Annotated in this window: 55 protein-coding genes and 1 tRNA gene (2 of these 56 running past the window's edge); 26 read left to right on the top strand and 30 right to left on the bottom strand. The window is 63.2% G+C overall.

Annotation, left to right across the window (positions count from 1 at the left end; all coding sequences use genetic code 11):
- On the bottom strand, positions 1-1081 hold the 5' portion of the coding sequence (gene dprA / locus B0G75_RS07755; protein ID WP_106302782.1) for a DNA-processing protein DprA. The gene continues 215 nt to the left of window position 1, outside the view; the window shows 1081 of its 1296 coding nt (coding positions 1-1081); its start codon is at positions 1079-1081; the stop codon falls past the left edge of the window.
- Between the two features lie 243 nt (positions 1082-1324).
- On the opposite strand from dprA, the gene def reads away from it, so the two are divergent.
- From def to B0G75_RS07685, 14 genes are all read left to right on the top strand, one after another.
- The gene (gene def / locus B0G75_RS07750) at positions 1325-1828 is read left to right on the top strand and encodes a peptide deformylase (RefSeq protein WP_106302779.1); all 504 of its coding nucleotides are present in this window, start codon (positions 1325-1327) and stop codon (positions 1826-1828) included.
- A 31-nt stretch (positions 1829-1859) separates the two neighbouring features.
- On the top strand, positions 1860-2846 hold the full coding sequence (fmt, locus tag B0G75_RS07745; protein WP_106302776.1) for a methionyl-tRNA formyltransferase: 987 nt from the start codon (positions 1860-1862) through the stop codon (positions 2844-2846).
- Positions 2847-2960: 114 nt separating this feature from the next.
- A complete protein-coding gene (locus B0G75_RS07740) occupies positions 2961-3605 on the top strand; it encodes a LysE family translocator (RefSeq protein ID WP_106302773.1) in 645 nt (214 codons plus the stop codon).
- Between the two features lie 103 nt (positions 3606-3708).
- Positions 3709-4566 carry a zinc metalloprotease HtpX gene (gene htpX / locus B0G75_RS07735; protein ID WP_106302770.1) on the top strand — a complete coding sequence of 286 codons (858 nt, stop codon included), beginning with the start codon at positions 3709-3711 and terminating at the stop codon, positions 4564-4566.
- 420 nt (positions 4567-4986) lie between these two features.
- A complete protein-coding gene (gene rsmB / locus B0G75_RS07730) occupies positions 4987-6426 on the top strand; it encodes a 16S rRNA (cytosine(967)-C(5))-methyltransferase RsmB (RefSeq protein ID WP_106303682.1) in 1440 nt (479 codons plus the stop codon).
- Positions 6423-7022: a DUF4390 domain-containing protein gene (locus tag B0G75_RS07725; protein WP_012431384.1), complete on the top strand. Its 600-nt coding sequence runs from the start codon at positions 6423-6425 to the stop codon at positions 7020-7022. Before rsmB ends, B0G75_RS07725 begins: the two co-directional genes overlap by 4 nt.
- Positions 7012-9426, top strand: a complete 2415-nt coding sequence (locus B0G75_RS07720) for a PAS domain-containing sensor histidine kinase (protein ID WP_106302767.1) — start codon at positions 7012-7014, stop codon at positions 9424-9426. The genes B0G75_RS07725 and B0G75_RS07720 overlap by 11 nt, the downstream gene beginning before the upstream one ends.
- A complete protein-coding gene (gene esaR, locus B0G75_RS07715) occupies positions 9427-10116 on the top strand; it encodes a response regulator transcription factor EsaR (RefSeq protein WP_106302764.1) in 690 nt (229 codons plus the stop codon).
- 107 nt (positions 10117-10223) lie between these two features.
- Positions 10224-10299: transfer RNA gene (locus tag B0G75_RS07710), tRNA-Phe, on the top strand.
- A 391-nt stretch (positions 10300-10690) separates the two neighbouring features.
- Positions 10691-11425 (top strand): 7-cyano-7-deazaguanine synthase QueC, encoded by a 735-nt coding sequence (gene queC, locus B0G75_RS07705; protein ID WP_106302761.1) that lies wholly within the window; start codon positions 10691-10693, stop codon positions 11423-11425.
- Positions 11426-11487: 62 nt separating this feature from the next.
- On the top strand, positions 11488-12120 hold the full coding sequence (queE, locus tag B0G75_RS07700; protein ID WP_106302758.1) for a 7-carboxy-7-deazaguanine synthase: 633 nt from the start codon (positions 11488-11490) through the stop codon (positions 12118-12120).
- Positions 12121-12129: 9 nt separating this feature from the next.
- A complete protein-coding gene (gene queD / locus B0G75_RS07695; protein ID WP_090518804.1) occupies positions 12130-12573 on the top strand; it encodes a 6-carboxytetrahydropterin synthase QueD in 444 nt (147 codons plus the stop codon).
- Positions 12574-12797: 224 nt separating this feature from the next.
- Complete coding sequence (locus tag B0G75_RS07690; protein ID WP_106302755.1) at positions 12798-13580, top strand: HpcH/HpaI aldolase/citrate lyase family protein; 783 nt, start codon at positions 12798-12800, stop codon at positions 13578-13580.
- Positions 13577-14281 carry a tetratricopeptide repeat protein gene (locus tag B0G75_RS07685; protein WP_106302752.1) on the top strand — a complete coding sequence of 235 codons (705 nt, stop codon included), beginning with the start codon at positions 13577-13579 and terminating at the stop codon, positions 14279-14281. The genes B0G75_RS07690 and B0G75_RS07685 overlap by 4 nt, the downstream gene beginning before the upstream one ends.
- A 108-nt stretch (positions 14282-14389) precedes the next feature.
- Here B0G75_RS07685 and rodA read toward each other — a convergent pair whose 3' ends face one another.
- The 6 genes from rodA to B0G75_RS40550 all read right to left on the bottom strand — a co-directional run bounded on the left by rodA (position 14390) and on the right by B0G75_RS40550 (position 21204).
- A complete protein-coding gene (gene rodA, locus B0G75_RS07680; RefSeq protein WP_012431392.1) occupies positions 14390-15538 on the bottom strand; it encodes a rod shape-determining protein RodA in 1149 nt (382 codons plus the stop codon).
- 10 nt (positions 15539-15548) lie between these two features.
- Positions 15549-17864: a penicillin-binding protein 2 gene (mrdA, locus tag B0G75_RS07675; RefSeq protein ID WP_106303677.1), complete on the bottom strand. Its 2316-nt coding sequence runs from the start codon at positions 17862-17864 to the stop codon at positions 15549-15551.
- A 142-nt stretch (positions 17865-18006) separates the two neighbouring features.
- Positions 18007-18519, bottom strand: coding sequence for a rod shape-determining protein MreD (gene mreD, locus B0G75_RS07670; RefSeq protein ID WP_106302750.1), 513 nt, complete (start codon positions 18517-18519; stop codon positions 18007-18009).
- Positions 18516-19625 (bottom strand): rod shape-determining protein MreC, encoded by a 1110-nt coding sequence (gene mreC, locus B0G75_RS07665; protein ID WP_106302747.1) that lies wholly within the window; start codon positions 19623-19625, stop codon positions 18516-18518. The genes mreD and mreC overlap by 4 nt, the downstream gene beginning before the upstream one ends.
- Before the next feature lie 153 nt (positions 19626-19778).
- On the bottom strand, positions 19779-20822 hold the full coding sequence (locus B0G75_RS07660; RefSeq protein ID WP_004189550.1) for a rod shape-determining protein: 1044 nt from the start codon (positions 20820-20822) through the stop codon (positions 19779-19781).
- A gap of 232 nt (positions 20823-21054) precedes the next feature.
- Positions 21055-21204 (bottom strand): hypothetical protein, encoded by a 150-nt coding sequence (locus tag B0G75_RS40550; RefSeq protein ID WP_166799265.1) that lies wholly within the window; start codon positions 21202-21204, stop codon positions 21055-21057.
- Here B0G75_RS40550 and gatC point away from each other — a divergent pair.
- The 5 genes from gatC to B0G75_RS07635 all read left to right on the top strand — a co-directional run bounded on the left by gatC (position 21203) and on the right by B0G75_RS07635 (position 26470).
- Entirely contained in the window at positions 21203-21502 is a 300-nt protein-coding gene (gene gatC / locus B0G75_RS07655) for an Asp-tRNA(Asn)/Glu-tRNA(Gln) amidotransferase subunit GatC (protein WP_105511670.1), read from the top strand. The two genes, B0G75_RS40550 and gatC, sit on opposite strands and share 2 nt — an antisense overlap.
- Before the next feature lie 193 nt (positions 21503-21695).
- Complete coding sequence (gene gatA / locus B0G75_RS07650; protein WP_106302744.1) at positions 21696-23183, top strand: Asp-tRNA(Asn)/Glu-tRNA(Gln) amidotransferase subunit GatA; 1488 nt, start codon at positions 21696-21698, stop codon at positions 23181-23183.
- A gap of 5 nt (positions 23184-23188) precedes the next feature.
- Complete coding sequence (gene gatB / locus B0G75_RS07645; protein ID WP_106302741.1) at positions 23189-24664, top strand: Asp-tRNA(Asn)/Glu-tRNA(Gln) amidotransferase subunit GatB; 1476 nt, start codon at positions 23189-23191, stop codon at positions 24662-24664.
- A gap of 140 nt (positions 24665-24804) precedes the next feature.
- Positions 24805-25644 carry a PPK2 family polyphosphate kinase gene (locus B0G75_RS07640; protein ID WP_106302738.1) on the top strand — a complete coding sequence of 280 codons (840 nt, stop codon included), beginning with the start codon at positions 24805-24807 and terminating at the stop codon, positions 25642-25644.
- Between the two features lie 46 nt (positions 25645-25690).
- A complete protein-coding gene (locus B0G75_RS07635; RefSeq protein ID WP_106302735.1) occupies positions 25691-26470 on the top strand; it encodes an exodeoxyribonuclease III in 780 nt (259 codons plus the stop codon).
- Positions 26471-26596: 126 nt separating this feature from the next.
- Here B0G75_RS07635 and B0G75_RS07630 read toward each other — a convergent pair whose 3' ends face one another.
- The 7 genes from B0G75_RS07630 to argB all read right to left on the bottom strand — a co-directional run bounded on the left by B0G75_RS07630 (position 26597) and on the right by argB (position 33944).
- Positions 26597-27865, bottom strand: coding sequence for a M48 family metallopeptidase (locus B0G75_RS07630; RefSeq protein ID WP_106303674.1), 1269 nt, complete (start codon positions 27863-27865; stop codon positions 26597-26599).
- Positions 27866-27879: 14 nt separating this feature from the next.
- Complete coding sequence (locus B0G75_RS07625) at positions 27880-29274, bottom strand: AmpG family muropeptide MFS transporter (RefSeq protein WP_106302732.1); 1395 nt, start codon at positions 29272-29274, stop codon at positions 27880-27882.
- A gap of 14 nt (positions 29275-29288) precedes the next feature.
- Entirely contained in the window at positions 29289-29897 is a 609-nt protein-coding gene (gene metW, locus B0G75_RS07620; protein WP_012431403.1) for a methionine biosynthesis protein MetW, read from the bottom strand.
- The gene (locus tag B0G75_RS07615) at positions 29894-31039 is read right to left on the bottom strand and encodes a homoserine O-acetyltransferase (protein ID WP_106302729.1); all 1146 of its coding nucleotides are present in this window, start codon (positions 31037-31039) and stop codon (positions 29894-29896) included. Before B0G75_RS07615 ends, metW begins: the two co-directional genes overlap by 4 nt.
- 324 nt (positions 31040-31363) lie before the next feature.
- The gene (gene slmA, locus B0G75_RS07605) at positions 31364-32047 is read right to left on the bottom strand and encodes a nucleoid occlusion factor SlmA (protein WP_106302726.1); all 684 of its coding nucleotides are present in this window, start codon (positions 32045-32047) and stop codon (positions 31364-31366) included.
- Positions 32014-32817, bottom strand: a complete 804-nt coding sequence (locus tag B0G75_RS07600) for a pyrimidine 5'-nucleotidase (protein WP_106302723.1) — start codon at positions 32815-32817, stop codon at positions 32014-32016. The genes slmA and B0G75_RS07600 overlap by 34 nt, the downstream gene beginning before the upstream one ends.
- A gap of 227 nt (positions 32818-33044) precedes the next feature.
- Entirely contained in the window at positions 33045-33944 is a 900-nt protein-coding gene (argB, locus tag B0G75_RS07595) for an acetylglutamate kinase (protein ID WP_007179687.1), read from the bottom strand.
- A gap of 264 nt (positions 33945-34208) precedes the next feature.
- Here argB and B0G75_RS07585 point away from each other — a divergent pair, with 264 nt between their 5' ends.
- Positions 34209-34427, top strand: a complete 219-nt coding sequence (locus tag B0G75_RS07585) for a cysteine-rich CWC family protein (RefSeq protein WP_106302717.1) — start codon at positions 34209-34211, stop codon at positions 34425-34427.
- Positions 34428-34653: 226 nt separating this feature from the next.
- Here the strand turns inward: B0G75_RS07585 and B0G75_RS07580 are convergent, their stop codons facing one another.
- Positions 34654-36291 carry a tetratricopeptide repeat protein gene (locus B0G75_RS07580; RefSeq protein ID WP_106302714.1) on the bottom strand — a complete coding sequence of 546 codons (1638 nt, stop codon included), beginning with the start codon at positions 36289-36291 and terminating at the stop codon, positions 34654-34656.
- A gap of 133 nt (positions 36292-36424) precedes the next feature.
- Between B0G75_RS07580 and B0G75_RS07575 the strand changes: the two genes are divergently transcribed.
- Positions 36425-37735: an ATP-binding protein gene (locus tag B0G75_RS07575; protein WP_106302711.1), complete on the top strand. Its 1311-nt coding sequence runs from the start codon at positions 36425-36427 to the stop codon at positions 37733-37735.
- Positions 37732-38274 carry a response regulator transcription factor gene (locus tag B0G75_RS07570; protein ID WP_012431409.1) on the top strand — a complete coding sequence of 181 codons (543 nt, stop codon included), beginning with the start codon at positions 37732-37734 and terminating at the stop codon, positions 38272-38274. The genes B0G75_RS07575 and B0G75_RS07570 overlap by 4 nt, the downstream gene beginning before the upstream one ends.
- Before the next feature lie 143 nt (positions 38275-38417).
- Here B0G75_RS07570 and hslU read toward each other — a convergent pair whose 3' ends face one another.
- The 9 genes from hslU to B0G75_RS07525 all read right to left on the bottom strand — a co-directional run bounded on the left by hslU (position 38418) and on the right by B0G75_RS07525 (position 48081).
- Positions 38418-39764: an ATP-dependent protease ATPase subunit HslU gene (gene hslU, locus B0G75_RS07565; RefSeq protein ID WP_106283935.1), complete on the bottom strand. Its 1347-nt coding sequence runs from the start codon at positions 39762-39764 to the stop codon at positions 38418-38420.
- 9 nt (positions 39765-39773) lie between these two features.
- Complete coding sequence (gene hslV / locus B0G75_RS07560; protein ID WP_012431411.1) at positions 39774-40310, bottom strand: ATP-dependent protease subunit HslV; 537 nt, start codon at positions 40308-40310, stop codon at positions 39774-39776.
- A 478-nt stretch (positions 40311-40788) separates the two neighbouring features.
- Positions 40789-41208, bottom strand: coding sequence for an RNA polymerase-binding protein DksA (gene dksA / locus B0G75_RS07555; RefSeq protein WP_012431412.1), 420 nt, complete (start codon positions 41206-41208; stop codon positions 40789-40791).
- Positions 41209-41886: 678 nt separating this feature from the next.
- Entirely contained in the window at positions 41887-42975 is a 1089-nt protein-coding gene (locus B0G75_RS07550) for a GTP-binding protein (protein WP_106302708.1), read from the bottom strand.
- 190 nt (positions 42976-43165) lie between these two features.
- Entirely contained in the window at positions 43166-44368 is a 1203-nt protein-coding gene (locus tag B0G75_RS07545; protein ID WP_106302705.1) for a class I SAM-dependent rRNA methyltransferase, read from the bottom strand.
- A gap of 94 nt (positions 44369-44462) precedes the next feature.
- Positions 44463-45386, bottom strand: a complete 924-nt coding sequence (gene xerC, locus B0G75_RS07540; RefSeq protein WP_106302702.1) for a tyrosine recombinase XerC — start codon at positions 45384-45386, stop codon at positions 44463-44465.
- Positions 45387-45425: 39 nt separating this feature from the next.
- Positions 45426-46148: a DUF484 family protein gene (locus tag B0G75_RS07535; RefSeq protein WP_106302699.1), complete on the bottom strand. Its 723-nt coding sequence runs from the start codon at positions 46146-46148 to the stop codon at positions 45426-45428.
- A gap of 57 nt (positions 46149-46205) precedes the next feature.
- A complete protein-coding gene (gene dapF, locus B0G75_RS07530) occupies positions 46206-47105 on the bottom strand; it encodes a diaminopimelate epimerase (RefSeq protein ID WP_106302696.1) in 900 nt (299 codons plus the stop codon).
- Between the two features lie 91 nt (positions 47106-47196).
- Positions 47197-48081 carry a lipid A biosynthesis lauroyl acyltransferase gene (locus tag B0G75_RS07525; protein ID WP_106302693.1) on the bottom strand — a complete coding sequence of 295 codons (885 nt, stop codon included), beginning with the start codon at positions 48079-48081 and terminating at the stop codon, positions 47197-47199.
- Between the two features lie 277 nt (positions 48082-48358).
- Between B0G75_RS07525 and metK the strand changes: the two genes are divergently transcribed.
- Positions 48359-49549 carry a methionine adenosyltransferase gene (gene metK / locus B0G75_RS07520; RefSeq protein WP_012431419.1) on the top strand — a complete coding sequence of 397 codons (1191 nt, stop codon included), beginning with the start codon at positions 48359-48361 and terminating at the stop codon, positions 49547-49549.
- A 181-nt stretch (positions 49550-49730) separates the two neighbouring features.
- On the opposite strand, the gene B0G75_RS07515 is transcribed toward metK, so the two are convergent.
- A complete protein-coding gene (locus B0G75_RS07515; protein WP_106303671.1) occupies positions 49731-50096 on the bottom strand; it encodes a hypothetical protein in 366 nt (121 codons plus the stop codon).
- On the opposite strand from B0G75_RS07515, the gene B0G75_RS40110 reads away from it, so the two are divergent.
- Entirely contained in the window at positions 50095-50310 is a 216-nt protein-coding gene (locus B0G75_RS40110) for a hypothetical protein (RefSeq protein WP_146142485.1), read from the top strand. The genes B0G75_RS07515 and B0G75_RS40110 overlap by 2 nt on opposite strands.
- A gap of 247 nt (positions 50311-50557) precedes the next feature.
- Positions 50558-51319 (top strand): phytanoyl-CoA dioxygenase family protein, encoded by a 762-nt coding sequence (locus B0G75_RS07510; protein WP_106302690.1) that lies wholly within the window; start codon positions 50558-50560, stop codon positions 51317-51319.
- Positions 51320-51409: 90 nt separating this feature from the next.
- Here B0G75_RS07510 and B0G75_RS07505 read toward each other — a convergent pair whose 3' ends face one another.
- A complete protein-coding gene (locus tag B0G75_RS07505; RefSeq protein WP_012431422.1) occupies positions 51410-51616 on the bottom strand; it encodes a DUF3185 family protein in 207 nt (68 codons plus the stop codon).
- Positions 51617-51831: 215 nt separating this feature from the next.
- On the opposite strand from B0G75_RS07505, the gene mgrA reads away from it, so the two are divergent.
- Positions 51832-52875: an L-glyceraldehyde 3-phosphate reductase gene (gene mgrA, locus B0G75_RS07500; RefSeq protein WP_106302687.1), complete on the top strand. Its 1044-nt coding sequence runs from the start codon at positions 51832-51834 to the stop codon at positions 52873-52875.
- Positions 52876-52940: 65 nt separating this feature from the next.
- On the opposite strand, the gene B0G75_RS07495 is transcribed toward mgrA, so the two are convergent.
- From B0G75_RS07495 to B0G75_RS07480, 4 genes are all read right to left on the bottom strand, one after another.
- Complete coding sequence (locus B0G75_RS07495; protein ID WP_012431424.1) at positions 52941-53126, bottom strand: hypothetical protein; 186 nt, start codon at positions 53124-53126, stop codon at positions 52941-52943.
- Positions 53127-53398: 272 nt separating this feature from the next.
- The gene (locus B0G75_RS07490) at positions 53399-54691 is read right to left on the bottom strand and encodes an MFS transporter (RefSeq protein WP_106302684.1); all 1293 of its coding nucleotides are present in this window, start codon (positions 54689-54691) and stop codon (positions 53399-53401) included.
- 147 nt (positions 54692-54838) lie between these two features.
- Positions 54839-56368, bottom strand: coding sequence for an efflux transporter outer membrane subunit (locus B0G75_RS07485; RefSeq protein ID WP_106302681.1), 1530 nt, complete (start codon positions 56366-56368; stop codon positions 54839-54841).
- A protein-coding gene (locus B0G75_RS07480; protein ID WP_106302678.1) for an efflux RND transporter periplasmic adaptor subunit crosses the window boundary here: on the bottom strand, positions 56365-56540 show its end. The gene runs 1030 nt beyond the window's last position; the window shows 176 of its 1206 coding nt (coding positions 1031-1206); the start codon falls outside the window, past its right edge — the gene reads right to left on this strand; its stop codon occupies positions 56365-56367. Before B0G75_RS07480 ends, B0G75_RS07485 begins: the two co-directional genes overlap by 4 nt.

Raw genomic sequence — 56540 nt, 5'->3', positions numbered from 1 at the left:
GCGGTGTGGCGGCCAATGGTGCTCCTGCTGGATCGGCCGGAGATGCTTCTGTGGGCTGAAGCGCAGCCAGGTTCGCCCGATCCGCTGCCACGCCGCTGCCCGTTGGCGTATTTCGCGAATAAGCACGGTTCGAGAAGATGGCGTGCGCCGAACCCGAACCCGAAGCCGCCCGCGGCGCCGCCTGCCGCGCGAAACCCAGCTCCTCCAGCACTTCATCTGGTGTTTCCACCAGCTTCGCGCCCTGCTTGATGATTCGATGACACCCGCGCGACAGCGGCGCGTGAATCGAACCCGGCAACGCGAAGATATCGCGTCCCATCTCGTTGGCGAGCCGCGCCGTGATCAGGGAACCGGAGCGCATCGCCGCTTCGACTATCACCACGCCGCTGACGAGGCCGGCGATCAGACGGTTACGCTGCGGAAAATGGGCGGCGCGCGCGGGCGTGCCGAGCGGCCATTCGGAGAGAATCGCGCCCTGCACCGCGATCTGCCGCGCGAGCGCGTGATGCGCGGCCGGATACACGAGGTCCGCGCCGGTACCGATCACGGCGACAGTTCCACCGATGCCTTCCAGGCCGCCCCGATGGGCGGCGCCGTCGATACCGAGCGCGAGCCCGGAGACGACGGTGACACCGGCCACCGACAGCTCGCGCGCGAAGCGCTCCGCGTCTTCGACGCCTTGCGGCGTCGCGCTGCGGCTCCCCACCAGGGCGACCGCTCGCGTGTGCAGCAGGTTCAACCGGCCCTTTATATATAGCAGCGGCGGCGGATCGGGCATGGTCAGCAGCGCAGGCGGATATGCGGGGTCGTCGAGTGTCACGACCTGATTGCCGGGTTGCTCGCGCCACGCGATGACCGCGTCCAGTTGGGCGTCGAACTCGGGGCCTGTCGGCGCCAGCGCTGCGCTTGCCGCGGCCGCGCCGGCAATCGCAGCGAGCGCCTCGGGCGTTTGATCGAATATCGCTTCCGGTAATCCAAAAGCGCCCAGCAATAAGCGCACTGCTCCGGGTTTCAACCCCGGCGCGAGCGCAAGCCGCAGCCAGGCGGCAAGTTCAATTTCGGTTGCAGGCAAGGTGTGCATTGCGGGTCGATCCTCCTACAGGGCCAGCGGGCAGGCGGGCGCCATGCTAAAATTTTCATCATCCGAAATAACCGCAGCGCCGCGCCCACCCGCGCGGGCTCGTCGTCTAGCGCACGGAGCGCGTTGAATCGAACCGGTTCGACACCATCTATCCTCTGCGCAACGCGACGCGCTCACAACCTGGCCGAAAGGCCAACGCGAGCCTTCAACCGGTCAGCGGCGCCCGAAATCACACTCGAGATCATGGCTTTACTCAACATCCTCAATTACCCGGACAAACGGCTGCACAAGATCGCCAAGCCGGTCGAAGCGGTCAACGACCGCATCCGCCGCCTCGTCAAGGACATGGCCGAAACCATGTACGCCGCGCCGGGCGTCGGCCTTGCCGCGACCCAGGTGGACGTGCACGAACGCGTGATCACGATCGACGTGTCGGACGACCACAACGAACTGCTCGCGTTCATCAACCCCGAAATCATCTGGTCGAGCGACGAAAGAAAGCTGTCGGAAGAGGGCTGTCTTTCGGTGCCGGGCATTTACGACAACGTCGAGCGCGCCGAGAAGGTGCGCGTGCGGGCGCTCAACGAGAAGGGCGAAACCTTCGAGATGGACTGCGAAGGCCTGCTCGCGGTGTGCATCCAGCACGAAATGGATCACCTGATGGGCCGGGTGTTCGTCGAGTACCTGTCGCCGCTGAAGCAGACGCGCATCAAGAGCAAGATGAAGAAGCTCGCCCACGCGATGTAATGCGCGTTCACCTCGCCTACCGCCCCCGTTCATGAGTCATTCATTGCGCGTCATCTTTGCCGGTACGCCGGAGTTCGCCGCAGCCGCGCTGGCCGCGATCCACAGCGCCGGTTTCCAGGTGCCGCTCGTGTTGACCCAGCCGGACCGGCCCGCCGGGCGCGGAATGAAATTGCAGGCGAGCCCGGTCAAGCGCTATGCGCAGGAGCACGGACTGGCTGTCGCCCAGCCGCCTTCGCTGCGACGTGCCGGCAAATATCCGGCCGAAGCCGCCGCCGCGATCGATCAGCTGCGCGCCACGCCGCATGACGTCATGGTCGTGGCCGCTTACGGGCTGATCCTGCCGCAGGAAGTGCTCGATATCCCGCCGCTCGGCTGTATCAACATTCACGCGTCATTGCTGCCGCGCTGGCGCGGCGCGGCACCGATTCATCGCGCGATCGAAGCGGGCGACGCCGAAACCGGCATCACGCTGATGCAGATGGACGTCGGCCTGGACACAGGCGCGATGATCTCCGAAGCACGCACCGCGATTTCCGCCGACGACACCACGGCGACCCTGCACGACCGTCTAGCGCAAGACGGCGCGAAGCTGATCGTCGAGGCGCTGATCGAACTCGAGCGCACCGGCAAACTGGCGGCAACGCCGCAACCCGCGGAAGGCGTGACCTACGCGGAAAAGATCGGCAAACAGGAAGCCGCGCTCGACTGGCGCCGCCCGGCGGCAGTGCTGGCGCGCCAGGTGCGCGCGTTCGATCCGTTCCCTGGCGGCGTCGGCACGCTTGAAGACGGCACGTCGCTCAAGCTTTGGGCCGCGGTTCCCAGTGATACGCAAGCCAACGGTGCACCGGGCACGATCACCGACGTCTCTCCCGAAGGCGTCGTCGTAGCCTGCGGCGAAGGCGCGCTGCGTCTCACGCAATTGCAGAAACCCGGCGGCAAACGCCTGCCGGTGCGCGAATTCCTGGCCGGCTCGACGCTGGCCGTGGGGCAGCGCTTTCAACTTCCCGAAGCAAAGTAACACCGTTGCTTGTGGCTTGAACATCGTCCATTCGGCCGATGTTCGAGACCTCGCTGGACAAGCCAGCCGCGCGTTAGAATCCTCCATGCAATAGCTAGGATTTCGAGGGTTCACATGTTCGGCATCACCCATTTCGAGTTTTTCGTCGTCGCGGTCTTTCTTCTGAACGTGACGCCCGGTCCCGATACGGCTTATATCGTCGGGCGCAGTGTCGCGCAAGGCCGCGGAGCGGGTCTCATGTCAGCGCTTGGCATTTCCGCCGGCTGCTGTGTTCACTCGCTGGCCTGCGCGTTCGGGTTGACCGCGTTGCTGGCCGCGTCGGCCACCGCATTTACGGTTATCAAGTTCGTCGGCGCTATTTATCTGATGTATCTCGGCGTGCGCTTGCTGTTCACCAAGCCGGCTGCCGCCAGCGACGCCGCGGGCGAAGCGCGCGCGGCCGGCGCACCCAAGTCGCTACGCCAGCTTTTCCTGCAAGGCTTCTGGACTAACGTGCTGAACCCCAAGGTGGTGCTGTTTTTCGTGTCGTTCTTCCCACAATTCGTGACGACCGGCAGCGATCACAAAGCGCTCGCCTTCCTCACGTTGGGCGCGGTGTTCGTCATGATGAGCATGGTCTGGAACAGTTTTGTCGCGTGGATCGCGGGCAGTGTGACGCGGCGTTTCTCTGGCCAGCCGTCGGTGAAGAGGTGGCTGGATCGTGGAGTCGGCAGCGCTTTCGTCGGCTTGGGCATCAAGCTCGCCACCGCATCAAGATGATTGAATTTTCCCGACGCGCCCATATCTAACATTTTGCTTACAATCGGGCGCCGCGATCACGCGGCGCAGATATGAACCCGCGTTAGGGCAAGGAGTTGCAGACATGTTCAATTGGGTCAAAACCGCGATGTTGATGGCCGCGATCACGGCCCTTTTCATCGTGATCGGCGGGATGATCGGCGGGTCGCGCGGCATGACGATCGCGCTCGTGATCGCCCTTGGGATGAATTTCTTTTCGTACTGGTTCTCGGACAAGATGGTCCTACGCATGTACAACGCGCAGGAAGTCGACGAAACGAGTGCGCCGCAGTTCTATCGCATGGTGCGCGAACTCTCCACACGCGCCGGCCTGCCCATGCCGCGCGTCTACCTGATCAATGAAGACGCGCCGAACGCGTTCGCCACCGGCCGCAATCCGGAGCATGCGGCGGTCGCCGCTACCACCGGCATTCTGCGCGTGCTGTCCGAGCGCGAAATGCGCGGGGTCATGGCGCACGAACTCTCGCACGTGAAGCATCGCGACATTCTGATCTCGACCATTTCGGCCACCATGGCCGGCGCCATTTCCGCGCTGGCGAACTTCGCGATGTTCTTCGGCGGCCGCGACGAAAACGGCCGTTCCACGAACCCGATCGCGGGCATCGCCGTCGCGCTGCTGGCGCCGATCGCCGGTGCGCTGATTCAGATGGCGATTTCGCGCGCACGTGAATTCGAGGCCGATCGTGGCGGCGCGCAGATTTCCGGCGACCCGCAGGCACTTGCTTCGGCGCTCGACAAGATTCATCGTTACGCGAGCGGGATTCCGTTTCCCACGGCCGAGCAGCATCCGGCCACCGCGCAGATGATGATCATGAATCCGCTGTCCGGCGGCGGCATCGCGAACCTGTTCTCCACGCACCCGGCCACCGAGGAACGTATCGCCCGTCTGATGGAAATGGCGCGCACGGGGCGCTTCGAATAATGCCGCGCGGCGCTCGTGCGATGTAAGAAAAGGCGAGTCCGCGAACTCGCCTTTTTTATTCCAGCGCAATGGAGCGAGAGCGAGTGGAGGCGCTGCGGGATGACGTGAACGCTAGTTTCTTCACTGGCGTGTGAAGGTCCGCACCGGATCGGTGAACCTACGTTTCAGATCCGGCTATCGTGGCCGCCGTGGCTCTGCAATCGGTACGCTTACAGACTGCCCGCGGGCCGTGCGCCACGCCAAGCCATGCCAAGGCCCGCACTGAATCGCTGAACCCACCCTTCAGTCCCACCCCTTCCCGCTCGTCGCAGATCCGCAAACGGGCCGCTCACGAACCGCCCGCCGGCCCGCTCCGCGCGCCACGCTACAATGCGTGTTGATTGCGTCGCGCGCTCCGCGCGGCCCGCTTTAGCCTTCTTCATGACCACAAAGCCTTCTTCGCGTACTGCTTCCTCTTCGGCGCGTCCCCGCGAATCACGTCTGTCGATGCTGCATCTCGCGCCCGAGTCGCTCGGTTTCGCGCTTGACTGCGCGGGCCAGGCGGTCGGTGCCGTGCGTCTCGGCGCAGCCTTGCCGGCCGCGCTGCAGGCTGTCTTCGTGTCGGCGCCCGAGGGTAGCGCCGCCGCTGCGCGTGGCGCTGTGCAGGACATCGCGTACCGCACCATGCGGCGTCTCGCGACCGCCGAGTGGCTGATCGCGAAGCTGGTGAAAAAGGCGCCGCCGCCGCACGTCGGCCACGTGCTCGCGTGTTCGCTGGCGCTGCTCGTCGACGACGAAGCGAACGCCGCCTACGCACCGTTTACGGTCGTCGATCAGGCCGTGAGCGCGATCGGTGCGCGTCGTGAATTCGCCTTCGCCAAGGGCCTCGTGAACGCCGTGCTGCGCAGCTTCCTGCGCGAGCGCGAAGCGCTGCTGAAGGACGCGCAAGACGACGAAGTGGCGCGCTGGAACTACCCGGCATGGTGGATCGATGCGGTGAAGCGCGCATGGCCCGACGCATGGCAGTCGGTGCTGGCCGCCGGCAACACACAAGGCCCGCTGACGCTGCGCGTGAACGCGCGTCACTCGACAGTCGACGCCTATCTGCAAGTGCTGCAAAACCATCACATTGCCGCGAGCAAGGCGGGCGACTACGCCGTCAAGCTCGCCACGCCGATGCCGGTCGACCGCATTCCGGGTTTCAGCGAGGGCGTCGTCTCGGTGCAGGACGCCGGCGCGCAACTCGCCGCGCCACTACTCGACGCGCGCGACGGCATGCGTGTGCTCGACGCCTGCGCGGCGCCTGGCGGTAAGACCGGCCATCTGCTCGAACTCGCCAAACTTCAGCTCGTCGCGCTCGAAAGCGATGCGTCGCGCGCGCGCCGTATCGGCGAAAATCTGCAGCGGCTCAAGCTCGAAGCGGAAGTGCGGATCGGCGACGCGGGCGCGCCGTCAAAATGGCACGACGACATCGACCAGCCGTTCGACCGCATTCTGGCCGACGTGCCGTGTTCGGCGTCGGGAATCGTGCGGCGTCATCCGGATATCCGCTGGCTGCGCCGCGCGTCCGACATTCCTGCGCTGGTCGCCGAGCAACGCCGCATTCTCGACGCGCTGTGGCCGCTCGTGAAACCAGGCGGCGAGTTGCTCTACGTTACGTGTTCGATCTTTCCCGAAGAAGGCGAGTTGCAGGCGCAGTGGTTTGGAAACAAGTATCAGGATGCGGTACGATTGGACGCGCCGGGGCAACTGCTGCCTTCAGTCGCTCGCGCGCCCGCCGACACATCGGCCGGTTCTCATGCCGGACAACCCGCTGAAGACAGCGCCGGCGCGAACTCAGACCACGACGGATTCTTCTACGCGCGCTTTCAGAAACGGTGACCATCAAACGCTTCTTCCCGCTTCGGCTCGCTGCCGTGCTCTGGATCGCGCTGGCCGTATGGCTGGCGGCGCCGGGCGTGGCGCATGCTGATTCGATCGCGGTGCAGCGTGCGTCGCTGCAAGCCGACAACACGGGTTGGAATCTCGACGCGCGTTTCGACTTCGATCTGAACAGCAACCTCGAAGACGCGGTCAATAAAGGCATTCCGCTTTATTTCACGACCGACTTCGAATTGAGCCGGCCGCGCTGGTACTGGTTCGACGAGCAGCCGGTGAGCGTGTCGCAAAGCATTCGCCTGTCGTTCCAGCCACTCACGCGCGAGTATCGCGTGTCGAGTGTGTCGTCCGGCGGCTTGCAGCTCGGCTTCACCACGCTCAAGGATGCGCTCGCGGTGATCAAGCACATCACATCGTGGCACGTGATCGACCGCAACGAAGTGCGTGTCGGCGAGACGTATAACGCGTCGGTGCGCATGCAACTCGACATCGCGCTGATGCCCAAGCCGTTTCAGATCGACGCGGTGAACAACCGCGACTGGAATCTCGCTTCCGAATGGAAGCGCTTTACTTTCACGGTGACCGAACGTGCTAAATAAAGTGCGCTCCGCTACCAGTGTCAGCAGCATCGTCGTGCGCGTGCTGGTGTCGACGGTCGCCGTGACGGCCGTGCTGCTGCTCGTGCTGCTAGCGGCGGCCAGCGCGAACACCGAATTCTTCGACCGCTATTACCAGTGGCTCTACGCCGCCAACCTCGTGGTCGCGATGATCTTTTTGCTGGTGGTGGCGACGCTCGTCATCATCATCATCGCGCGGCTGAGAAAGGGTAAGTTCGGTACGCGGCTGTTGGCGAAACTTGCGTTCTTCATGGCGCTGGTCGGCGTGGTGCCGGGCGGCATCATCTACATCGTGTCGTATCAGTTCGTGTCGCGCAGCATCGAGTCCTGGTTCGATGTGAATGTCGAAACAGCGCTCACGTCCGGTTTGAATCTCGGACGCGGCATGCTAGACGCGTCGCTGTCCGATCTGCAGACCAAGGGCCGGTTGATGTCGGAACAGTTGGCGAGCGCGGACGCCGCCGGCACCACGCTCACGCTGCTGCGTCTGCGCGATCAGTTCGGCGTGCAGGACGCGACGATCGTCGAACCTACGCGCAGCATGTCGGGCGCGACGCCGGATATGCACGTGGTCGCGCAGGCTTCGGGCAACTACGCGACGCTCGTGCCGAACGATTTGCCTACGCCGCTGATGGTCGAGCAGGCGCGCGGCCGCGGCTATGCGGCGATCGAAGGCGAAGTGGACGGCGATCCTCACGCGCATGGCGGCAAGGGCGTGTTGCGGCTGCGCGTGGTGCAACGCATCCCCGATTCGAACGCCTCGCTGCTGCAGCCCACCGAACGCTTCTTGCAACTCACGCAGCCGGTTTCGCCCACGCTCGCGCGTAACGCCGACGCGGTGCAGCGCGCCTATCGCGAGTACCAGGAGAAGGCGCTCGGCCGCACGGGTCTACGCAAGATGTATATCGGCACGTTGACGCTCGCGCTGTTCCTCGCCACCTTCATCGCGATGATGCTGGCGCTTGCGCTCGGCAATCAGTTGGCGCGGCCATTGTTCCTGCTGGCCCAAGGCACGAAAGAAATCACGGAAGGCGATTACACGCCGAAGCGCGAAATCAAATCGCGTGACGAACTGGGCTTTCTCACGCAGTCGTTCAACGCAATGACGCGGCAGTTGTCCGAAGCACGCGCGGCGGTCGAAAACAATCGCATCGCGCTCGAACACTCGAAGGCGTATCTGGAAAGCATTCTGGCAAATCTGACCGCCGGCGTGTTCGTGTTCGATCGGCGGTTCAGACTGACCACCGCGAATCGCGGCGCCGAGCGAATTTTCCGTCAGCCGTTCCAGGCGGTGTTGGGTTCGGCTTTGGATCAGATCGGCGTGCTGAGCGAATTCGGTGGCATGGTGCGCAAGGCGTTTGCCGATCGCGAAGCGGCGAGCGGCGACGGTCACGACGATCGCGGCCACTGGCAGCAGCAGTTCTCGGTGCAGGTGCCGGGCGAAACAGAGCCGCTCACCTTGCTCGTGCGCGGCGCGCGGCTCGTCTCGGCGACGGACCGCGACGCGGAAGACATGCAGACTTCCGGCTACGTCGTCGTATTCGACGATATCTCGGACGTGATCTCCGCGCAGCGTTCGATCGCGTGGGGTGAAGTCGCGCGGCGGCTCGCGCACGAGATCAAGAACCCGCTCACGCCGATCCAGCTCTCGGCGGAGCGTCTGCAGATGAAGCTCGCCGACAAGCTGTCGCCATCCGATGCCGATGTGCTGAAGCGCGGCGCGACTACGATCGTGAATCAGGTCGCCGCGATGAAGCAGATGGTCGACAACTTCCGCGATTACGCGCGCACACCGCCAGCCGTGCTCGCGCATCTGCAGCTGAACGATCTGGTCAGCGAAGTGCTCACGCTGTACGGTATCGAAGAGGGCAAGGGCGCCATTCAGGTGGAGCTCGCCGAATTGCCGGCGATTCGTGGCGACGCGACGCAATTGCGTCAGGTGATTCACAACCTGCTGCAGAACGCGCAGGATGCGGTGGCGGACCTCGAGCATCCGCGTGTGTTGCTCGAGACGAGGACAGTAGAATACGGGGACCCCGACGCGGAAGGCAAAGTCCACGTCGCGGTGCGTCTGACGGTGTCGGATAACGGAGCGGGCTTTCCCGCGCGTATCCTCACACGTGCATTCGAACCTTACGTAACGACCAAGGCCAAAGGTACGGGCCTGGGTCTTGCGATGGTCAAGAAGATCGTCGATGAACATGGCGCGCGCATCGACATCCGCAATCGCATGAAAGCGGGCGATGTCATCGAGGGCGCGCAGATTTCGATCCTCTTCCTTCAACTGGCAGACGATGGCGCGGCATCCGGAACAGGTCCGCGTCCGGCGCACGGCGGTGCGTCGCAGGGAAAGACAAAAGCAACAGTGCAGACAAGGGCAGCGTAAATGGCAACCATCCTGGTGGTAGATGATGAAATGGGCATCCGGGAATTGCTCTCGGAGATCCTGAGCGACGAAGGGCATGTCGTGGAGGCCGCGGAAAACGCGCAGGAAGCGCGCGAGTTCCGTTTGCGCCAGGCGCCTGACCTGGTGCTGCTCGACATCTGGATGCCCGACACCGACGGCGTGACCTTGCTCAAGGAATGGGCCGCGCAAGGGCAACTGACCATGCCGGTGATCATGATGTCCGGCCACGCAACCATCGACACGGCGGTTGAAGCAACCAAGATCGGCGCACTCAATTTCCTTGAGAAGCCGATTGCGCTGCAGAAACTGCTGAAGGCCGTCGAACAGGGTCTAGCGCGTGGCACTGCAGCCGGAACGCCGGGCGGCGTGGCGGCCAAGCCAGTGTTGCCGGTGAGTGCTTCGACGGTGGCTTCGGCGGCAGCATTGCCGATGCTCTCCACCGACGGCATGGGCAGCGGCGCGTTGGCTGCACAAACGGCCTCGATCTCGTTCGACATTCCGCTGCGTGACGCACGCGACGCGTTCGAGCGCGCGTACTTCGAATATCACCTCGCGCGTGAGAACGGCAGCATGACACGCGTGGCGGAGAAGACCGGTCTGGAGCGCACGCACTTGTACCGCAAGCTCAAGCAACTCGGCGTGGATCTCGGCAAAAACAAAGGTGAGTGAAACGCGGAAGTGAAGCCGGCGTTGAGCATGCGGAATCACTTCCACAGAATTTTTCGAGAAGGGGCTTGTCGGAGCGCTGACCCTTTGATATCATTTCGTTCTTCGTTGGCCCGGTAGCTCAGTTGGTAGAGCAGCGGATTGAAAATCCGCGTGTCGATGGTTCGATTCCGTCCCAGGCCACCAGGATTCAGCCCCAGGAAATCGCAAGATTCCTGGGGCTTTTCCTTTTTGTGCGCCTAATGGTGATGGGGCGTGATGGGCAGCGTTGCTTCGGCTTGAGCGCACCGCGCGTGAAGGGCGCGCTCGGCGGCATTTGGCGTCGCGTGATAAAATCGCGCCAGTTCAAGGACTTGCACGTAAGTGCGTCGCCTGAGTGCCGCGCGGCAACGCCGCCATTAGCACCAAACCCTTCGCCCGACGATTAACGGTATAAGCGCCCAGCGACTCTGCATGCGGAAGGCGCGGCCTATACTGCTTTGGGCCGGCAGCAGTGCCGGCACGCGTCGCGCCGCGTTGCTTGCATGGCGCACCTCGCGCAGCGCGACGTGGCACTCTTCATTCACGGAGTTTCACGGTGATCCGCAAAGACGCTAAACGTAGCGCTCTGGTGCTGTTTTCCGGCGGCCAGGATTCCGCCACATGTCTTGCCTGGGCGCTCGAACGTTATGAAACGGTCGAGACACTAGGCTTCGATTACGGTCAGCGGCACCGCGTCGAACTGGAATGCCGCGAGGGGTTTCGCAACGCCGTCGCGCGCGCATTTCCGGCATGGGCCGAGCGCCTCGGCGACGACCATATGATCGATCTGTCGGTGCTCGGCGCGATCAGCGATACCGCCATGACGCGCGAGATCGAGATCGAAGCCACGGCCAACGGTTTGCCGAACACGTTCGTACCGGGCCGGAATCTGATGTTCATGACCATCGCGGCGGCGATTGCCTATCGACGTGGTTTGCAGGTGCTGGTCGGCGGAATGTGCGAGACGGATTTTTCGGGCTATCCCGATTGCCGCGACGACACCATGAAGGCGTTGCAGGTCGCGCTGAACCTCGGCATGGACACACGTGTCCTGCTCGAGACGCCGTTGATGTGGCTCGACAAAGGCGACACGTGGCGCCTTGCACACGAACTCGGCGGCGATGAACTGGTCGAGCTGGTGCGCGTCGAGACGCATACGTGCTATGTCGGCGAACGCGCCGAATTGCATGCATGGGGTTTCGGTTGCGGCGAATGCCCGGCGTGCCGCTTGCGCAAGCGCGGCTACGAAGCGTATCTGTCGGGTGAGAAGGTCACCGAGGCGCCGGTCTGACGACGCTCGGCGCAGCAGCGCAACTCAGGCATTAAATTTCAGGACACAGGGCAGAAAGCAGCATGACTTACGCGGTCAAGGAAATCTTCTACACGTTGCAGGGCGAGGGCGCGAATGCCGGGCGTCCGGCCGTCTTTTGCCGGTTCGCAGGCTGCAATCTGTGGTCGGGCCGCGAAGAAGATCGTGCCGAGGCGGTGTGCCGCTTCTGCGATACCGATTTCGTCGGCACCGACGGCGAGAACGGCGGCAAGTACCGCACGGCTGACGATCTCGTGAAGACGATCGCGTCGCAATGGCCCGAAGGCGAGGGCGAGCGTTTCGTGGTGTGCACGGGCGGCGAGCCAATGCTGCAGATTGATCAACCATTGGTCGACGCGCTGCATGCCGCCGGCTTCGAAATCGCCATCGAAACCAACGGCTCGCTGCCGGTGCTCGAAACGATCGACTGGATCTGCGTGAGTCCGAAGGCTGACGCGCCGCTCGTTGTGACCAAAGGCAACGAACTGAAGGTCGTAATTCCGCAGGACAACCAGCGTTTGTCCGAGTATGCGAAGCTCGACTTCGAGTATTTCCTCGTCCAACCCATGGACGGTCCGTCGCGCGACCTCAACACCAGGCTCGCGATCGACTGGTGCAAACGCCATCCGCAATGGCGCCTGTCGATGCAGACCCACAAGTATCTGAACATTCCCTGATTTGCCGTGCTGACGATTACACGAAAACTCGAATTCGACGCGGGTCACCGCATTCCCGATCACCGCAGCCAGTGCCGTAATCTGCACGGCCATCGCTATGTGCTTGAAATCACGCTGCAAGGCGATCTGGTCGACACCGAAGGCGCGCCCGATCGCGGCATGGTGATGGACTTCGCCGACGTGAAATCGCTCGCCGTCGAGCATCTGGTCGACAAGTGGGACCACGCGTTTCTCGTCTATGAGGGCGATACACAGGTGCGCGGTTTCCTCGAAACGATGGCCGGCCACAAGACGGTCGTGCTCGATCGCATCCCCACCGTCGAAAATCTTGCCGCCGTCGCGTTCGACATTCTCGCGAATGTCTACGACGCGCACTACGGTGTGAATCTGCGTCTGCACAAGCTGCGTCTGTACGAGACGCCGAATTGCTGGGCCGACGTGGTCCGCGACTAAAGGCCGTAACCTGACGCTCGCGGGCCGCTCGCGCGGCCAACCCTCGCGTTATTGTCACGGTATGATCGCTCCGATAACCACACGGAGCGAGACATGCCGGTCACCGCATTGCGTCGCAGCAGGCAACCGGGCCGCCACGGCCCGCGCGTTCATCTGGCTCACGAGGCCAGCGTGCTTTCCCGCAGTTCCCGCGAAGCGTCGCTTCATCGACACGGAGCGCGGCAATGAGCACCTTCACCAATCCCCTCAAGTCACGCCTCAAAGAAACCGATCCGCTGTTCGGACTGTGGCTCTCGCTCGGTAGCGACGCCGCTGCCGAAGCGCTCGCGCACGCCGGTTACGACTGGCTGCTGATCGACATGGAGCATTCGCCGAACGATAGCGGCGACGTCGCCTCGCAATTGCGCGCGATCGCCGCGGCGCATCTGCCGAGCGAGCCGGTGGTGCGTGTGCCGTCGAGCGAAGCATGGCTCGTCAAGCGCGTGCTGGATGCCGGCGCGCGCACGCTGATGTTCCCGAATATCGAGTCTGCGGACGAGGCGGCGCGTGCCGTGCGTCTCACGCAATATCCGAGCGCCGGCGCGCTCGACGGTGAGCGCGGCGTCGCCGGTGCGGTGCGCGCCGCGGGCTACGGCATGCGGCGCGACTACGTGCAGACGGCCAACGCGCAGATCGCGACCATCGTGCAGATCGAGTCGGCGCGCGGCTTGCAGGAAGTGGAAAAGATCGCGGCGACGCCGGGCGTCGATTGCCTGTTCGTCGGGCCAGCCGATCTTGCCGCGAGCCTCGGTCATCTCGGCGATTCGAAGCATGCCGACGTGCAGGCCGCGATGGCGCGCATCGTCAGCGCTGCGGACAAGGCGGGCATTGCCGCCGGTATTTTTGCCATGGACGTCGCGAGTGCCAAGCAGCATCGCGATGCCGGTTTTCGATTCATCGCTCTGGCCGCCGACGTCATGTGGATGTTGCGCGCAACTCGCCAGGCGTTGCAGGAGGTAAGGTCATGAAGGGGATGGTGCAGTGCGTCGTGGTGCGTCTGGCAGTCACAGCGGCATTGGTGGCGAATGTGGCGGCCTATGCGCAAGACAGCCGGATCGCGAAGTCGAATGATCCGGAGACGCAAACCGCGGTCGCCGACTACAACGCCGGCAATCTGGGCGCGGCGCTTGCCGAGTTCCGCAAGGCCGCCGAGCGCGGCAGCCGGCTCGCCGAGTTCAACTACGCGATGATGCTGCTCAACGGCGAAGGCGCGCCCGCGAATGTCGATGAAGGCAAGAAATGGCTGCGCAAAGCCGCCGACGCCAACATGTCGCACGCGCAATACGTGTACGGCAAGATGTACGACGATGGCGAGTTCGTCGGGCGCGATCCGGTCGAGGCGCACCGCTGGTTCCTGAAGGCGGCGCAGCAAGGTCACGTGCAGGCGGAGTTGGCGCTGGCCAATCAGTTCCTCGATGGACGCGGCACCGAGCGCGACAACAAGCAGGCGTTCGTCTGGTACAAGAAGGCGGCGCAGGGCGGCGACATGACCGCGCAATACGTGGCGGGCTCGTTCTACGAACGCGGCGGCGACGGCGTGGAGAAGAATCTCAACGTGGCGCGCGCTTATTACGCGGCTGCGGCGGCGCAGGGCGATCCGGCGGCGCGGCTCAAGTATCAGCAACTCAGCGCGCAGTTGCGGGATCAGAAGGAAGTAAAGCCGCAGTAAACCTGTGGCGTTTTGATAGCGACGCTGGATACGAAAAGGGGCGCTCTGTGTGAAGAGCGCCCCTTTTGCTTATGGTGTTACCGACAGTGCTCGCGCGGCACCGTCGCACTAACTCTGCATCAGCCGCTTCTGCCGCGCGACGCTCATGATCAGGCCGATGGCGACGCCCAGCGTCGTCAGCGCGGTGCCACCGTAACTCATGAATGGCAACGGCACGCCGACCACCGGCAAGATGCCGCTCACCATGCCGATATTCACGAACGCATAGGTGAAGAACGCCATAGTCAGTGAGCCGGCTAACAGGCGTCCAAATAGCGTCGCGCCATTGGCCGCGATATACAGCCCACGCGCGATCAATAGCATGTACAGCGTGAGCAGCACGATGCCGCCCGCCAGGCCGAACTCTTCGGAGAACACCGCGAAAATGAAGTCGGTGTGCTTCTCGGGGATGAACTCCAGATGCGCCTGTGTGCCCTTCAGCCAGCCTTTGCCAAGCGGACCACCCGAGCCGATCGCAATGACCGCCTGGATCGTATGGAAGCCCTTGCCGAGCGGATCGGAAGTGGGATCGAGTAGCGTGCAGATGCGGTGCTTCTGGTAGTCGTGCATCAGCGGCCATTGCACTTCCGGCTGACAGATTTTGTCCTGGAAGGCCGCGATGGAGGCGACCGCGATCACGCCTGCAATCAGCACCGGCACGATCAACTTGAAACTCAGGCCCGCAAAGTAAATCACGAAGAGGCCGGCCGCAAATACCAGCACGGCTGTGCCGAGATCGGGCTGCTTGGCGATCAGCCCGACCGGCACCGCGAGAATCACCAGACCGACCAGAAAGTCGTACCAGCGCATCACGCCTTCGCGCCGCTGGTAGTACCACGCGAGCATTAGCGGCGTGGCGATCTTCAGGATTTCCGACGGCTGGATCACCACGCCGACATTGATCCAACGCTTCGCACCTTTGCGCGTCAGGCCAAATAGCGCCACCGCGACCAGCAACGCGATCCCGAACGTATAGAGCGGAACCGCGAAGCGCATCAGGGTTGTGGGTGGCACATTGGCGAGCGCCCACATCAGCACGAAGGTGAGCATGATGTTGCGCAACTGGTCTTCCACGCGGCCGGGGACATCCAGACTCGCGCTATACAGCGTGACGATGCCGACGCACAACAGCAGAAACACGATCAGTGCGAGCGGGCGGTCGAAGCCCGCGAACATCCGCTTGATGCGGTCGAGCCAGGCGCGCTTGTCGAATTGCATGCCTTTCTCCTTACTCGTCGATGCCGCCGGAAACCGGCTGGCGTGGCGACGTGGCCTGAATACCGTCGTCGCGCGAAGGAGCGGCGGCAGCCGGCGCCGGCTGGCTGGCCGGTCGGGGTTTGTGCGGGACGCCGGATTTACGCGACGCTGGATTCTTCGTGGCGGCGGCCGCGGACGCCGAGGCGGGCACCGGTGCCGATGCGGCATCAGGCGCGGAAGCTGCCGCCGCCGCCGACGCAGCCTTCGCAGCCGCCGCAGCGGAAGCCGCCGCTGCCGCCGAAGCCGCACCGGGAATCGGCAGCGCGGTGAAGCCCGCCGCGACCTTGACCGGCTGCACGCCGTCTTGCGGCGCTGGCGGTGCGCCGCCGACTTCCGGCGCGGACGCATCTTCGGTTGCCGACGCCGCTGCCTCGATGGCAGCTTGCTGCGCGCCCGGCTTGTTCTTGCCGACGAGGTAATAGTCGAGCACCTTGCGCGCAATCGGGCCCGCCGATTCCGCACCCCAGCCGCCGTTTTCAACGATCAGCGCGAGGGCGATTTTCGGCTGCTCGGCCGGTGCGAACGCAATGAAGAGCGCGTGGTCGCGCAGATGCTCGGCGATCGCGTGGCCCTTGTAGTTCGCGCCCTGCAGCGAGTAGACCTGCGCCGTCCCCGTCTTGCCGGCCGCCTGGTACTGCGCGCCGATAAACAGCTTCGACGCCGTGCCGTTGGTCACGACACCTTCCATCGCGCGCTTGATGATGTCGATGTCCGACTGCTTCACTGCAATCTTGTCGCTCGGATCTCGCACCACCGGCCGCGTGTCTTTCGTGATCGGATTTTCGATGTCGCGCACGAGGTGCGGCTTCATCACCACGCCGTTGTTCGCGAGCGTCGCCGTGGCGTGAGCGAGTTGCAGAATGGTGAACGAGTTGTAGCCCTGGCCGATGCCGAGACTGATCGTTTCGCCTTCATACCAGCGTTGCTGTTCGGGCTTGCGGTACGCCTTGCGCTTCCATTCCGTGGAGGGAAGAATGCCCTTCGCCTCGCCCGAAATGTCGATGCCGGTGATCTGGCCGAAACCCCACGGCTTCATGAAGTTGGCGATGTTGTTGACGCCGAGATCGTGCGCGAGCATGTAGAAATACGTGTCGTTCGACACTACGATCGCGCGGTTCATGTCGACCCAGCCTTGTCCTGAGCGCACGTCGTTGCGGAACGTGTGGCCACCGAACGTGTACGAGCCCGGATCCTGGAAGCCCCAGCCCGGCGTGCGCTTGTGCAGCGTGAGCGCGGCGAGCGCCATGAACGGCTTGTAAGTTGAACCGGGCGGATAGGTGCCGTGCAGCGGCCGGTTGAGTAGCGGATGGTCGGGCGAGTTGTTGAGATCGTCCCAGGTCTGCTGGTCGATGCCGTCGACGAACGAGTTCGGATCGAAGCTCGGCGCGGACACGAAGGCGAGCACGTCGCCGGTCGAAGGCTCGATCGCGACCAGTGCGCCGCGGCGGCCCGCGAAGGCTTGCTCGGCGACCTGCTGCAAGCCGATGTCCAGCGACAGCACGAGGTTGTTGCCAGGCGTCGCCTGCGTGCGCGACAACGTGCGCACCGGACGGCCGCCGGCGGTAACTTCCACTTCCTCGAAACCGGTCTGGCCGTGCAACTCGGTCTCGTAACTCTGCTCGACGCCGATCTTGCCGATGTAGTCCGTGCCCTTGTAGTTGTTCGCGTCCAGACGTGGATCGTAGTGGTCCGGATCGCTGTCGTTCTGATCGCTGGCGTCGTCGATACGATCCTGGTCGCGCTGCGAAATCCGGCCGATGTAGCCGATCACGTGCGCCGCGGTCGGGCCGAGCGGATACTGGCGGAACAGGCGCGCGCGCACTTCCACGCCGGGAAAACGGAAGCGCTGCGCGGTGAAACGCGCGACTTCGTCGTCGGTCAGGCGGGTGCGGATCGGCAGGCTCTCGAAGTTCTTCGAGTCTTCCTGCAGCTTCTTGAAGCGGCGGCGGTCGCGTGCGTCGATCGAGACGACCGTGGCCAGGTTGTCGATCACGTTTTCCAGCGAGTCGTTCAGCTTCGACGGCGTCAGTTCGAGCGTGTAGGCCGAGTAGTTCTTGGCCAGCACGACGCCGTTGCGATCCGTGATGATGCCGCGGTTCGGCACGATCGGCGCGACGGAAATGCGGTTTTCATCGGCTTGCAGCGAGTATTTGCTGTAGTGCCAGACCTGCAGGAACAGGAAGCGGAAGCCGATCAGCCCGAAGCAGACGAACACGAACAGGCCCGCCGCCGCGACGCGCAGGCGGAACTTCGAGAGCTGTTGCTGAGTGTCCTTGAATTCGGTCATGCGATTCTGCAAAAGGCCGGGTGACGGCCATCATGAGTGTGCGCCTTTTCCGGCCGGAACCGGAAGGCATGAACAGCGATGCGCGTCGAGCGAGCCGGCAATGTGGGTTGTGACGGGAACGGCCGGCGGACCCGAAGCATGATCAAATTGGCCGGGTGTCGTCCGGATCGGCCGGGCGGCGTTGCGGCATCAGCAACAGCATGCTGGTGACCGGCCACAGCGCGGCTTCAACGAAGCCGTCGATCAGATAACCCCAACCCGGAAACGCCGCGCCCGTCAGTAGACGGATCACGAACGGCACCAGTTGCGCGACGACCAGCAGCGGCATGACCGCGAAGGTCTGCACGCCGAGCGACATCCACAACACGCGGCGATGGATCGTAATAGCGCCGTACGACAGCAACGTGTACGCCAGCGCGTGCTCGCCGAGCAGGCTGGCGTTATGTACATCCATCAGCAGACCGAGCGAAAACGCGATACCCATGCCGACTTTGCGCGGCTGATGCACGTTCCAGAACAGCAGCACGAGCGCCACGAAGTCCGGTACGCCGGCGAGCCGCCCCCACGGCATCAGGTTCAGCAGAAACGCCGCGGCGAGGCTGAACGAGATGAAGTAGGGATTGACCGGCTGCAGAATGTATTGCGGACGGTTCATGGCTGGGCCCCTGGCTTGGCTGGCGGCTTCGCGTTCTTCTCGGCGGCCGGTTTCTTTTCGAAAGCGGGTTTCTTCTCTGCGGCGGCCGGTTTGGCCGGCGTTTTGTCGGCGGGCTTGGCGGTTGCGGGTTTCTCGGCTGCGGGTTTTTCGCCGGCTTTCGGCGGAGATTTATCCGCTGCGGCCTTGCCGTCGGCCGGTTTGGCGCCCTTTTTCGCTTTTGCGTCCTTCGCGGCCGTGGCTGCGTCGGGCACTTCGGCGGGACGCGGCGGCACATTGTTCACGTAATGCAGCACGAGCAATTGACGTGCGCCGCGCACCGGCGCGATGGGCAAGCAGATCACGCGTGCGAACGCGGTATCGGCCTGCTTGTCGACCCGCACCACCTTGGCAACCGGCAGACCCGGCGGGTACACACCGTCCAGGCCGCTGGTGACGAGTTCGTCGCCCGTCTGAATGTCGGCGCTGATCGGCACGAAGCGCAGATCCAGCGTGTCGCCCTTCGGTGTGCCGTAAATCACGCTGCGCAGGCCGGTGCGCACGATCTGCACCGGCACGGCCTGATCCTTGTCCGTGAGCAGCGTGACTTCGGCTTGCAGCGGGAACACCCGCGTGACCTGGCCGATCACGCCGTCTTCATTGACGACCGGCGAGCCGTTCTGGATGCCTTGCTGCGCACCGCGGCCGATCACGACCTTCTGCGTGAACGGATCGCGCGTGTCGTACTGGATCTCGGCGGGCAGCGATTCCGTGGTGGAGCGCTGCGACAGTTGCAGCAGCGCGCGCAAATGCGTGTTCTCGGCCGCCAACTCAGCGGCCTTATTGGCTTGCTGCGAAAGCTGCAGATCTTTGGTGCGCAGTTTGTCGTTTTCGCTGCGCAGCGTGGCGCTGGTCACGGCCAGGTCGGCGGCGCCCACGAACATATCGCGCGGCACGAGGGCGGCGCGTTGCAACGGATAAAGACCCGCGCCGAGCACGCCACGCACGATTTCGAGCGTTTTGAAGCGTGCGTCGGAGATCAGCAAGGCGATCGCCAGCAAGACAAAAAATACCAGTCGTGCGAGGGCGGACGGTCCTTGCTTGAACAGGGGCGGCGGACTGTATTCCATGGTCGGCGCCGGGGGCGTGAGCGGTTGGGTGAGACGGCGGCGCGCGCTGAACGCGCGTTCAGCGCGCGGAGGCTGGTAGGCCCAGCCAACGGCAAACCGGCCCGCAAGGGGCCGTTTGCCTGATCCGCGCTACTGACATGGAGACGGGCTCGCTTACTCGTACGAGAAGATGCTGCCCAGCTTGTCCATGCGTTCGAGCGCCATGCCCGAGCCGCGCACAACGCAGGTCAACGGGTCTTCGGCGACGAGCACCGGCAGGCCGGTTTCTTCGGCGAGCAGGCGGTCCAGATCGCGCAGCAGTGCGCCGCCGCCCGTGAGCATCATGCCGCGTTCGGCGATGTCGGCGCCCAGTTCCGGCGGCGTTTGTTCGAGCGCGATCTTCACCGACGACACGATCTGGTTCAGCGGATCGGTGAGGGCTTCGAGAATTTCGTTGCTGGAGATGGTGAAGCTGCGCGGAATGCCTTCCGACAGATTGCGGCCCTTCACTTCCATTTCCTTGACTTCGGAACCCGGGAAGGCGGAGCCGATTTCCTTCTTGATGGCTTCGGCGGTTTGCTCGCCGATCAGCATGCCGTAATTACGGCGGATGTAGTTGACGATGGCTTCGTCGAACTTGTCGCCGCCTACGCGCACCGAGCCTTTGTACACGATGCCGCCGAGCGAGATCACGCCGACTTCGGTCGTGCCGCCGCCGATGTCGACGACCATCGAGCCAGTCGCTTCCGACACCGGCAGGCCGGCGCCGATAGCAGCGGCCATGGGTTCTTCAATGAGGTAGACCTGCGAAGCGCCCGCACCGTGCGCGGCTTCTTTAATCGCGCGGCGCTCGACCTGAGTCGAACCGCACGGCACGCAAATGATGATGCGCGGCGACGGCGAGAACATGCGCGATTCGTGAGCAGTTTTGATGAACTGCTTGATCATCTGCTCGGTGACGGTGAAGTCGGCGATCACGCCGTCTTTCATCGGGCGGATCGCCTCGATGTTGCCTGGCACCTTGCCGAGCATCTGCTTGGCTTCCTTGCCGACTGCCTGGATGGTTTTCTTACCGTTGGGACCGCCTTCCTGGCGGATCGAAACCACCGACGGTTCATCGAGAACGATGCCCTTGCCACGCATGTAGATGAGCGTGTTGGCCGTGCCGAGGTCAATGGCCAGATCGTTGGAAAAGTAGCTGCGCAAAAAACCGAACATTCAAAATCCTGTCTCGCTGGGGGCCGGGCCTCGCAATGGTTGCGCAGGGCGGCAGCGGAAAAAATAACAGCTTCAACCGGGCGGAAGCGGCGCCACAGGAACTTGAAGCTGCGAGGGAGTCTACCGGAGGCCGATGCAAAGCCAGGTCAGAAAAATCCGAACTATCTTTGGGAATTGTTCAGAAAGGCCTTGGTAAGACGGTCCGGGTTTGGGTCGAACGCGTAATGATACCTTATAATTTTGGATGTTTTGAAGGAAACGGACGGCACTTTTTGCCTCCGCTGGCCCCTTTTTCGAGGTCTTCCTCCAGCGTCGTAACCCGCTGTCGCAGCATCGGTTTTTCCTTGCTGCGGCGGTCCACCACATTTTCCGGTGACTGCATGGCTCTGACCCTGACCGATGTAAAACGCATCGCGCATCTTGCGCGGCTAGAACTGGCCGACGCCGACGCTGAGCACACGCTTGTCCAGCTCAACGATTTTTTCGGCCTTGTCGAGCAGATGCAGGCGGTCGATACCACCGGCATCGCGCCGCTTGCCCATCCGATCGAGCAGATCGAAGACGTCGCGCTGCGTCTGCGTAACGACGCGGTGACCGAAACGGTCGAGCGCGAAGCTTTCCAGCGCCCGGCGCCCGCAGTGCAGGACGGCCTGTACCTCGTGCCGAAGGTGATCGAGTAACACCCGCGCATCGAGCCTGGCGCGGCATGCGAGCCGGCCACGAGGTGCAGTGCCGACTTGCGGCATATCGACTCGCAGCATCAACGCTCGCATAGCCGTCGTCTCCGGCTTCCTCGGCTCGGTTTGCCGGCGGGCAGCCGAACGCCTCCACGGCAGCGTGACTACGCTGCCGCGCTCTTCAGGATAAAACGCAATGCATGAAAAAAGTTTGACCGAACTGCGCGCCGCACTGTCGGCCAAGGAATGCTCCGCAGTCGAACTGGCGCAGCTCTATCTGAAGCGGATCGATGCGGCCAACAGCCTGAACGCATTCATCCAGGTCGATCCCGACCTGACGCTCGCGCAGGCGAAAGCCGCGGACGCGCTGCTCCATACCGGCCACGCCGGCCCGCTGGTCGGCCTGCCGATCGCGCACAAAGACGTGTTCGTAACCAAGGGCTGGCGCTCCACCGCCGGCTCGAAAATGCTGTCGAACTACGAGAGCCCGTTCGACGCGACAGTGGTCGCGCGTCTGCACAACGCCGGCATGGTGTGCGTGGGCAAGACCAATATGGATGAGTTCGCAATGGGCTCGTCCAACGAGAATTCGTACTTTGGTCCCGTGCAGAATCCGTGGGATGTTAAGGCTGTGCCGGGCGGTTCGTCGGGCGGGTCGGCTGCGGCCGTCGCCGCGCGCCTCGCGCCTGCTGCGACCGGCACGGATACCGGCGGCTCGATTCGTCAGCCGGCGTCGTTCTCCGGCATCACGGGTATCAAGCCGACGTATGGCCGCGTGTCGCGTTACGGCATGATCGCGTTCGCCTCGTCGCTGGATCAGGGCGGTCCGATGGCGCAAAACGCGGCGGATTGCGCCACGCTGCTCAACGCCATGGCCGGTTTCGACGAGCGCGATTCAACCAGCCTCGTGCGTGACGACGAAGACTACACGCGTTATCTCGGCAAGCCGTGGAAGGAAGACGGCGCGGGCAAGCCGCTCGCCGGCTTGCGCATCGGCCTGCCGAAAGAGTATTTCGGCGCCGGTCTCGCCGACGACGTGCGCGCGTCGATCGACGCGGCCCTGAAGCAATACGAAGCGCTCGGCGCCACACTGGTCGAAGTCTCGCTGCCGAAAACAGAATTGTCGATCCCGGTGTACTACGTGATCGCGCCGGCGGAGGCTTCGTCGAACCTGTCGCGTTTCGACGGTGTGCGTTTCGGTCATCGCGCAGCGGAGTATCGCGATCTGCTGGACATGTACAAGAAGTCGCGCGCCGAAGGTTTCGGTCCGGAAGTGAAGCGCCGTATTCTGGTCGGCGCCTACGTGCTGTCGCACGGCTATTACGACGCGTACTACCTGCAGGCGCAGAAGATCCGCCGCATCATCGCGCAGGACTTCCAGGAAGCGTTCAAGCAGTGCGACGTGATCATGGGCCCGGTTGCGCCAACGGTCGCGTGGGACCTCGGCGCGAAGGGCGACGATCCGGTGCAGATGTATCTGGCCGACATCTACACGCTGTCGGTGAGCCTCGCCGGTTTGCCGGGCATGAGCGTGCCGTGCGGCTTCGGTGCGGGCGCGAATGCGCAGCGTCCGGTTGGATTGCAGATCATCGGCAACTATTTCAATGAAGCCCGGATGCTCCAGGTGGCTGACGCGTTCCAGCGCGCGACCGACTGGCACCGCAAAGCACCGGCAGGAGTGTGAGCACCATGGCCAAGCAATGGGAAGTCGTGATCGGTCTGGAGACCCACGCGCAACTGTCGACGCAATCGAAGATTTTTTCGGGCACCGCGACGCAATTCGGCGCCGCGCCGAACACGCAAGCCAGCCCCGTCGACCTGGCCTTGCCGGGCACGTTGCCGGTAATGAACCGCGGCGCTGTCGAGCGCGCGATCCAGTTCGGTCTCGCGATCGGCGCAACGGTGGCGCCGCGCAGCATCTTCGCGCGCAAGAATTATTTCTACCCCGATCTGCCGAAGGGCTATCAGATCAGCCAGTACGAAATCCCCGTCGTACAGGGCGGTCAGGTGACGATTCAGGTGCCGGCCAATGAAAAGGCGGGTAAAGAAGCCTACGAAAAGGTCGTCAACCTCACGCGCGCTCACCTTGAAGAAGACGCGGGCAAGTCGCTGCACGAAGACTTCGCGGGCATGACCGGCATCGACCTGAATCGTGCCGGCACGCCGCTACTCGAAATCGTCACCGAGCCGGAAATGCGCAGCGCGGCCGAAGCGGTCGCGTACGCGAAGACGCTGCATACGCTCGTCACGTGGCTCGGCATCTGCGACGGCAACATGCAGGAAGGCTCGTTCCGTTGCGACGCGAACGTGTCGGTGCGTCCGGTCGGTCAGGCGGAATTCGGCACGCGCGCCGAGATCAAGAACCTGAACTCGTTCCGCTTCCTCGAAGAAGCGATTCAGTACGAAGTGCGCCGTCAGATCGAGCTGATCGAAGACGGCGGCACGGTGGTGCAGGAAACGCGTCTGTACGATCCGGACAAGCGCGAAACGCGCTCCATGCGCAGCAAGGAAGACGCGCACGATTACCGCTATTTCCCCGATCCCGATCTGATGCCTCTCGTGATCGACGCGGCGTGGATCGAGCGCGTCAAGGCAGAGATGACAGAGCTGCCGGTGGCGATTCAACAGCGCTTCGTGTCGCAATACGGTTTGACGCCGTACGACGCTAACGTGCTGACGTCGAGCAAAGCGATGGCCGCGTACTACGAAGCGGTGGTGAGCAAAGTCGGCCCGGCCAACGCCAAGGTTGCCGCTAACTGGCTGATGGGCGAAGTGTCGTCGCAATTGAATCGCGAGGGTCTCGACATTGCTGAGAACCCGGTGTCGTCCGCGCAACTCGCGTTGCTGCTGCAGCGTATCGCCGACGGCACGATCTCCAACAAGATCGCCAAGGAAATTTTCCTCGCGATCTGGGAGGAGAAGGCCACCGACGAATCCGCCGCCGATCGCATCGTCGAGACCAAGGGGCTGAAGCAGATTTCGGATACCGGCGCGCTGGAAGCGATCATCGACGAAGTGCTCGCCGCGAACCAGAAGTCGGTCGAGGAATTCCGCGCCGGCAAGGAAAAGGCATTCAACGCGCTGATCGGTCAGGCAATGAAAGCGACGAAGGGCAAGGCTAATCCGGCGCAGGTGAACGAACTGCTGAAGAAGAAGCTGTCCTGAGTCGAAGTCAAGTTGAGCGTGAACGACTGAAGCGTTAAAGCTCAGGTCAGCACGGGCTGTTGCCGGCAACGAAAGTGGGGCAACGGCCCGTTTCATTTTGCGGGTCCATTTAAGCGAACGCAGATCAGGGGAGTGTGTGGATGGCCAAGCAGCCCGAACTCGACGATTTCCGCGTGCCGTATTTCGACGACGGCAAGAAAAAAAGCAAATTCTCGCTGAGCGATTTCGACCCGGCCGCCAAGCCGTTTTCGACCGGCTCGAAAGATACCGACAGGGCGCGTCTGTCGGAGATCGGCGCGAAGCTCGACACGCTGCAAGAATGTTTGCACGCGCAGCGAACGCGCCGCGTGTTGCTGGTGCTGCAGGGCATGGACACGAGCGGCAAGGACGGTACGATCCGCGCGGTGTTTCACGAAGTCGATCCGCTCGGTTTGCGCATCGTGCCGTTCAAGGCGCCGACGCCTGTCGAACTCGCGCATGACTTTCTCTGGCGCGTGCATTCGCAAGCGCCGGCCGCCGGTGAGCTGACGATCTTCAACCGCAGTCATTACGAAGATCTGCTGGTCCCCACCGTGCTTGGCGCTTTGGATGAGCAAGCCTTCGTGCAACGCTGCTGCCACATCCGCCAGTTCGAAGAGTTGCTGGCGTATAGCGGCACGGCGATCGTCAAATGCATGCTGCACATTTCGAAAGACGAGCAGCGCGCGCGTCTGCAGGCGCGCATCGACGATCCGCGCAAGCACTGGAAATTCGACGTTGCCGATCTCGACGCGCGCAAGCTGTGGGACCAATATCAGGCCGCGTATCAGGACGCGTTGGCGGCGACATCGACGGAATACGCGCCGTGGTACGTGATTCCGGCCGACTCGAAGACGCATCGCAATGTGATGGTCGCGGAGCTGCTGTTGCGCACATTCGAAGCGCTCAAGCTGGAATATCCTCCCGCCAAAGAATCGCTGAAGGGCATCAAGGTCGAGTGACCGTGCCCTTTCGCTTCATCAACGAATCGAACATCAAAGGAACGACATGTTGCGTGTGATTACCGCCAACCTGAACGGCATCCGCTCAGCGGCGAAGAAAGGCTTTTTCGACTGGTTCGGCGAGCAGAAGGCCGACGTGCTGTGCGTGCAGGAAATCAAATGCTCGCAGGACGACATGACGCCTGAATTCATGGCCCCGCACAATTTCACCGGCTATTTTCAGCACGCCGTGAAGAAGGGTTATAGCGGCGCGGGCGTGTACACGCGTCATGAACCGGACGAAGTGGTGATCGGTTTTGGCAGCGAGGAGTTCGACCCGGAAGGGCGTTATGTCGAATTGCGTTACGGCAAGCTGTCGGTGATTTCGGTGTATGTGCCCTCGGGTTCGAGCGGCGACGAACGCCAGCAGGCCAAATACCGTTTCATGGACGAGTTCATGCCGCATCTCGCGGAACTGTCCCAGGAGCGTGAAGTGATCGTGTGCGGCGACGTCAACATTGTCCACAAGGAAATCGATATCAAGAACTGGAAGAGCAACCAGAAGAATTCGGGTTGCCTGCCGGAAGAGCGCGCATGGCTCACCAAACTATTCGATGAGGTGGGTTACGTCGACGTATTCCGCACGCTCGACCAGCGGCCGGAACAGTACACGTGGTGGAGCAATCGCGGCCAGGCGTACGCGAAGAACGTCGGGTGGCGGATCGATTATCAGATCGCGACGCCGGGCATTGCGAGCAAGGCGAAACGCACCGACGTGTTCCGCGATATCAAGTTCAGCGACCATGCGCCGCTGACGGTGGATTACGACCACAAGGTCAAGAAGTAAGCACGGCAAGCGAGGCTGAAGTCTCGCCTTGTCAGGCAAGAGCGCGAGCGCGCAGCAAGTGAACCTGCAGTTGGCCTTGTGGAAAGCGTTGTCGCGGAAGTAGCGGGCGCTTGAGGCCCGCGCAACTCAATCGCGCGCCAGTTTGCGGCGCGGACGGCCCATGCCGGCGTAGTCCGGCAACGCGTCCACGGTCTTGCCGATCGCCTTCGCGTAGAGCGGCAGCATGTCCGGCAAGCGCTTGATGATGTCCTGACGGCGCGCCGGCGTGTAGGGATGCACGTAGATGAAGCCCTGATCGCGATTGCCGCGCGTGGCTTGCGCCAGTTTGTCCCACAGCGTGACCGCCGCGCGCGGATCGAAGCCGGCGCGCGATGCGATATCGCTGCCGATCACGTCGGCTTCGGTCTCGTCGGTATTTTCGTACTTCATTTCCAGCAGGCGCGAGCCGATGCCGAGCGGCGCAGCGCCCAGATCGGCGAGCCCGAATAGCTGGGGGATCGTGCCGGACGAGTCGAGCTGGCTCGCCTGCAGTTGGCCGAGCCGCTCGCGTGCATGTTCGCGCAGCGCATGCGCGATCTCGTGGCCGATCAGCATGCCGAGTTCGTTGTCGTTCAGACGCGCGCGGTCGAGCACTCCGCCGTACACGACGATCTTGCCACCCGGCAGACAGTACATGCGGATATCGGGCGAGCGCACCACGGCCACATCCCACTTCCAGTTCTTGGCTCGCTCATTCCATTTGAGCGAATACGGAATCATCTTGTCGACGATCGAACGCACGCGCGTGACGTGCGCGTCGGTGTCGGCGTACAGACGGTTCGAGTGCTCGGCGCCGTAGCTGATCTGACTGAACTCGTCGGCGGCTTGCGCCTCGAGCATCGGCGATGGGATCAGGTTGCGGAACACCAGATAGCCGCCGTAACGCAACTGCGTATTCGGGGTGTACGACGCGGACGCCGGGGCGGCTATGGACGGGACAGCAGGCGCTTTAGCTGCCGCGGGTGGCGAAAATGTCGCAGCGGGCGATCTGGCGGTGACCGGAGCCGGCGGCGTCGATTGGGGTGAGGAGGGCGATGAAGGCGGCGTTGCAGCGGCGGGCGCGCTGCCCGCACCCGCCGCGCTGGTGGCATTGTTCGCACCTTGTGCCGCCGATGTCGCGCTTTCAGGGCTCGCGGCGGCCGTCGCCGCGGGCTTCGCCGTCGGCGCTGACGTCGTGGCCGGCGCCGGTGCCGGCGCGGGTGCGCTGGTAGCCGCTGCCGGCATGGCTGCCGCATAGGCGTTCAACGGCGCGGCCAACGTCAGGCTGACACAGCCAAGCGCCCAGACTGCGTGCAGCGCCACACGGCTGCCCTTGACCGCAGGGCGCCGGGACGTAATCGAGCGCGCCGCGCCCATCGGAAGAAGCGCCTTCACGACTGCTTCCTCCACGGCGCGATGCGCAGCAAAAGCAACATGCCGGGCAACCCCAGCGCGGTACAAACGATGAAGTAGTCGAACCAGCCGATCTGCGCGACCACGTACCCGCTCGCTGCGGAAGCCAGCGTGCGCGGCACCGAAGCGAGGCTCGTGAAGAGCGCGAACTGGGTGGCGGTGTAGCGGGGATCGGTGGTGCTGGCGATATAGGCGGTGAATGCCGCCATCGTCAGCCCAGTGGCAAAGGTTTCCAAACCGTAGACAAGCGCCAGCGCAACGGAGCGCGGCTCGAGCTGCACGGCCCAATCGACGCCCACCAGCGCCAGCAGCTTCGTGGTGCCTTCGCTCAGCCCGACGGCGATGTCGTAAATCGCCACGAGACCGGGCGAAGCCGGTCCGAGATGCGCGAGCCATGCAAAGCCGAGCGTCGACACCATCTGCAGGACGCCGAAGATCCACAGTCCGCGGCCAATGCCGATTTTCATCAGCCAGATCCCGCCGACGATCCCGCCCGCCAGACTCGCACCGAACGCGGTGGTCTTCGCGATCACCCCGATCTGCGTGCGCGAAAAGCCGATATCGAGAAAGAACGAGGTGGACAGCGTGGTCGCCATCGTGTCGCCAAGCTTGTACAGAAAGATGAAACCGAGCACGAACAGCGCGCCACGCCAGCCGTCGCGCTGAATGAATTCCTTGAACGGCTGCACGATCGCTTCGCGCAGATTTTTGGGCGGCGTGCCGTGTACTTCGGGTTCGCGCACTACCAGCGTCATGACCATGCCGGGCAACATGAATGCGGCCGTCACGATAAAAACGGTGGTCCAAGGCAAATGGTCGGACAGGATCAACGCGAGCGAACCGGGCACCAGTGCGGCGATCTTGTAGGCGTTCACGTGCACCGCGTTGCCGAGACCCTGCTGCGTATCGCTCAACAGCTCGCGCCGGTAGGCGTCGATCACAATGTCCTGACTGGCGCCAAAGAACGCGACCAGCGCGGTCAAAGCCGCGACCGTCCAGATCGAATCTTTGGGCGACACGAACCCCAGGGTGGCGATGGCGCCGGCCACCAGGATCTGCGTGACCAGCATCCAGCCGCGCCGTCTCCCCGGACGCCAGCCCGGAAAACGCGGGACGTAGCGGTCCATCAGCGGCGCCCAGATGAATTTCCAGGTGTACGGGAACTGGATCAGCGCAAAGAGGCCGATCTCCTTCAGATTGACGCCTTCTGAGCGTAACCACGCCTGCACCAGATAGACGAGCGTGAACAGCGGCAATCCCGAGGTAAAGCCGAGAAAGACGCAGATGAGCATGCGCGTATTCAGGAACGCGCGCCAGCCGGGATGTTCTTCGTGAGCGGTAAGTGCAGGCGCCTCGTGCGGCGGGTTCGACATGTGTATGACTTGCGTTAGCTTTTCTTGACGCGATAGACCGCAAGACTACCACGCCAGTTCACGCCCCAGCGCACCACCTGACCGTCGTGCAGCACCACGCGGTCGAGAATTTCGATGCCGACTTCCGGCGCGAGCGCCTCGAAATCCTCGATCGTCAGCACCCGCACGTTCGGCGTGTTGTGCCACTGATAAGGCAGCGACTTCGACACCGGCATGCGGCCTTGCAGCACCGAGAGCCGATGCGCCCAGTAGCCGAAGTTCGGGAACGACACGATGCATTCCTTGCCGACCCGCACGGTCTCGCGCAGGATCGCCGCCGTCTGATGGATGGTTTGCAGCGTCTGCGACAGAATCGCGAAATCGAAGCTGCCGTCTTCGAACAGGCGCAGGCCGTCTTCCAGGTTCTGCTGGATCACGTTGACGCCGTTTTGCGTCGACGCCAGTACGCCCGCGTCGTTGATTTCGATACCGTAGCCCTGCACGTCCAGTTCTTCGGTCAGCAGCGACAGCAGCGAGCCGTCGCCGCAGCCCAGATCCAGCACCGTGGCGCGCGGTTCGACCCAGCGCGCGATCGCGCGGAAATCCGGGCGCAGCGCCAGGTAATCGAGTGCTCGCTGGTTCATGCGTTCACCTCGTTTGCAATACGTTCGTAGTAGGCGCGCATCAGGTTGTGATAGCGCGCGTCGTCGAGCAGGAAGGCGTCATGGCCGTGCGGCGCGTCGATTTCCGCGTAGGTGACGGTGCGCTTGTGGTCGAGCAGCGCCTTCACCAGTTCGCGTGAGCGGGCCGGCGCGAAACGCCAGTCGGTCGAGAAGCTGGCGATCAGGTATTTCGCCGTCGTGTGCGCGACGGCGGCGGTCAGATCGCCGTCGAAAGCCTTTGCGGGATCGAAGTAATCCAACGCGCGCGTGATCAGCAGGTAGGTGTTCGCGTCGAAGTAGTCGGCGAATTTGTCGCCCTGATAACGCAGATACGACTCCACTTCGAATTCCACGTCGAAGTTGAAGTTGTACGCGTCCACCGCGCCTTCCGCGCGGCGCAGCGAGCGGCCGAATTTCTCGGCCATGTCGTCGTCCGACAGATACGTGATGTGGCCGATCATGCGCGCGACGCGCAAGCCCCGCTTCGGCTTCACGTTGTGCGCGTAGTAGTTGCCGCCGTGAAAATCCGGATCCGACAGGATCGCCGAGCGCGCGACCTCGTTGAACGCGATGTTCTGCGCCGACAGCTTCGGCGTGGAAGCGACCACGATGCAATGCCCGACGCGCTCCGGATACATCATGCTCCACGCGAGCGCCTGCATGCCGCCGAGGCTGCCGCCCATCACCGCCGCGAAGCGCGTGATGCCGAACTGATCGGCGACGCGCGCCTGGGCGTTGACCCAGTCTTCCACTGTCACGACGGGAAAGGTCGCGCCGTACGGATTGCCGGTGGCCGGGTCGATGCTCATCGGCCCGGTCGAGCCGAAGCACGATCCCAGGTTGTTCACACCGATCACGAAGAATTTGTCGGTGTCGAGCGGCTTGCCCGGGCCGACCATGTTGTCCCACCAGCCGATGTCCTTGGGATTGTCGGCGTACACGCCCGCCACGTGGTGCGACGCGTTGAGCGCGTGGCACACCAGCACCGCGTTGCTACGCGCGGCGTTGAGCGTGCCGTAAGTCTCGACCATCAGGTCGTAACCGGCCAGCGAGCTGCCGTTCTGCAACTGCAGAGGCTCGGTGAAATGCATTTTGTGGGGAGCGACGATACCGATCGATTCCATTCATTCCGCCATTTATCAAAAACTGGGCGGCTAAACGGCGTCGGCGAATGCACGGAGGAAGGACTGTGTGCGCGGCTGACGACCTCTTTAGCCGCATTTATAGTGAACCGCAGGGAGACGTTCCCGGCAGTTCGCGCGCCCGCAATCGAGTCAGCAAATCGGCGCGTATCAGGTGTTCAAACAGGTTTTCAAGCAGGTGTTCGGGGTGTTGCGGACAGCGGCCCTTGAGGGTTCGAGGTGCCGCAGTCAGGCGCAAAGTATAGCGGAAATTTTCGTGCGGCAGCGTCGCGGGCGCAGAGCATGGCGCGGCGCTTGCCGCGCGGACTACTGAAGAATCAGGAGCAGTTGCGCGTCGGCGTGTTCGGCGGGTGGCCGCACGAAGCCGCTGCGCACATAGCGGTGCCAGCGGCCGATGATATAGCTCAGCAGCAGACTCGCCCGAATCGCGGGATCGTAGCCGGCGGGCAGCGGGACGGCGTTCTCACCCGAATTCGCAGCGTTGTTCGCCTCCATTTGCGCAAGCCGCAGGCATTGCTTCAACGACGCCTCGACGCGCTCCAGCATCTGATTGACGCGCTCGGTCAGCCGTTCATGCTCGCCGACCAGCGCCTCGCACGTCAGCACGCGCGTCATGCCGGGGTTCTTCGCGGGGAAGTTGAGCAGCATCAACGCAATCGAGCGCGCCTGCAGCACGCCGTTGCTTTCCTTGTCGGCGATCTGGTTGATCAGCCCGAAGATGGTTTGCTCGATGAACTCGATCAGCCCTTCGAACATTTGCGCCTTGCTGGCGAAATGACGGTACAGCGCGGCTTCCGACACGCCAAGCCGGGCGGCCAGCGCCGCCGTGGTGATCTTTTCGGTTTTGGGCGCCTCCAGCATCGCGGCGAGCGTCTGGAGAATGTGCACGCGGCGCTCGCCCGGCTTCAGGCGCTGCGCGCGCGGAGCGGCGAGCGTGGGGTTCGGTTCGTGTTCGGTTAAGACTTCGTCAGGCTTGTCGATCGGCTGCATGGCTGTCGTCCCGTCTGCTGTCTCTTCAATCGAACCGAGCGGGTGCTCAGTCGTAGCGATTTTAACGAACGAATGCTTCTATCGACATAGTGTGGCCGGCCGGTGCCCGGCAGGCGTGTCGGTACGCCGTCCGCGTGCGGCTTGCGCGGCAGATGGCCGGTGATCCACACCGTGCGGATGCCGAGCCGCCGGTAGTTCTTCAGATGCGAGCGCGTGTCTTCGACGAGGATCACGTCCTTCAGCGAAACGTGCGCGTCGCGCATGGCCTTGCGCAGCATCGCGTGGTCGGGTTTGGCGCGCCAGCGGCGGCGATCGCGCATATGCTCGATGGCGATCACCTGTTCGAACAGACGCTCGATACGCAGTTCAGCGAGCACGGCCCGCGCGTAGGCCTCGGGCGCGTTGGTCAGCACGATCTTGCGGCCCGGCAGGGCAGCCACGAGGCGCGCGACGCCGCGTTCATGGCGGATCATCGAGCCGAGATCGGGAAAGGTGTGCACGACCTTCAGGAAGTCGTTCGGATCGAGCGGATGGTGGCGCGTCAGGCCCAGCAGCGTTGCGCCGTAACGTTGTGTGTAGCCGGTGCGCAGACGGTTGGCTTCGTCGAGGTCGACTTGCAGGGCGTCGATGATGTACTGCGTCATCCCTTGATTGATTGCCGGAAAAATCGCGTGCGACGCCTGATGCAGCGTGTTGTCGAGATCGAACAGCCAGACCGGACGGCCACCTGCGATATGCGGACGACGGTTTCGGGAGGTGGGAGTGCGCATGGTGGAGGACGCCGTTCAGGCGCGAACAGTTGCCTCACGCGGTGAACGCGAACGGTTCACGGTGCAGGTAGCGGCAAAGGAAGAGGGAACGGGTTGGTGCTTTGTGGCGATGCTTCGCTGCGAGCCGCCGAAGCTGCTGCGCGCACCGTACGAGTGTGCCGCGAAACTGCACGGCACACGGAGCACGCCATGCTGACGTGCCGCGTGTGCCGGGTTTGAGGCAGCAATCAATGCGAGCGGATCATCGTGCCGAACGGCTGTTCGGTGAGAATTTCCAGCAGCACCGAGTGCTCGATACGGCCGTCGATGATGTGCACCGAGCGCACGCCGCTCTTGGCCGCGTCCAGCGCGGACGAGATTTTCGGCAGCATGCCGCCGGAGATCGTGCCGTCGGCGAACAGGCCGTCAATTTCGCGCGCCGACAGATCGGTCAGCAGATTGCCTTCCTTGTCCATCACGCCGGGGATGTTGGTCATCATGACGAGCTTCTCGGCGTTCAGCACCACCGCCAGCTTGCCCGCGACCAGATCCGCGTTGATGTTGTACGACAGGCCGTCTTCGCCGAAACCGATCGGCGAGATCACCGGAATGAACGCGTCGTCTTGCAGCGCTTTCACGACCGCCGGATTGATCGCCTCGACTTCGCCCACTTGCCCGATATCCACGTACTGACCAGGATTGTCGCGATCCGGCATCAGCATCTTGCGCGCGTGGATCAGGCCGCCGTCCTTGCCCGTCAGGCCGACCGCGTGGCCGCCGAAGTGGTTGATCAGTGTGACGATGTCCTGCTGCACTTCGCCGCCGAGCACCCATTCGACGACTTCCATCGTCTCTTCGTCGGTGACGCGCATGCCTTGGATGAACGTGCCCTGTTTGCCGATTTTCTTCAGCGCCTGGTCGATTTGCGGACCGCCGCCGTGCACGATGACCGGATTGATGCCGACCAGCTTGAGCAGGATCACGTCGCGCGCGAAGCCTTGCTTGAGCCGCTCTTCGGTCATGGCGTTGCCGCCGTATTTGATGACCACGGTCTTACCGTGATACTGACGAATGTAGGGAAGCGCCTCGGCCAGGATTTCAGCCTTGAGGGTGGGCGCGATCTGCGAAAGGTCGGGAAGCTCGGACATGGCGGCAGGCTCAGGCACGGAACAGTTAAAACAGGGCGAATTGTACAGGACTGGCGCGCTGCAACAGGGTTTTCGATAGTTGCGCGGGTGGCGGGCGCCATGGCCTTTGCGCACCGGCAATCACAGCCCGTACTCGCCAGCAGACGACGAAGCGTACCGCGCTTTTGCGGCGCTTGTGAACTAGCCGAACGGACGACTCACGGTGGTTCGCCAGTCGTGGCATCATTTCCTGATAACGGATGAAGCGAGGGTATCCAGTCCGTCATGAAACCGTCCGTTTCCCGTTCTGGAGGCAGCGCGCGCTGCCCGCGCTGCGGCAACGCGTTCGATTGCGCCATGCATGGGCAGCCATTCGACTGCTGGTGCCGTGAGATGCCGGCATTGCCGGTGGACCGGCTCGATCCGGCTGGACGCTGTCTGTGTCCTGAATGTCTGGCGGCGGAGATTGCGCAGGCGGCTCAGGCGAGGACCGGTGGCGCGTGATTGGTGGGGCGAGGCCGGGGAAGCGGCGCAGCTCGGGGGAGGTGCCGTCTGTCCGCGGGAGTGTTGCCGACTGACGAGAGTGCCACTGACGTACGGACGCAGCGTCGCAGACTTGTGAGAGCGTCACCGGCTTACGATAGTGCCACCTGCTTACGGGTGCGCCACCGGCACGCGACAGCGTCATCGGCTTACGGTAGCGCGATCTGCCCACGCAAGCGGCGCTCGCTTACGCCGCCCGGCGGTGCTGCGCCGCAAGCGCGCTCAGGTCACGCGTGACGGCTTCCAGCGTTGGCTCCCACTGACCGAATTGCGGCTGCCGGTAAAGCGTGGAGCTCGGATACCACGGGCTGTCGTGGCGGTCGAGCAACCAGACCCAATGCGGGTTGACGTCGAGCAGCACCCAGGTGCGCTGGCCGATTGCGCCGCTCAGATGCGCCGCTGAGGTGCAAACCGTAATGACGAGATCGAGCGCGCCGACAAACGCGGCTGTATCGTCGAAGGTCGCGAATTCGGCGGTGTGGTCGGTCATCGGCAAGCCGGCCGCGCGTGCCGCCGTTACGTCCGCGTCGGCGCCCGGCTGCAGTGAATAGAACGCCACGTCCCGCATGCCGCCGAAGTGAGCCGCATAGCGTTCCCAGCCGACACGCCGGAACGGATTGCGTTGATGGCCGTGGCTGCCGGTCCACGTTAGCCCGACTTTCAGGCGCGATTCCCCTGCCAGCCGCTCTTGCCACGATTTGGTGTCCGCTGGGTCCGCCCGCAAATAGGGCGCCGCCGGAATCGTTGCGTCGTGCGTGTCGAAAATCAGCGGCAGGCTCAGCAACGGAATCTCGTAATCGAACGCCGGCAGCGATTCGACGCCGCCACCGGCTGAAAACTCGTCCGCATGGCCGCCGAGGCTGCGCTTAAGCAGCGAGCCCATCTGCGGGAACGAATTCCAGACGAGACGGCCGCCTTCGCGATGGACGCGCTCGGCCAGCATCGGAATGAAGCGGCAGAACTGCAACAGGTCGCCCATGCCTTGCTCGCCCCATACGAGCAATGTCTTCCCGGTGAGCAGTTCGCCGCGCCAGAGCGGCGCCGGCATCACCGGACGATTGCCGCCCAATTCCGCAGAACCGTCCCAGCGCGCTTCATGCGATGCCCAGCCGTGCTCGTAATCGGCACGCACGAGTTGGAGCATGGAGAGATTGGAGCGCATGCAGGCGTCGTTGGGGGCCAGCGTGCAAGCGGTTTGGGCGGCTTGCAGCGCGTCGTCCCAGCGTTGCGCCTCACGCAGCGTCAGCGCATAGTTGTTGTGCGCCAGCGGGCTATGCGGCGCGCATTGCACGGCCTTTGCGCCGGCTTCGAGCGCGCGCGGCAGATCCATTTTCGTACGGTAAGCGTGCGTGAGATTGGTCCAGCCGTCGCCTTCATCGGGTTCATCGCGGACGGCATTTTCCAGCAGCGTGATCTGTTCGTTCAGATCGCCGCCGGTGAACGTCAGCGCGGCGGCGAGATTGTTGCGCAGGCGCGGCAAACGCGGGTCGATGGCGAGTGCATACCGATAGGGTGCGATGGCTTCGGCATGCCGGTTCGCCATCTGCAACGAGTAGCCGAGGCGAAAGTGTGCAAGAGCGTTGCGCGGATCGAGTTGGGCAATAATGGCGGCGAGTTCGATTGCGTCGCCGGAACGGTGTTCTTCGAGCAGCTTGGCCGTGAGCGAACTGAGCGATGCGTGGTCGAGTGGATGGATTCGCGCCGCAGCATCGAGGCAGTCGGCTTCGGCCTGCGCCGTACCGGTCTGCCGGGCTGCGACGGCTTGTCGCAGAACAGTCAGGAAAGCTGAAGAGGCGTCGGCCTCGCTGTGGGAAGTCGGTAGCATGGAAGGGTTGCGCGATGGAGGAGCCGAAGAAAAGTTCGTTCCCGTTAGGCGCTATCGCAAAAATTCCATGTTACCGACGCAAGGCCGCGAGGTGAGTCGGACTAGTCTGAACAGGTAAATCAAAGTTAAAGTCATGCATCGAATCACCAACACCGGCCGCGTCAATCTCGGGCATCTGTTCTGGCTGCGCAGTCTCGCGATCATTGGCCAGTTGATGACGATTGCCTTCGTGCAGATCTTCATCGGCGTGCACTTGCCGCTGCCCGCCATGCTGCTGGTGATCGCGCTCGAAGTGATCTTCAACGCAATCACATGGTGGCGCGTCTCGCAGCAGCGCCCCGAATCCAACATGGAGTTGTTCGGCCAGATCTGGGTCGATCTGGGCGCGTTGTCCGCGCTGCTGTTTCTCTCCGGCGGCACCACCAATCCATTCGTTTCGCTCTATCTGCCCTCGCTCGCCATCGCCGCGGCCGTGCTGCCGTGGCATCTGATGGCGTGGCTCGCAGCGTTCGCCGTGGCCTGCTACGCGGTCCTCGGTTTCGATTCCGTACCGCTGAATCTCGACAATCCGGCGAACCTGTTCGACTACTATCGCGCGGGCATGTGGGTGAACTTCATGGTCAGCGTCGGCCTCATTGCATGGTTCGTTGCGCGCATGTCGCGAGCATTGCGGCTACGTGACGCAGCGCTCGGAGACGCGCAGCAGCGCTTGCTCCACGACGAACGCGCGGTTGCTTTGGGTGTGCAGGCCGCTACCGTGGCACACGAAATCGGTACGCCGTTGTCTACAATTGCCATGTTGTCCGAAGAATTGCGAGATGCAGCGCGTTCCGATAAGGGACTTGCGCCTTATAGCGCCGATCTCGAATTGCTCGAACAGCAAATGACACTGTGTACGTCGGCGCTTGCGCGCTTGCGCAGCCGGGCATCGACAACCACTAACCGGCAGCAGGTCGGCGAGTGGCTCGAATCGTTTGCCGAGCAGTGGCGCTTGCGTCATCCGCATGTGAAATTCGAGCGGGTTGGTCTGCCGCCGGCGGATGTCAGTCTTGACGATACGGTGGCCGTGAGTCAGATTCTCACGATTTTGCTCGACAACGCCGCGCGTGCAAGCCGCGATCACGTGACGCTGTCCTGCGCGCTGGCGGCGCGCGGCGACCAGATTGTCTTCGAAGTATGTGATGCAGGCCCGGGCATTCCGGCCACGTTGCGCGGCTCGCTCGGAGCGATGCCGGTCGAGAGTACGCAAGGTGGGCACGGCGTGGGCCTCTATCTGGCTTTTTCGGCGGCGGCGCGTCTGAATGGATCGATCGAACTGACCGATGTCAGCACGATCAAGCCGCGCGGCACGCGCGCGGTCCTTAAGCTGCCGCTCGCCGGACGCAAATTTTCTGGCAAAGGCCGCCAAGGCGCTGCGCCATCCAACACGGAGAAACAGGCATGAGCGATATGAATTTTCTGGTGATCGACGACGATGAGGTGTTCTCCGGCATCCTCGCTCGTGGGCTCACCCGGCGCGGCTACACGGTGAGCGAGGCGCACAACGCGGACGAGGCCATCAAGCTGGCGAATCAGCAGAAGTTCAGCCAGATCACGGTGGATCTGCATCTCGGCAACGATTCCGGCCTCACGCTCGTCGCGCCGTTGCGTGATTTGCAGCCCGACGCGCGCATGCTGGTACTAACGGGCTATGCGAGCATCGCCACCGCTGTGCAGGCGGTGAAAGACGGTGCGGATAACTACCTGGCCAAGCCTGCCAATGTCGAGACGATTCTGTCGGCGCTGCAAAGTGAAGCAAGCGCGTTGCAAGCAGAAGAGGCGATCGAGCATCCCACGCCGTTGTCGGTGGCGCGTCTGGAGTGGGAGCATATTCAACGCGTACTCGCCGAGCACGGCGGCAATATTTCGGCTACCGCGCGCGCGTTGAACATGCATCGGCGCACGCTGCAGCGCAAGCTGGCGAAGCGGCCGGTCAAGCAGTAAGAGACGGTGTCCTGGCGCCGCTTGCCGTAAGCAAATAAAAACGGGCTGCCTTATCAAAGGCAGCCCGTTTTTTATATGCGTCGCGCCCGAGCCGCCTCAAGCAGAAAACACGGTAACTGCCTGGGCCGATCCTGGCTTCGACATCACAGCACGTAGCGCGACAGATCCTCGTCTTCGGCTACTTCGTTCAGCGCGCGATCGACATAAGCCGCGTCGATTTGCACCGTCCGGCCCGAGTGATTGCCGGCCGCAAACGAAACTTCTTCGAGCAGCTTTTCAATCACCGTGTAGAGACGCCGTGCGCCGATGTTCTCGGTCTTTTCGTTCACCGAGTACGCGATCTCCGCGAGGCGGCGAATGCCGTCGTCGGCGAATTCGAGGTGCACGTCTTCAGTGGCGAGCAGTGCCTGGTATTGCTTGACGAGGCTCGCATCCGTGGACACCAGGATCGATTCGAAGTCGTTCACCGAGAGCGAATCCAGTTCGACGCGAATCGGAAAGCGGCCTTGCAGTTCCGGAATCAGATCGCTCGGCTTGGCCAGGTGAAATGCGCCGCTCGCAATGAACAGAATGTGATCGGTCTTCACCATGCCGTACTTGGTGTTGATCGTGGTGCCTTCGACCAGCGGCAACAGATCGCGCTGCACGCCTTGACGCGAAACTTCACCGCCGCCGGCTTCGTTGCGCGAGGCGATCTTGTCGATCTCGTCGAGAAACACGATGCCGTTCTGCTCGACGTTCTGCACGGCCTTGGTTTTCACCTCTTCGTCGTTCAGCATCTTGCCGGCTTCTTCGTCGGTGAGGACCTTCAGCGCTTCTTTCACCTTCAGCTTGCGGCGCGTTTTCTTGCCGCCGCCGATGTTCGCGAACATCGAACGGATCTGCTCGGTCATGTCTTCCATGCCCGGCGGCCCCATGATGTCCATGCCGACTTGCGGCTGTTCCACATCGAGCTCGATTTCCTTGTCGTCGAGCAGGCCTTCTCGCAGACGTTTGCGGAATGTCTGGCGCGTGGTGCTGCCTTCGTCGACGGTATCTGCGGCGCTGGAACTCGCGCCGAAGCCGACGGGCCGCGCGCTCGGCAGCAGAATGTCGAGGATGCGGTCTTCGGCCTGATCTTCGGCCTTGGTCCGCACTTTGCGCATTTCCGTTTCGCGCGTCTGCTTGACGGAAATTTCGATCAGGTCGCGCACGATGCTGTCCACGTCACGGCCCACATAGCCGACTTCGGTGAACTTGGTCGCTTCGATCTTGATGAACGGCGCGTCGGCTAGTTTTGCGAGACGCCGCGCGATTTCGGTCTTGCCGACGCCCGTCGGCCCGATCATCAGAATGTTCTTCGGCGTGATTTCCTGACGCAGCGGATCTTCAACCTGCTGACGGCGCCAGCGATTGCGCAGCGCCACAGCCACCGCTTTTTTCGCGCGGCCTTGGCCGATGATGTGTTTGTCGAGTTCCGAGACGATCTCGGCAGGGGTCATGGTGCTCATCGTGGGTCCTTACTCGATCGTCTCGATAACGCGGTTATGGTTCGTGTAGATGCACATGTCGCCGGCAATCTCCAGCGACTTCTCCACGATTTCACGGGGCGACAGTTCCGTGTTGTGAGCGAGCGCGGTCGCAGCGGCTTGCGCATAAGCGCCGCCGGAACCGATCGCGCAGATGCCGCCTTCCGGATCGAGCACGTCGCCGTTGCCGGTGATGACGAGCGTGGTAGTGGCGTCCGCGGTGATCAGCATGGCTTCGAGACGGCGCAGCATGCGGTCGGTGCGCCAGTCTTTGGCGAGTTCGACGGCGGCGCGCGTGAGGTTGCCCTGATGTTTTTCCAGCTTCGCTTCGAAGCGGTCGAGCAGCGAGAAGGCGTCGGCAGTGCCGCCGGCGAATCCGACCAGCACCTTGCCGTTGTAGATGCGCCGGACTTTCTTCGCACCGCCTTTCATGACGATGTTGCCTAGCGTCACCTGGCCGTCGCCGCCGAGCGCGACTTTGTCGCCGCGGCGCACGGAGACGATCGTCGTGCCGTGAAATTGCTCCATATGCGTTCCTCTTTGCAAAACGGGTAGGACGCGGCAGCGCACTGCGCTACCGCATGAATCCTGAAAGCGGACGGCGCGCGACGCAAACAAACGAACCGGCCGGCGCGCGCTCGTGCAGCGCATGTCCGATTTATTTTAGGGCGTGCGCGGTCATATCAAGAGCCGGCAAATGGCATAAGACAAAAAACACGTGAATTGGTGCGGGGTGCGCGTCCGCGCGGCATCGGACGGCGCGGAGCTGGGATAGCGCGAATCCCGGTCCCGAGCCGGCAAATGGCATAGGACAAATACAGATGGACTCAGGAGCGAATGCGTCGGTTACGCCGACAAGAAGGTGTCGAGGCAGGGCGGGCAACAGCCTGCACTACGGCAATGCCTCGAATATGTGCGACACAAAACAAAAAGGCGCACGGCTCACCGTGCGCCTCTCGACGAAGCAGCGTTTCAGGGCGCGGAGCCGAAGCCGCGCCGCAAGCATTCAGTCGCCGAACAGCTTCTGGCGCAGTTCGCGGCGCTCCTGCGCTTCGAGCGACAGGGTGGCCGTGGGCCGTGCGAGCAAACGCGGGATGCCGATCGGCTCACCGGTTTCTTCGCACCAGCCGTAGTCGCCCGAGTCGATGCGCGCGATTGACTGCTGCACCTTCTTCAGCAGTTTGCGCTCGCGGTCGCGCGTGCGCAGTTCGAGCGCATGCTCTTCCTCGATCGTTGCGCGGTCGGCCGGGTCCGGCACGATTACGGTTTCGCGCAGGTTCTCGGTCGTCTGGCCGGCATTGCGGAGAATATCCGCCTGCAGTTGTTCGAGCTTGTTCTTGAAGAAGGCGAGCTGATCCTCATTCATGTAATCCTTGTCGCTCATCTTCAGGATTTCGGCTTCGGTCAAGAGTCGTTTCGTCGTCATCTGGCTTACTTCTTCAATGTGAGGCAAAACTCTTACATAGTGCCCGCACTTTCGTATTGCCCGCAAATGCGCCTCGAAGACGCTGAGCGCCAAGGCGGGCACGGACAGTGGACTGTCGTGACGCCGAAGCGCCTGGCGCCCACACGCCGGGCGTCGCAACGCTAATGCGGGGCCGAACTCCTCTGGAAACCGATTCTCAAATGCTCCTGAGGCATTGCTTGCCGACAGCGCGCCTTTTCAGGCGCTGCCAGCCGGCATTGTCGGCGTATCGTCCGGATAAGATTTTCCGGCGCCTTTCAGGCCCGTCGCGGGATACGCGCTGACCGGGCAATTCGTTGTCATTCTCCAGTGGGCACGTATTGTAACTGAACCACAATCTAGCGCCGCAAGTGGTGAAAATCCCCGTACGGCACCCCGATATCCCGAAAATATAACGCGCGCACGACCAAAAAGCGATGGTCGTGCACGCTTTAATACAGCAGGGTTTTCACGCGCTTTTCATACGCGCGACTTTTCAGTGAGCTTTCGGCCGCTGTCAAGGCGGATTCAGCAGATGATTTGGCCGGCGCGCGTTTTACGCATATTTCCGTTTCAGCCATCAGCACGGCGCATGCCGCGTCGCACGGCTTTCGGTCTGAATAAGAGACGAGCCCCGGGCAAGCCGGGGCTTCCGACTTCTTAGGCGAGGCAGGCGTCCAGACCGTCGGTGATCAGGTCTTGCGGCAGTTCAATGCCGATAAACACCATCTTGTTGGTCTTTTTCTCGATCGGCTGCCATTTTGCGGCCAGATCGCTGCCCATCATCTGATGCACGCCCTGGAACACTACCTTGCGGTCGACGCCCTTCATATAGAGCACGCCCTTATAGCGCAGCAGGCGCTCGCCATAAATCTGCAGAATGCCGCCGAGAAAGTCTTCCAGCTTGTTCGGATCGAACGGACGGTCGTTGCGATAGACGAACGACTTGATCTTGTCGTCATGGTGCGCATGGTGGTGATGCGCGTGATCGTGGCCTTCGTGATCGCACTTGCCGTGGTCGTGATCGCAATTGGCGTGATCGTCGTGGGTATGGCCATGCTCGTCATGGGCGTGAGCGTGGTTGTGCGCATGCTCGTCTTCAACGAGGAAGTCCGGATCGATCTCGAGCTTCGAATTCAGGTTGAAGCCGCGCAGGTCGAAGATTTCCTTGATGTCCGCTTCGCCGAAATTGACGACCTTGATCGCCGCGCGCGGGTTCATGTGCAGCAGACGGTGACGCAGATCGGCCAGTTGCTTTTCATCGACCAGATCCGACTTGGTGATGAACAGGCGGTCGGCGAAACCGACCTGACGCTGCACGACTTCGTGTTCGTCCAGCTGGTGGTTCGCGTGCTTCGCGTCGACCAGAGTGATGATCGCGTCCAGCAGGAATTCGTTGGCGATCTGGTCGTCCATGAAGAACGTCTGCGCAACCGGGCCCGGATTGGCGAGGCCGGTGGTTTCGATCACCACGCGGTCGAAATCCAGCGTGCCGGCTTGCTTCTGCGCCGCCAGATCGCCCAGCACGCGCGACAGGTCGCCGCGAATCGTGCAGCAGATGCAGCCGTTGCTCATCTGGATGATCTGCTCGCCGGTGTCCTGCACGAGGATTTCGTTGTCGATGTTCTCTTCGCCGAACTCGTTCTCGATCACGGCGATCTTCATGCCGTGCTTTTCATTCAGGATGCGCTTGAGCAGGGTGGTTTTGCCGCTGCCGAGAAAGCCGGTCAGGATGGTGACTGGGATCATGTGGGTCGCCTGTATGGTCGTGTAACGGTGCGTAATCGAATGCGTGGGCCGGGCGCGCAGCCGGGTGGCGCGCTGGCCCGTCCAGGCGGTTATTGAAACATATCTGTCAAGGCGACGCTGGCGGACACGGGTTCGAGTCCACTTTCGCCCAGGCGGCCGGCGCCGGAAATATCCCTGAAACTATGGGCGATCAGGCGATTTGCAACAGCAGGCCCTTCAGGTATTCGCCTTCCGGGAATGCGGTGAGCAGCGGGTGATCCACGCCGGCGCCCAGCCGCTTGAGAATGCGGGCGTCCACGCGCGCGTCGGCGGCCGCGCCGGAGACGATCTTCTGGAACAGTTCGGCGTCGATCGCGCCGGAGCACGAATAGGTGAAAAGCAGGCCGCCCGGGCGCAGCAGCTTCAGGCCGGTCAGGTTGATGTCCTTGTAAGCGCGCGACGCGCGGTCCACATGTTCGCGCGACGGCGCGAATTTCGGCGGATCGAGCACGATCAGGTCGAAGCGCTCGCCTTCGTCGTGAAGGCGGCGCAGCGTTTTGAAGGCGTCGGCGTCGAGCCAGGTGGCGCGTCCGGCGTCGAAGCCGTTGGCCGCCACGTTTTGCTGGGCAATCGCCAGCGCGTCGCCCGAGGAATCGATCGACACTACGCGTTTGGCGCCGCCTTTCAACGCCGCCAGCGAGAAGCCGCCGGTGTAGCAGAAGCAGTTCAGCACCTCCCGATCCTGCGCGAGCTGCTGCACGAGCAGGCGGTTGTCGCGCTGATCGACGTAAAAACCGGTCTTGTGGCCATTGCGCACGTCGACGTGATAGCGCACGCCGTTTTCGCTCGCGATCAACGCTTCCGACGGCGCTTCGCCCGCCAGCACACCGGTGATCTGCTCGAGTCCTTCCTTCTGACGAATCGACACGTCCGAGCGTTCGTAGACGTTCGGGCAGCCGGTCGCGCCAGTCAGCGCCGCGACGATCGCGTCCTTCCACGCCTCCACGCCCGCCGCCATGAACTGACAGACCAACTGGCTGCGCTGGCCTTCGTCCTCGGCCACGTAATGATCGACGATCAAGCCCGGCAGGCCGTCCGCTTCGCCGAAGATCAGCCGCACAGCGCCGGTGTCGTGAACCATCGTCTGACGATGCGCGAGCGCGCGCTGTACACGGCGCTTGAAAAACGCGTGATCGATCGGCTCGCTTTCGTCGAAGCTCCAGACGCGGGCGCGGATCTGCGAATGCGGGCTGTAGGCCGCGCGCGCGAGGAAACGGCCGTCGTGCGCGCGCACCAGCACGGTGGCGCCGGGCGCGGGATTGCCGTCGATCCGGTCGATCGCGTTGGCGTAGACCCACGGATGGCGGCGCAGCAGCGACTTTTCTTTCGACGGTTTGAGCGTAACGGTATTCATCAGGGTGTCAGAGAGAGCAATGGGCCGCGCGGCACGGCGCACGCGGCAGGTAAAGCGAAGGCGGAGACCGTACGCCGCGAATCGAGCCGCGGAGTCAGTCGCGTTTTTTGGCGCGCGGATGCGCCTGATCGTAGACGTGCGCGAGATGCTGGAAATCGAGCGCGGTATAGACCTGCGTCGCGGTGATGCTGGCGTGGCCGAGCAGTTCCTGCACGGCGCGCAGATCGCCGCTCGACTGCAGCACGTGCGTGGCGAACGAATGCCGCAGCACGTGCGGATGCACATTGGCGGGAATGCCGGCGACCAGCGCCGCGCGCTTCACGCGCTCGCGCACGACGTTCGGCGACAGGCGATTGCCGCGCGCCGAGAGAAACAGCGGATGCGGATCGTGCTTCACCATCTGATCGCGGACGGCGAGCCAGGCGCCCAAGGCTTCCAGCGCCTTGCTGCCGACCGGCACGACGCGGCGCCGGTTGCCCTTGCCGAGCACTTCGACTTCAGCCGAATCGAGCTTGAGCCAGCCGGCCGAGCGGTAGCCGTCGGCATCGGCGAAACGGGCGTCGAGGCCGACCAGTTCCGCGAGCCGCAAGCCCGACGAGTAGAACAGTTCGAGCATGGCGTGATCGCGCAAACCTTCCGGCGAGGCGGCGGGCGGACTTTCCATCAGACGCGTGGCGTCGTCGACGGATAGCGCTTTGGGCAGCGGTTTGGCCTGCTTCGGCGCGCGCACGGTCGCGACCGGATTGGCCGGCAGATCGACGCGCCCGGCGAGCCAGCGGTAAAACGCGCGCCACGCCGACAGCCGGTGGCTGATCGAGCGCGCCGTCAGGCCGCCCGCGTGCGCCCGCGAAACCGCGCCGCGAATGTCCACGGGCGTGAGGCTTTCGAGCGGCCGGCCTTTGGCCAGCTGCTTGAGTTCTTCCAGTTCGTGGGCGTAGCCGCGCAGCGTATGCGCCGAGAGCCGCCGCTCGTGTTCGAGATTCGACAGATAGGCGGCGATCGGGTCGGCGGCGGTCACGGTGGGTTTTTCGAGCGGCTGGCGCAGAGCGGAGCGCCGTCAGCGCGGCAGCAGACGGCTCAGCGCCGCGCTGGCCAGCGCGCCGATCTGCGTCAGGAAATCAGTGGCCATGCCGTCGTGGAAGCGGCGCGCGTCGGCCGAACCCATCACCAGCAGGCCAAAGGTCGGCGCTTCTTCCTTGCCTTCCGGATCGCGCAGCGCGAGCAGCGCGATCGATTCGGTAGCGTGCGCCGACTCGGACGCCGCGTGGCCGGTCGAGCCTTCGTCGCTCACCGCGGTCACGGAGGGCACCAGCCACTGCGCGGCCTCGAAGCCGGTATTCGCGCCGCAATACGGCGTGGTCAGGCTGTTGGCGAAAATGCGCACTTCTTCGCCGACATGGCGCGCGAAGTCGGCCTGAGCATAGGGCTCGGCCACATCCCACACGCGCAGCGCCGCTTGCGGCACGTCGAAGATGTCGCGCAAACCGGTGGCGATCGTGCGCGGCAGCGCATACGGATCGCGCTCGGCCATCACGCGAATCGTCCAGCGGTTGAATTTCGACGCGATGCTGTCGTTCTCGTGGCCGTAGCGCAGGAGTTCGGCGAGGCGGCGTTCGAGGTGCTTGTTCTTGTCGCGCAGCATTTCCATCTGCCGTTCCTGCAGCGACACCGCGGCTTTGCCGTGCGGGTTCGCGAGGCGGACCGTCGCGAGCATTTCCGCGTGTTCGGCGAAGAATTCAGGATTGGCAAGCAGATATTCGGCGACTTCGCGATCGTTCATGGTTTCGGCTAAAGGACTACGGGGCGACGCCTTGGGGCGGCGCAACGGTCAATGAGTTTATGCGGCCTGTGAATCGGCTAATGAGTCGGCTAATGAGTCGGGCAGTTCGATTTCGCCTTCGAAGACCGTCGCGGCAGGCCCGGCCATCAGCAGCGGCTGGTCTGCTTGCGCGGCGTCCCACGTGATGGTCAGTTTGCCGCCATGCGTGTGGACGAGCACCGGTGCATCCAGCAGCCCGCGCCGGATGCCGGCCGCGACGGCCGCACACGCGCCCGTGCCGCACGCCAGCGTTTCACCCGCGCCGCGTTCGTACACGCGCAGCTTGATCTCGCTACGGCCGACGATCTGCATGAAGCCCGCGTTGACCCGCTGCGGAAAACGCGCATGACGTTCGATCACCGGGCCTTCAACCAGCACCGGGAACGCCTCGACGTCGTCGACGACTTGCACGGCGTGCGGATTGCCCATCGACACCACCGAAATCCAGCGCGTCGTGCCGTTCACGTCGAGCGGCCAGAGCGTGTCCGCGCCCTCGCGGCGGCCTTCCAGGCCTTTGGTGGCGAACGGCACGCGTTCCGGGTCGAACACGGGCGTGCCCATGTCGACCAGCACTTCGCCGTTTTCCTGCATGGTCAGCGTGATGGTGCCCTTTTGCACCTGCACGCGCACGCTGCGCTGATCGGTGAGGCCACTGTCACGCACGAACTTGACGAAGCAGCGCGCGCCGTTGCCGCAATGCTCGACTTCGCCGCCGTCGCAATTGAAGATGCGATACCTGAAATCGACGCCGGCCACCGTGGGCTTCTCGACCAGCAGCAACTGATCGGCGCCGACGCCGAAATGCCGGTCCGCGAGCGCGCGCACCTGCGCCGGCGTCAGGTTGACCGGTTGGGTGTAGCCGTCGAGCACGACGAAGTCGTTGCCCGCGCCGTGCATTTTGGTGAATTTCAGTTTCATCACGCTATTGTAAGTGACGAGCCCACGCGTGCACCGAACGCCGCGTTATTTCCGTGTCAGGGCGCGTTCTTCGCGCCGCGAAGGCGGCTGTTCAATACACGCTCGGTTGACCCGGCGGCCGGGTCTTGAAGCGTTTGTGGACCCAGTAGTACTGCTCGGGCATCAACGGAATCTGCTCTTCCAGGAAGGCATTCATGCGACGGGCGTCCGCGTCGTCGTCGCCGGTCGGGTAGTTTTCCCACGGCTTGAATACTTTCAACCGGTAGCCTTTGTAATTCGGCAGCACCTCGCCGATGAACGGCACGACCTGCGCGTGACCGACCTTGGCCAGACGTCCCACCGCGGTCAGCGTGCAGGTCGGCACGCCGAAAAACGGTACGAAGGTGGAATTGCGCGCGCCGTAGTCCATGTCGGCGCCGAGCATCACCGGCTTGCGGTCGCGCAGCCAGCGCAGCACGATGCGCGCGCTGTCGGCGCGGCTCGCCATGTCCGCGCCGAAACGCGCGCGCGCCGCTTTGGCGACTTCTTCGAGCTCCGGGTTCGACATCGGCTGATAGAGCGAGCCGCATTGGCGCTTGAGCGAATAGTTCAGGAAGATCGAACCGGCCTCGATACCCACGAAGTGAAAGCCGAGAAACAGCGTGGGCGGCAGATTCGGGTCCGTCAGATCGATCGCGCTGTCGAGCTGGATCAGCTTTTCGAGTTTCTTCGCCGAGCCGAACCACTGCACGCTGCGTTCGAGGTAGCTGCGGATTGCGTGACGGAAATGCTTCTGCGCGACGTCTTCGCGACGCTCGTCGCTCCACTCGGGAAAGCACAGCTTCAGATTGATATGGACGATGCGTTTGCGCCGGCTCGGGATCTGATAGAGCAGCCAGCCGAGTCCGTCGCCGAGACGGGCCACGAAACCATAAGGCAACAGTGCAAACAGTTTCAGCAGCCCGATCGCAAGTTTGGCGCCATAGCGGCTCAGCATGCCGCCTCCTGAAAAGAGGCGCGGCACAAGACGGGCTTCAGGAAAGCGGAAAAGTTGACGTAATACCGCACTCTTGGACACTCTGTGACAATCATAAGAAGTCGCTATAATAAGGGCTTCGCCGAGTTAATAGACAACTTGCGGGGCGAAGCCGGCGGCTGCAATCCATGTGATCTGCGCCGCCTGGTAAGGTAATCCGCTAAAGCGTCGCCGCTTCAAGGCTCCCGAAGCTGGCTACGTGAAACTCAACCGTAACCACACAACAGGAGTCTGCAACGTGGCAAACGACTATCTCTTCACTTCCGAATCCGTTTCCGAAGGCCATCCCGACAAAGTCGCGGATCAGATTTCGGACGCCATTCTCGACGCCATTCTGGCTCAGGACAAATACTCGCGCGTTGCCGCGGAAACGCTGTGCAACACGGGTCTCGTCGTGCTGGCGGGTGAAATCACCACCACCGCCAACGTCGATTACATCCAGGTCGCGCGCAACACGATCAAGCGGATCGGCTACGACAATACCGACTACGGCATCGACTATCGCGGCTGCGCGGTGCTCGTCGCGTACGACAAGCAATCGCCGGACATCGCCCAAGGCGTGGACCGCGCGCACGACAACAACCTCGATCAAGGCGCCGGCGACCAGGGCTTGATGTTCGGCTACGCGTGCGAAGAAACGCCGGAACTGATGCCGCTGCCGATTCACCTGTCGCACCGTCTGGTGGAGCGTCAGGCGAATCTGCGCCGCGACGGCCGTCTGCCCTGGCTGCGTCCGGACGCGAAGTCGCAAGTCACCGTGCGTTATGTCGACGGCAAGCCGCATGCGATCGACACCGTGGTGCTGTCCACGCAACATTCGCCGGATATCGATCTGGGCACGCTGCGCGAAGCCGTGATCGAAGAAGTCATCAAGCCGACCCTGCCGGCCGAGCTCATCAAGGGCGACATCAAGTTCCTCGTGAACCCGACGGGTCGTTTCGTGATCGGCGGTCCGCAAGGCGATTGCGGATTGACCGGCCGCAAGATCATCGTCGATACGTACGGCGGTGCCGCGCCGCACGGCGGCGGCGCGTTCTCGGGCAAGGATCCGTCGAAGGTCGACCGTTCGGCGGCTTACGCCGGCCGTTATGTCGCGAAGAACATCGTGGCCGCGGGCCTGGCTTCGCGCTGCCTGATTCAGGTGTCGTACGCTATCGGCGTCGCCCAGCCGACGTCGGTCATGGTGAACACGTTCGGCACGGGCCGCGTGTCGGATGCAACCATCACGCGTCTCGTGCAGGAGCATTTCGACCTGCGTCCGAAGGGCATCATCCAGATGCTCGACCTGCTGCGCCCGATTTACGAGAAGAGCGCGGCCTACGGTCACTTCGGCCGCGAAGAGCCGGAATTCACGTGGGAATCCACGGACAAGGCATTGGCGCTCGCCGAAGCCGCCGGCACGGAACCGGTTGCCGCGCTGGCCGAATAAGCGCAAGCCGTCTGTTTCAGCAAAAAACCCCGCCGGCGTGAGCCAGGCGGGGTTTTTTCATTTGTGTCGGTTGCTCTACTGCGCAGCCGATCGGCGGCTGCAAAGGCCGCGATGTGTTCTCGCATCGACGCGGCCGCTGAAGCCGCGCCGGTACAGAAGCGTGCTGCGTTCCGTAATCGCCTTAACGGCTCGCGAATGCGAACGCAAACCAGCCGGTGCTGGCGTTCGTCGACATGCGACGCGGGCGGCGGCTCGCGTTCTGCGGCGCGGCCACCGGTGCGCGCTGCGCGGTGAGGCGCAGCGGCGTCGGTTTGCGCAGCAGCGTGCGCAGCGAAAAACGGCGTGAACTGCCTTGCAAACGCAAGGTGGAGAAGAACGTGTTGAACCAGGTGCGGATGCCGTCGACGGCTCTGGTATCGCGCCATTGTTCGCCCAGCGCGCGGGTGCGGGTAGCGTGATGGCGCAGCGCGCGCACGACATGGCGGCGCGCGGGACGCGCGGCTTTCAGTGCTGCGCGGGTAAGACGGGTGCTCAGGAGAGTATGCATGGCTTCACAAGTAGGCAACGTGTCGCGCGACGGAATGTGCGCCATGAAGAGCACCAAATGTGCCAATGGCGGTGTCGCGATGGACGGCGCGAAAGCCTGGAATTCGACGGAAAGGTGCACGGTGTACGGCGGAGTCGGCCTCGGTGGCCTGTACGCGGCGCGAGAGTGCGGGAATAGCGATCAGCATGCAGCGCAGGTTACACGCGATTCGTGACGTCATAAAGTCGGTTTTTACCCTGCGAATGCGGGTTTTTACGGGGTAGTTCGCGATTTGCGGCCGCGCGATCGCGCCCTTTGCGGTCGATTTTCGTGCGTGCTTGCCCATTCGAAGTGCCGCGACATCGGGCTTGCCGCATGAAAGTAGTGCGTAAGGAGCGGTTGCTCGCGGGTGAAACAGCAGCACCCTGCGATCGCGCCCGTTTTACAATCGTGCATCAGCTTGTCGACAGTAACGGAATACCATGTCACTTCATTCCAAGAAAGAGCAGATTCAGACGTTGCGGGAGCAGGGTTTTGTCGTCGTGCCCGGATTGGTGTCAGCCGAGCGTTGCGATGAGTTGAAGCAGATTGCGCAGCGTCAGTTGCAGGAAGCCGCCGCGCCGATCGAGTTCGAAGCGGACCTGCAGTATCCCGGCGCGCCGACCTCCAAGCATGCGCCCGGCGGCCATACGGTGCGGCGGCTGCTGGATGCGTATGGACGTCATCCGAGTTTCGCGCAATGGGCGACCGCGCCGGAAATTCGCGGCTGGATGGAACTGTATTTCGGCGAGGAGCCGCGTCTGTCACGCGCGCACCATAACTGCATGATGACCAAGCATCCGGCGTATGGCAGCTTGACCGGCTGGCATCGCGACGTGCGGTATTGGTCGTTCGAGCGGGACGATCTGGTGTCGGTGTGGCTCGCGGTCGGCGCCGAGACGGTGGATAACGGCGCGCTGTGGCTCGTGCCGAAGTCGCACAACGCCCCGTTCACTTCCGACCGGTTCGATCAGGCCAAATTTTTCCGTTCGGATCTGGAAGAGAATCAGGAGTGGATTCGCACCGCGGTGTCGCCTGAACTCAAGCCCGGTGACGTGGTGTTTTTCCACTGCAACACGCTGCATTCGGCCGGCAAGAACATTACCGATCAGGTGAAGTTTTCGCTGGTGTACACCTATCACGGCGCGAGCAATGTGCCGTTGCCGGGGACCCGTTCGGCTGCAAAGCCCGAGGTGGCGTTTTAGGCTTTTCCGATTTCTCGCGGCGGCGCTTCGGGTCCACATTCGCTCGCGGACCTGGACCTCGAAGCACCACACCGCGCGTCGCGCACGCCGTTAGCGCCTGCGTCCCGACAAAGCCATTCCCGTCAGGCCGGCGATCGTGGCCACGACGCCGCCCACGATCAGCATGATCGCCTTGTTGGTCGGCGAACCGGTGAAGACGCGCGAGACGTCGCTGCTCACCGAATTGAACGCCTGCCCGCCGAAGTACAGCAGCACGATACCGCCGACAATCAACGCGATGGAAATCGCCTTCGTCATCTATCTCTCCCCTGAGCTTGAGTCGGGCAAAGTGTAGGCGAGCCGCAAGCGATCGTCCATCCCGCATACTGGGTGTCTGCATGCATCACGTCGATTCGCTACCATAGCGGTCTGGCTGCATCCCCACCTACAAAAATAAAGCAGCACGCCTCCCGCAGCATGCGATTGCCCATGCCCGCACATGTCGGGCGCCTTCACCATCAAGGACACTAGCAATGGCTTACGAAGCAGCTTCAGAACGCTATTCGGATATGCAGTACCGCGTGTGCGGTAAGTCGGGTCTCAAACTGCCTGCGCTGTCGCTCGGTCTGTGGCACAACTTCGGCGACACCACGCCGATCTCCACGCAGCGCGACATCCTGCGCACGGCCTTCGATCTGGGTATCACGCACTTCGACCTCGCCAACAACTACGGGCCGCCGTACGGCAGTGCCGAAACCAATTTCGGCCGGCTCTTCAAGGACGACTTCAAGCCGTATCGCGATGAACTGCTGATTTCGTCGAAGGCCGGTTGGGACATGTGGCCCGGTCCGTACGGTCAAGGCGGCGGCTCGCGCAAATACGTGCTCGCGAGTCTCGATCAGAGCCTGCAGCGCATGGGCCTCGACTATGTCGATATTTTCTATTCGCATCGTTTCGATGCCGACACGCCGCTCGAAGAAACCGCCGGTGCGTTGGCGAGCGCCGTGCAGCAGGGCAAGGCGCTGTACATCGGAATCTCGTCGTACTCGGCAACCAAAACGCTTGAAATGGCGAAGCTGCTCGCCGAGTACAAGGTGCCGCTGCTGATTCATCAGCCCGCGTACAACATGCTTAATCGCTGGATCGAGCAGGAGTTGCTGGACACGCTCGAGAAGGTAGGCGCGGGCGCCATCGCGTTCACGCCGCTGGCTCAGGGTCTGCTAACCGGCAAATACCTGAACGGCGTGCCGGAAGACGCGCGCGTCAACAAACCGGGCGGCGGTTCGTTGAAGCAGGAGCATTTGAGCGCGCAGAACATCGAGCACGTGCGCAAGCTCAACGACATCGCGCAACGCCGCGGTCAGAGCCTGGCGCAGATGGCGCTCGCGTGGGCGCTGCGCGATCCGCGCGTGACGTCCGTGCTGATCGGCGCAAGCCGTGCGGAGCAGGTGCGTGAGAACGTTGGCGCGCTGAAGAATCTCGCGTTCTCGAAGGACGAACTGGCCGAGATCGATCGCTACGCAACCGAAGGTGGCATCAACCTGTGGGAAAAGCCGTCGACGGATCAGGCGATCTGATCCCCGCGCCTTGGCCCTTCACACCGCAGCAATAGAAAAGCCGCCCCTCGGGCGGCTTTTTTCCTCTAGACGAGCGCCGGCAAACCTTCGACCAGCACGACGGCGAACATCACGCCGATCAGCGCGCCAAGCACGCGCAATGCGTTGTGCCGGAATTCCGTCTTGCAGGGAAGTGCACCGACAAACAAGGCCCCGGCCAACGCCATCGGAATGACCAGGATGAAATCGCCGATCGTGAAGTAGGTCGTCATTCTCGTCTCCTTATATATCCCTGCGGAGGCGGCGGCTCGATTTTTAGAGTCATGCACCGCCCACGCTCGATTTGAGTATAGGAGACAAGTCAGGTCGATATAGCGACGCTTTGCGGCGCTGCAGCGGCTATTCGCAGGCCGCTGAACCCGGCGCCGCAAGGGCCGCAGCGATTGCCGCAACGCAGCAATCACGATAAAAAACTTTAAGCGATCGCTTACGTTGTCCTTACTTCTAAGCGTTATTCAATGCGCACTGGGTCGAAGCACGAGCATCAGACGCGAGGTTGCTCGCGCCCGCGCAAACGCATCGCTGCGAACAGGCCGATGACGAGCAACACACTCACCAGCCCAGCGACACCGTTCCATCCGAAGCCGGCCCACACGTGACCGCCGTACGAGCCGATCACGCTCGAGCCGATGTAATACGCGAGCAGATAAAGGGCGGCGGCCTGACCTTTGGCATCCTTGGCGAGACGTCCGACCCAGCCGCTCGCCACCGAATGTCCGGCGAAGAAGCCGAACGTCACGCACGCGATGCCAGCCGCGATTGCCGCCAGCGGATGCAGCAACGTGAGCGCAAGACCAAGCACCATCAACAGCAAGCTGGCGATGAGCACGCGGGCGCGGCCGAATGTATCGGCCATGCGTCCCGACCACGGTGAGGCAACCACACCTGCCAGATAAACGACGAAGATCGCGCCGATCTCCGTCTGATTCAACTGATAGGGCGGCGCGAGCAAGCGGTAGCCGATGTAGTTGTACAGCGTGACGAAGCTGCCCATCAGCACGAAGCCGAGCAGAAACAGTAGAGACAGTCCGGGCCGTGTGAATTGCTTGAGCAGGGCGGTGCGGTGATGCGTGAAGCCGAGTCCGCGCCGCGGCACGAAATGACGCGACGGCGGCAGCAGCGCGCGAAACGCGAGCATCGACAGAATGCCGAGCACGCCGATCGTGCCGATCGCAACGCGCCACGAAAACAGATCCGCGACCACGCCGGTGATCACGCGTCCGGCCATCCCGCCGATCGCCGTGCCGCCGACGTAAAGGCCCATCGCGAGGCCGAGGCCATCGGGATGCACTTCTTCCGCGAGATAGGCCATGGCGACGGCGGGTACACCGCCGAGTGCGAGACCTTCGAGCGTGCGCAGCACGAGCAGTTGATGCCACTGCGGCGCGATCGACACGCCGATGGTCAGCAGCGAGGAAACGGTAAGCGACAGCGTCATCAGTTTGTGACGGCTCCAGCCTTCCGAAACGAAGCCGGCGACGAATACAGCAAGCGCGAGCGCGGCCGTGGTCAGCGAGAGCGACAGGCTGCTTTGTGCCGGCGTCACGTTGAATGCCGTCGAAAACGATGGCAGCAAGGGCTGCACGCAATAGAGAAGCGAGAACGTCGCGTAGCCGGCGAACAGCAGCGCGATGCTGGCGCGCCAGTACGCGCGTGTGCCGCGTTCGAGGTAAGGGATGTCGGGCGCGGCGGGAGCGTGGGAAGAAGCGTTAGAAAAAGCAGGCGAGGGAGCGGGCGAAGAAGCAGCGGTCCGGTTGGCGTCCGGCGGCGGGGTCACGAAAAATCTCCTCAGGGATGCAGACGACAAAGGAGTTAAGGATACGCTGAAAAAGCCGTGTGAGTCCGCGCGACGTTCAACGGACCGCCACGGCGACGCGATCAGACGGCGCGTCCGCCGGCCTCTCGCGGCGTCGAAAAGCTGCGGCTACCCGTGCGCCGCGGCATCGCTCGCGGGTGCGGACGGATGCACGATCTGCTCGTCCGTCGGCAACGCGGATGCGTCCCAGCCGCCGCCCAGTGCCTTGATCAACGCTACGCTCGCGGCCATCCGCCGACGCGCGATCGACACGGCGTCGCGCTCGTTGGTGAGCGCGGTGGTTTGCGCGGCCACCACGTCGAGATAGGTGATTGCGCCGTTCTTATAACGATTCGATACGACCGCCAGCGCTCGTTGCGCGGCAGCCACCGCGTCGTCCTGCGCGGCTGCTTCCTGTTCGAGCACGCGAAGCGCAGCGAGATTGTCTTCAACCTGGCCGAAAGCGCTCAACACCGTCTGCCGGTATTGTGCGACGCTTTCGTCGTAATGCGCACGGGCCTGTTCCTTCACCGAAGCGCGTCCGCCGAAGTCGAGCAGCGTGCCCGCCAACGTCGGTCCAAGCGACCAAAGCCGGCTCGGCGCCAGCAACCATTGACTGTAGTTAGTAGCTTCGAGGCCACCCGTCACCGACAGAATGAGGTTCGGAAAAAACGCCGCCGTCGCCACGCCGATCTGCGCGTTCATATCGGCGACGTGCCGTTCCGCCGCCGCGATGTCCGGGCGGCGTTCGAGCAGCGCGGACGGCACGCCTGCCGCCGCCACGATGGGCACTGCGGCGAGCGGCGCAACCGGCAGCGAAAACGTGGAAGGCGACCGGCCGATCAGGATCGCGATCGCGTGTTCGAGTTGCGCGCGCTGCACGCTGAGGTCGAGTGCTTGCGCCTGGGTGGTCTTCAGCTGCGTCTGTGCCTGCGCGACATCGGCATCCGTGGCGATGCCGCCGGTGTAGCGGTGCTGCGTCAGATCGAGTGCTTGCTTGTAGGCCTCGATCGTGTCGTCGAGCAGTTGGCGCTCCTGATCGAGTCCGCGCAGCTCGAAGTAGTCGGTGGCGAGTTCGGCCTGCATCGACAGGAGCGCGGCCTGGGCATCGGCTGCACTCGCCTGCGCTTCGGCCTTCGCGCCCTCGACGCTGCGTGACACGCGGCCCCACAGGTCGGGTTCCCACGAAGCGTCGGCTTGCACCAGGTAGTCGTTCAGCGTGAGGCCGGCGGTCGATTTGTGCAGCACGTTCTCCGACGACCGCGCGCGCGAATAGGCGCCATTCGCGCTGACGACCGGGAAGAAGCTCGACCGATATTGCGCCACGGTTGCGCGAGCGGCGCGAAAACGCGCTTCGGCGGCCTGCACGTTCTGGTTCGCGCTCGCGACCTGTTGTTCGAGTGCGTCGAGCGACGGGTCTGGGTAGACGCTCCACCACGCGCCGCGTGTGAGCGTGTCGGCGGGTTGGGCGGGTTTCCAGCCGGTGCCGTCGAGTTCCTTGTAGGTTGCCGCGGTAGTGGCAGTCGGCTTTACGTAGTCCGGGCCGAGCGTGCATGCGGCGAGTGCACATGCGCTCGCTAATGCCAGAGCGAACGCGTGCAGCGAGACATATCGCAGCGGCGGCGCGACAAAACGGCGACGGGACTCTGGCCTGTTCATGACGACGCACCCGTCGCCGCACCCGCTTTCGCGGGCACGATCCGCACCGGCGCGCCATCGACGATCGAGTCCTGCGGATTCAGGATCACCTGCTCATCGCCTTGCAAGCCGGACACGACCGCCACACGCGTGCCGAAGTCCGTTCCCAACGACACCGGCAACAGCTTCACCT

It is taken from the genome of Paraburkholderia sp. BL18I3N2, from assembly GCF_003001875.1.
In the GTDB taxonomy this organism is placed as follows: Bacteria; Pseudomonadota; Gammaproteobacteria; order Burkholderiales; family Burkholderiaceae; genus Paraburkholderia; species Paraburkholderia phytofirmans.
This window is presented reverse-complemented; position numbering and strand designations above follow the sequence as displayed.

Coding starts and splice junctions, on each gene's coding strand:
- def (WP_106302779.1), top strand. CDS start 1,325: ATGGCTTTACTCAACATCCTCAATTACCCGGACAAACGGCTGCACAAG.
- fmt (WP_106302776.1), top strand. CDS start 1,860: ATGAGTCATTCATTGCGCGTCATCTTTGCCGGTACGCCGGAGTTCGCC.
- B0G75_RS07740 (WP_106302773.1), top strand. CDS start 2,961: ATGTTCGGCATCACCCATTTCGAGTTTTTCGTCGTCGCGGTCTTTCTT.
- htpX (WP_106302770.1), top strand. CDS start 3,709: ATGTTCAATTGGGTCAAAACCGCGATGTTGATGGCCGCGATCACGGCC.
- rsmB (WP_106303682.1), top strand. CDS start 4,987: ATGACCACAAAGCCTTCTTCGCGTACTGCTTCCTCTTCGGCGCGTCCC.
- esaR (WP_106302764.1), top strand. CDS start 9,427: ATGGCAACCATCCTGGTGGTAGATGATGAAATGGGCATCCGGGAATTG.
- queE (WP_106302758.1), top strand. CDS start 11,488: ATGACTTACGCGGTCAAGGAAATCTTCTACACGTTGCAGGGCGAGGGC.
- B0G75_RS07690 (WP_106302755.1), top strand. CDS start 12,798: ATGAGCACCTTCACCAATCCCCTCAAGTCACGCCTCAAAGAAACCGAT.
- B0G75_RS07685 (WP_106302752.1), top strand. CDS start 13,577: ATGAAGGGGATGGTGCAGTGCGTCGTGGTGCGTCTGGCAGTCACAGCG.
- rodA (WP_012431392.1), bottom strand. CDS start 15,538: ATGCAATTCGACAAGCGCGCCTGGCTCGACCGCATCAAGCGGATGTTC.
- mrdA (WP_106303677.1), bottom strand. CDS start 17,864: ATGACCGAATTCAAGGACACTCAGCAACAGCTCTCGAAGTTCCGCCTG.
- mreD (WP_106302750.1), bottom strand. CDS start 18,519: ATGAACCGTCCGCAATACATTCTGCAGCCGGTCAATCCCTACTTCATC.
- mreC (WP_106302747.1), bottom strand. CDS start 19,625: ATGGAATACAGTCCGCCGCCCCTGTTCAAGCAAGGACCGTCCGCCCTC.
- B0G75_RS07660 (WP_004189550.1), bottom strand. CDS start 20,822: ATGTTCGGTTTTTTGCGCAGCTACTTTTCCAACGATCTGGCCATTGAC.
- gatC (WP_105511670.1), top strand. CDS start 21,203: ATGGCTCTGACCCTGACCGATGTAAAACGCATCGCGCATCTTGCGCGG.
- B0G75_RS40550 (WP_166799265.1), bottom strand. CDS start 21,204: ATGCAGTCACCGGAAAATGTGGTGGACCGCCGCAGCAAGGAAAAACCG.
- gatA (WP_106302744.1), top strand. CDS start 21,696: ATGCATGAAAAAAGTTTGACCGAACTGCGCGCCGCACTGTCGGCCAAG.
- gatB (WP_106302741.1), top strand. CDS start 23,189: ATGGCCAAGCAATGGGAAGTCGTGATCGGTCTGGAGACCCACGCGCAA.
- B0G75_RS07640 (WP_106302738.1), top strand. CDS start 24,805: ATGGCCAAGCAGCCCGAACTCGACGATTTCCGCGTGCCGTATTTCGAC.
- B0G75_RS07635 (WP_106302735.1), top strand. CDS start 25,691: ATGTTGCGTGTGATTACCGCCAACCTGAACGGCATCCGCTCAGCGGCG.
- B0G75_RS07630 (WP_106303674.1), bottom strand. CDS start 27,865: ATGGGCGCGGCGCGCTCGATTACGTCCCGGCGCCCTGCGGTCAAGGGC.
- B0G75_RS07625 (WP_106302732.1), bottom strand. CDS start 29,274: ATGTCGAACCCGCCGCACGAGGCGCCTGCACTTACCGCTCACGAAGAA.
- metW (WP_012431403.1), bottom strand. CDS start 29,897: ATGAACCAGCGAGCACTCGATTACCTGGCGCTGCGCCCGGATTTCCGC.
- B0G75_RS07615 (WP_106302729.1), bottom strand. CDS start 31,039: ATGGAATCGATCGGTATCGTCGCTCCCCACAAAATGCATTTCACCGAG.
- slmA (WP_106302726.1), bottom strand. CDS start 32,047: ATGCAGCCGATCGACAAGCCTGACGAAGTCTTAACCGAACACGAACCG.
- B0G75_RS07600 (WP_106302723.1), bottom strand. CDS start 32,817: ATGCGCACTCCCACCTCCCGAAACCGTCGTCCGCATATCGCAGGTGGC.
- argB (WP_007179687.1), bottom strand. CDS start 33,944: ATGTCCGAGCTTCCCGACCTTTCGCAGATCGCGCCCACCCTCAAGGCT.
- B0G75_RS07585 (WP_106302717.1), top strand. CDS start 34,209: ATGAAACCGTCCGTTTCCCGTTCTGGAGGCAGCGCGCGCTGCCCGCGC.
- B0G75_RS07580 (WP_106302714.1), bottom strand. CDS start 36,291: ATGCTACCGACTTCCCACAGCGAGGCCGACGCCTCTTCAGCTTTCCTG.
- B0G75_RS07575 (WP_106302711.1), top strand. CDS start 36,425: ATGCATCGAATCACCAACACCGGCCGCGTCAATCTCGGGCATCTGTTC.
- B0G75_RS07570 (WP_012431409.1), top strand. CDS start 37,732: ATGAGCGATATGAATTTTCTGGTGATCGACGACGATGAGGTGTTCTCC.
- hslU (WP_106283935.1), bottom strand. CDS start 39,764: ATGAGCACCATGACCCCTGCCGAGATCGTCTCGGAACTCGACAAACAC.
- hslV (WP_012431411.1), bottom strand. CDS start 40,310: ATGGAGCAATTTCACGGCACGACGATCGTCTCCGTGCGCCGCGGCGAC.
- dksA (WP_012431412.1), bottom strand. CDS start 41,208: ATGACGACGAAACGACTCTTGACCGAAGCCGAAATCCTGAAGATGAGC.
- B0G75_RS07550 (WP_106302708.1), bottom strand. CDS start 42,975: ATGATCCCAGTCACCATCCTGACCGGCTTTCTCGGCAGCGGCAAAACC.
- B0G75_RS07545 (WP_106302705.1), bottom strand. CDS start 44,368: ATGAATACCGTTACGCTCAAACCGTCGAAAGAAAAGTCGCTGCTGCGC.
- B0G75_RS07535 (WP_106302699.1), bottom strand. CDS start 46,148: ATGAACGATCGCGAAGTCGCCGAATATCTGCTTGCCAATCCTGAATTC.
- dapF (WP_106302696.1), bottom strand. CDS start 47,105: ATGAAACTGAAATTCACCAAAATGCACGGCGCGGGCAACGACTTCGTC.
- B0G75_RS07525 (WP_106302693.1), bottom strand. CDS start 48,081: ATGCTGAGCCGCTATGGCGCCAAACTTGCGATCGGGCTGCTGAAACTG.
- B0G75_RS40110 (WP_146142485.1), top strand. CDS start 50,095: ATGGCTTCACAAGTAGGCAACGTGTCGCGCGACGGAATGTGCGCCATG.
- B0G75_RS07515 (WP_106303671.1), bottom strand. CDS start 50,096: ATGCATACTCTCCTGAGCACCCGTCTTACCCGCGCAGCACTGAAAGCC.
- B0G75_RS07510 (WP_106302690.1), top strand. CDS start 50,558: ATGTCACTTCATTCCAAGAAAGAGCAGATTCAGACGTTGCGGGAGCAG.
- B0G75_RS07505 (WP_012431422.1), bottom strand. CDS start 51,616: ATGACGAAGGCGATTTCCATCGCGTTGATTGTCGGCGGTATCGTGCTG.
- mgrA (WP_106302687.1), top strand. CDS start 51,832: ATGGCTTACGAAGCAGCTTCAGAACGCTATTCGGATATGCAGTACCGC.
- B0G75_RS07495 (WP_012431424.1), bottom strand. CDS start 53,126: ATGACGACCTACTTCACGATCGGCGATTTCATCCTGGTCATTCCGATG.
- B0G75_RS07485 (WP_106302681.1), bottom strand. CDS start 56,368: ATGAACAGGCCAGAGTCCCGTCGCCGTTTTGTCGCGCCGCCGCTGCGA.